We start from the raw sequence: 54264 nt of genomic DNA on the forward strand, positions 1-54264 counted from the left end.
AGCGCCACGCCGGCCGCCGGCGCTGCGGTCGCGGCGCCGCGCACCATCAGCCTCACCTTCAGCGAGCGCGTGGCGCCGGCCTTCTCCGGTTTCGATCTCGTCAATGCGGCGGGCGCGACCATCCGTGTCCAGACACGGGTGTCCGAGGACGGCAAGACGATCTCGGGCGCTCCGGCGAGGCCGTTGGCGGCCGGGGCCTACGTGGTCAACTGGCGGGTGGCGTCTCCGGACGGGCACCGGATGACGGGGTCCACCAACTTCTCGGTCCGCTGATCAGATGGAGACAACGGTCGTCCTGCTGAGGCTGGGGCAGTACATCGGCGCCGTCCTGCTGTTTGGCGTCCCCCTGTTCTTCGCGTTCAGGATGCCCATGTCGGACGCGGCCGCCGAAAGGTGGCCGCGAACGACGCTGCTGGTCGCCGCCGTGGCGACCGTCCTGGCTGCTCTCGCCAACCTCGTGGTCCAAACCGCCGTGATGGCGGGATCGCTGACCGAGGCGCTGAAGCCGGAGTCGCTGTCCTACGTGGCATTCGGCACGGGCCTGGGCGTCGGCTTCCTGGTTCGCGCGGCGATGGCCCTTTTGGCCGCCGTTCTGCTGATCAGTCTGAAACCGGGACGCGGCGGCTGGATCGTGCTGACCGTCGTCGGCGCTGTGGTCAGCGCCAGCCTGGCCTGGACCGGTCACGGCGCGGCGACGGAAGGCGCGGGCCGCTGGCCGCATCTGATCGCCGATGTCGTTCACGCGCTCGCCGCCGGACTCTGGCTCGGCAGTCTGGTCGCGTTGTTCCTGATGCTGCGGACCCGCCACGGGCACGCGGCGGGCGCGCCGGTGACTCACGCCGCCCTGGAGGGGTTCGCCGGTCTGGGAACGCTCGCCGTCGTCCTGCTGACGATCACGGGTCTGGTGAACAGCGCCTATCTGATCGGGTTCAGCCGGCTCGGGAGCCTGTTGACGACGCCCTACGGCGTTCTTCTGATCCTGAAACTCGTCCTGTTCGCCGGCATGCTGGCCCTAGCGGCCTCGAACCGCTTTGTCCTGACCCCGCATCTCGGATCGGCGCTCGAAGACGATCACGCCCGTCCGCTCGCCTTGCGCCGCCTGCGGCGCAGCCTGGCGCTGGAGACCGTGCTGGCGGCCCTGCTGCTTCTGATCGTGGCGATCATGGGCACCCAGGCGCCCCCCGCCGCCATGATGTGAACCTCGCCGAGCTTTTGTGAAGGATCGGCCTACAGCGCGGGAACGGGAGACTTGGCCGCGGGGGAGGTCGATCGCGACCCCGACTGCGGACGATTGAACCAGGCCTGGGTCGGTCGGTCGAAGGCGTAGCGGAAGACGGCGGCGCCGCCGAAAGCCGCGGCCAGGCCGACCGCCCAGGCGGTCCATTGCACTGACGGACTCCAACTCCGCCAATCGACGGCGTCGAGCACGCCGAACCACACGATCCGGATCACTTCGTTGGTCAGGAAGATCGCGAACGCCATCAAAGCGAGGTGCTCGACCAGCCTGGACGGGCTCCGAACCGGCAAGGCCCCGGTGGCGAAGATGATGACGGTCAGGAGGCCGAGGGTCGCCAGATTATGGGGTCCCAGAGCCTGCAGACCCGCCACAGCGACCACGGCGGAACCGCCCAGACCGGCGGCCAGACGGGGCGGGCAATAGACCTGCCGGGCGAACAGAGCCACGGCGACGCCGAGGGCGAACAGCGGAAAGGCCCGCAGGAAGCCGAGGCGCAACGGCATCTCGTAGATCGGCAACCCGAAGGCGGCGTGGGCGGACAGGTTGGCGGCGAGCAGCCCGCCCACCCCAAGAGCGAGGATCAGCCATGGGGACAGGCCGCGCGCCGCGCGAGCGAGGAAGGGCAGGCTGACGTAACAGCCCAGGAGCGCCGAGAGCGTCCAGGTCGGCGCGTTCCATCCCTCTCCGCCCGGCACCCCATAGGCCTGCACCAGAAAGAACTGGGCGGGAAACCGGGACCAGTCGAACCATTCCGGGTGGCTGGGTGTTTGGCCCAGGATCGCCGCCGTCAGCACCAGCCCCGCCAGGGCGAGGCTGACGGTCATGTGGGCCGGAACCACCCTGAGAAATCGCTGACGGTAGAAGACGGAAAGCGGAATTCGCCGGTTCGCGAGCCGCTCGCCGTAGACGCGGGCGAGAACGTAGCCGGAGTCGATGATGAAGAAGTCGGTCAGCAGATAGCCGCGGTCGAAGACCGGATGGAAGAGCGGCAAGGGGATCGGAGCGGCCTCGCGGAAGTGATAGAGGACGATCATCGCCCCCACGACGAAACGCAGAAGGTCGAGCCAGCCGCCGCGCGCGATCGGCGGCGGGCGTCGGCGCTCCGGGGGTGCTGGATCTTCCGTCATCCAGCCATCATCCCCCCACAGGCGCCAAGGAAGGCTTGCCCGACACGGTGAACGAGGCCTTGCCGCCGGTGGTCGCGCGTAGGGGTTCGCGCGGGGCGGTGTGAGTGCATCAGGCCTCGAGTGGCGACCAGCGGAGGGCAAGACCCGGGAATCCGGCAAACCCTTCCGCTCCCTCGCCCGCTTGTCCTCAGCGGGTCGGTTTCGATCGAGGCGAGCGGCGTCGGGGCTTTCCGAGGAAGGCCCAGGCGCCGACCACCCCCAGGGCCGCCATGGCGACGCCGCTGAGCGCCGTCACCGCGCTATAGAGCCAGCCGCCGACCGAACTGGCGTGCAGGGGGTAGAAGGCGTTGTAGGCCCGGACGCCGGTCGGCAGGGCGTTGGCGTCGGAGGTCGCGACCGCCCGGCTGGTGGCCGGATCGATGGTCACGGTGGTGCGGCCGTTGGGATGCCACTCGCCGGGCTGCTTCAGACGGATCGTGGCGGGCTTGCCCGGTGCGGCGGGGCGGACAACCATGCGCGGGATCGCTTCGGGGAAGCGGGCCTGGGCCTCTGTCAGGGCGTGGGCCCAGTCGACGTCCCCGGTCCCGACCACCGGCGCCGGCGGCGTCGGGACAGCCCCCAGCAGGGCCTGGGTCGTGCCGTGAAAGACGATGGCCGCACCGGTGATGCTGAAGACGACCAGCGGGATGGCGAAGATCAGGCCGAGATTGCGATGGCTGCCGATCAGTTCGCGCCGGGCCCCCGAGCGGGGCCAGACCCGCCAGCCGGTGGCGCGCCAGGCGGGAATCCAGACGATCAGGCCGGTCAGGATCATCACCGCCAGGGTCAGGCCGGCGCCGCCGGCAACCAGCTTGCCGGTGTGACCGGCCAGCAGCTCGTGGTGAAGGTCGAAGATCCATGTCTCGGCTCGCGCCGGGCCCCACCAGCGGTCCACCACCTTGCCGTCGGGGTCGGCGTAGCCGAAACCGTCCTCGGCCAGGTAGAGCCGGTGAACGCCGACCGCCCCGCCCGGCAGGACCACCGAGGTGAGGCGGGGCTCGGCTGCCTCGAGCCGGTCCAGCGCCGCACCCAGACGGGCGGCATCGAGATCGATCTCGGCGCGCGCGGCGGGGACGGTGGCGCGGATCCAGTCGTCCTCGAACACCAGCAACGATCCCGTCAGGCCCAACACCACGGCCAGGATCGAGAGGGCGGTCCCGGCCCAGGCGTGGAGCGTGCGGATCGCGCCCATCACCGGCTCAGAAGCTCCGCGTCAGGGTCACGGTGGCCGTGCGCCCGCGACCGGCGAAAAAGCGCAGATTGTCGGTCGGCCCCTGTGTGTCCGAGAAATAGGAAATGTACTGCTCGTCCAGCAGGTTCTCCACCCCCAGCGACACCGTGCCGAAGCCCGCCTCGTAGCGGGCCACGGCGTCGAGCACCGTATAGCCCTCGAAGCCGTTGGCCGCGGGCTCGCCGTCGAAGTCGCGTGCGAGATAGGTCTGGGCCTGAAGGCGCAGGGCGATCGGGCCTGTCTCGTACTCGCCCCACAGCAGCAGGCGGTCGGGCGAGATGTTCGCTCCGTTCAGGTCGCGGTCCAGATCGCCGTCGCCGTCGCTGTCGCTCTGGCCGTCCAGCGCGGCGTAGCTGCCGCCAAGGGTCAGGGCGTCCGTGGCGCGCCATAGTCCCTTCAGCTCCAGTCCATCGATCCGCGTGGCCTGGCGCTGCACCTCGAAGATGCCCGAGGGCAGGCGGTTCAGCAGCGAGCCGCGTTCGGCCTCGGACCGGAACACGGCGGCGGACAGCTCGACGCGCGCGCCGCGGTATTCGACCCCGACCTCGGTGTTGTCCGACACCACCGGCTCGACGTTGAGGAAGGTGTCGACGTCCTGATTGGGGCGGTTGATGCCGCGCAGCACCCGACCGACGTCCGGCATGGTGAAGCCCTGGGCGAAGGAGCCGTAGACGAGGAGAGCCGGAGTCACCTCGAAGGCGGCGCCGATATTGAACAGCGTCTCCTCGAAGCCCGGCTCGCCGCCCGCCACCGTCTGAGGGCCGTAGGCGTATAGGGTCTGGAAGTCGTCGACCTTAAGCTTCGCCGATTCACGCCGCACGCCCGCCGACAGGCTGAGGCGGCCCGCCAGGACCGACTGGTTCAGCTGCAGGAAGGGCGACAGGCTCTCGTAGGCGGTCTCGGGCACCCAGTTGCGCCCGGTCAGGATCAGTTCCTGATAGGTCCGGTCGCGCAGGCCGTCGAGGCCGACCAGGGCCTTGAGGCCCGCCAGACCGGGAACCTGGCCCTGCCAGTCGATCTTGAAGCCCAGCTTTTCCGAGTTGTTGGCCGACTGGTCGAACAGGGTCCCGACCGTGGCGATGCGGGGGTCCTGGAAGTCCGGGAAGCTGCCGCCGCCGAATACGCCCTGGTAATCGTGGGCGAAGACCTGGGCCCGCAGGACGCCGCCGAACAGGTCGCGATCGGTGTAGGTCAGGGCCGCAGTGGTCACCGCGTTCGAGGGCTGCTCGCCCGGCGCCGCGCCGCGCACGGCGGTGGTCGGGACGCCCGTCGCCCGGTCGCCCGCCACGGTCACATAGTCGCCGTCGCCTTCCAGATCGAAGCGGTTGACCCAGCCCTCCAGCCGGCGATCGCCGCCCAGGTCCCAGCCACCGCGCGCAAGCAGCGAGACGGCTTGCGAGTCCTGGACCTCGCCCTGGGCGCCGTCGAAGCCGACGCGGCTGCCGTCAGCGTCATAGTAGGCGCCGCGGGTCTCGAAGGCCGCGCCCACGGTCAGGTCAAAGGCGCCGAAGTCACGGCCGCCGATGGCGGCGATCTTGGCGCCGACGCCGTCGCCCTGCAGCTCGTCGTCGGTGGTGACCTGGGCCATCATCCGCCCGGTCAGGCCCTCCGCCTCGGACGGCTTGCGGGCGGTGACGTAGTTGACCACCCCGCCGGTGGCCCCGATGCCCTGGATGGCGTTGGAGCCGAAGATGACCTCGACCCGGTCGATGAAGAAGGGATCGATGGTGTAGCCGTCGCGGCTGTCGTCGCGCAGCGGCGTCGACTGCGGCACGCCGTCGACGAGATAGAGCGGCGAGCGTCCGCGCAGGGTCTCGCCGAAGCCCGACAGCTTCTGCCGCGTCGGCGAGAAGGAGGGCACCAGGGCCGCCACCGTATCGACGGCCGAGGCGGCCAGCGCCGTCTGCTAGACGATGGCCTCGGCGTCGATGAGCTCGACCGTGGCGGCGATCGCGGAGCGCGGGGTCTCGATCCGGGAGGCGGTGACCACCACCTCGTCCAAAAGCGTCGCGTCCGGGGTGGGCCCCTCCTGGGCCGCCGCGGGAAGCGCGGCCAGCAGCAGCGGCAGGAGGGCGACGGTGGCGAGGAGACGAGGGGACATGGAGCTCTTCAGGGGAACGACAGGGAGGGCGTCTGACCACAGGCCTTGTTGCGAGTCAATCGCACTCGCATCTAGCCAGCCTGGTGTTGGCTTCTTCGTGGCTATCGCAGGGGCCGAGCAGCGCTTGACCTGCGGGGCGGCGAGAGGAAAAGAGGTTCATGGCCAAATACGCGCCCCTCGCAACCTATCTGCGGCGTCAAAGGCGGACCGAAGTGGTGCTAACGTTCCGCGATATCGAACGCATCATCAGCGGCCTTCTTCCGAAGGCTGCGGCGACGGAGGGCTGGTGGAAACCTGAGCGCGGCGCGCCCGCGACGCCACAGCATCTCGCCCTGGCGGACGCCGGCTTCGTGGCCGAGCCGCATCTCCGAACGGAGACGGTGCGGTTTATCCGCGACGGAGGTCCTCGCGACGGGTCGATCGGAGGTCGGGATCGGCCGGTTCTCGACGACGGCGGTGTCATCGCCAACGAGCGGACGGCCGTCGCGAAGGGCGAAGAGACCGGTCGGCTCAGCGGTCGTCAGGCTCACGGAGCGCCGGCGGGCTGAGCGCGGCCGGGGCGAGCTCGTCGCGACGCCTGTCGAACCGGCGCCTTATCCAGGTTCGGCCGGGCTTTTCGACGAGCAGATGCAGCGCCGCCGCGATCAGGGCCGTGGCGATGAACAATCCGATCAGTTCGACCGGCGTGATGCGGAAGGTGCTGTCGATGCCGCGCAGTTCGGCCACGACGCCCTTCCAGGCCACGATCACCGGCATGTGCACCAGATAGAGGGCGAAGGACGCTTCTCCGGCGAAGACAAGGCCCGGGGCGGCGAGGGGGCCCTCGCAATCCGCCCGCGCGAGCAGGGACCAGGTCAGAATCACGGGGGCGGCGAGGGCGACGATGGTGCGATCGTCCAGTGACAGCTGCATCGCGCCCAGCAGCAGGACGGTCGTGGACAGGGCGGCCGCGGCGGCCACGGGCGGGCTCCAGCGCCAGCGATGGCCCAGCCCGTAGAGCGCCATGCCGACCAGGAATTCGGGGACGATCCGGAGAATGCCGAGGGAGTCCTCAGCTCGCGGAAGGACCTTGCCGAACGCCTGGACGTAGAAGGCGTCGAGGGCGACGAACGCCGCGGCCCCGATCCCCAGCAGCACCCACGGCCGCGCTCGCAGACGGAGGGCCAGCCAGGCGTAGGCGGGGAACAGCAGATAGGCGAACCATTCCGCCGACAGGGACCAGCTCGGGCCGCTCCAGTTCAACTCCGCATCGGTCGGAAACCAGGCCTGGATGAGAAACAGCGTCTGGAAGAAGGCCAGCGGCCCGTAGCCCTCGGCGTCGAAGCGGACGCCGGCGGCGGTCGCGCCCAGCACCATGATCAAGGCGCCCGTCAGAACCGCGACGTGCAGGGGATAAAGCCGCGCGAGCCGGGCGACGATGAAACGCCGGTAACTGAAACCGCGGCTCGCGAAGGCCGGACCGTAGACGTGCGCCAGAATGAAGCCCGACAGCATGAAGAAGGCGTCCACCGCCAGCCGGCTTCGCTCGATGATCGGGCTGAAGCCCAGGGCCGGATCCCATTGGAGCTGATAATGGAACAGCACCACCCCCAAGGCGAGGAAGGCGCGCAGACTGGTCAGGGCCCTGAGATCGGCGGGATAGCCGTCTCGGGTCGGCGGTACGGATGTCATTCGCGATGGCCCCCCAAGGGCGGCGGATCAGCACCGCCGCCATATTGAGATACGCATCGGGCGGGAACATCCCTCATGCGCGACGCCAGACGGGGCCGGCCGGTCATACGGGACGTCCAAGTCTGGCTCGGGGCTCGGCATGCCCTCGGCCGGTTTGCCAGCCTGGACCGCTGCGGCTCTGGGTGAGGCCGCCCCCAAGACATGTCATGTCCCTCAGCCAGACGAGAGGATGTCCAGGCCGACCGCCGGGCCTGGCGACCAAACGCCGGGAGTCCGTCCCCGGCTAGCGGGAAGCGCGGCCGAGAAGTTCGATCAGTTCGGACGCCTTGGCCTTGCGGTCGGCGAGATCGTCACCCGCGATCGCGCCCATGACGCAGTGATCCATGTGGTCCTTCAAGACCTGGCCCTCGACACGCGACAGCGCCGCCCGAACGGCCTGGAGCTGGGTCAGGACGTCGATGCAGTAGCGGTCCTCCTCGACCATTCTGGAAAGACCACGCACCTGTCCCTCTATGCGGCTCAGGCGGTTCAACACCTTCGGCTTGATCTCGGTCTGCATCCTGTTCCTCGTTCCGACCGTTCGATCCTACCTCACCGTCACACCTTGCGCGATACCCCTGTGGAGTATATTTGTTAGTGAGGTTGTCTGAGGAGCCGTCATGGCTACGTCATCCCATTCCCATCCCGCCGGTCACGGCTGTTGTTCGAACAAGACGCCTCAAGCCGGCGCCCAGGCGATCGATCCGGTCTGCGGCATGACCGTCGATCCGGCGACCACGGCGCATGGGGCCGCCCACGCGGGGGAGGAGTATGTCTTCTGTTCGGCGGGCTGCCGGACCAAATTCGTGGACGATCCGGATCGCTATCTCGGCGAGCTGCCCGAACCGGCTCCCGTCACGCCCGGTGCGATCTACACCTGTCCGATGCATCCCGAGGTGCGCCAGGAGGGACCGGGCTCCTGTCCGATCTGCGGCATGGCGCTGGAGCCGGAGACCGTCACCGCCGAGGCTCCGGTCAATCACGAACTGATCGACTTCACCCGTCGCCTGTGGATCGGCGCGGTTCTGACGCTGCCGGTCTTCGCGCTTGAAATGGGCGGCCATCTGACCGGGCTGGCGATGCGGATTCCGGGCCAGACCTCCAACTGGATCCAGTTCGCCCTGGCGACGCCGGTCGTGCTGTGGTCCGGCTGGCCGTTCTTCCAGAGGGGCTGGGCGTCCATCCGCAATCGCAGCCTCAACATGTTCACCCTGATCGCCATCGGCGTCGGTGCGGCCTGGATCTACAGCGTGGTCGCGGTTCTGGCGCCGCATCTGTTCCCGGCGGCGGTCCGGCGGATGGACGGCAGCGCGCCGGTCTATTTCGAGGCGGCGGCCATCATCACCGTCCTGGTGCTGGTCGGCCAGATCCTGGAGCTTCGGGCGCGCGAACAGACGTCGGGGGCCATCAGGGCCCTGCTGGACCTCGCCCCGAAGACCGCGCGGCGCGTCCGCAACGACGGCGGCGATGAGGACGTCACCCTCGATCTGGTCGCTGTGGGAGATCGGCTGCGCGTCCGTCCCGGCGAGAAGGTGGCGGTCGACGGAGAGATCTTGGACGGCCGGGTCACCCTCGACGAGTCCCTCGTCACGGGTGAATCCATGCCGGTGACCAAGGACGTCGGCGACAAGGTCGTCGCCGGGTCGCTCAACAAGACCGGCTCGTTCGTCATGCGAGCCGACAAGGTGGGCGCCGACACCCTCCTGGCGCAGATCGTCCAGATGGTGGCGCAGGCCCAACGCAGCCGCGCGCCGATCCAGCGGCTGGCCGACAAGGTGTCGGGCTGGTTCGTTCCGGCCGTGATCGGGATCGCCGTTCTCGCCGCGATCGTCTGGGGCCTGGCCGGCCCCGAACCGCGGCTGTCCTACGCCCTCGTCGCCGCGGTCTCCGTGCTGATCATCGCCTGTCCGTGCGCCCTGGGCTTGGCCACGCCGATCTCCATCATGGTCGGGGTGGGGCGCGGCGCTCACGCCGGGGTGCTCATCAAGAACGCCGAGGCGCTGGAGCGCTTCGAGAAGGTGGACACCCTGGTGCTCGACAAAACCGGCACCCTGACGGAGGGGCGCCCCTCGGTGACGGCCGTCCGGCCAGCCGACGGGTTCGACGAGGCCGAGCTTCTGAGACTTTCCGCCAGTCTTGAGCGGAGCAGCGAGCATCCGCTGGCGGACGCCGTCGTTCGGGCGGCGAGCGACCAAAATCTGGTTCTGTCCGAGGCGTCGGACTTCGACAGCCCCGTCGGGCGCGGCGTCACCGGGGTCGTCGACGGCCGCCGCGTGGCGCTCGGCAACAGCCGCTATCTGGCCGAGATCGGCGTCGACGTCGGGCCTCTGGAAGCCGGGGCCGATACGCTTCGCCAAGACGGCGCGACCGCCATCTTCGTCGCCGTGGACGGGGCTGCGGCCGGCGTGCTGGGCATCGCCGATCCGGTCAAGGCGACGACCGCCGAGGCCATCCGCGATCTGAAGGCGTCGGGGCTGCGTCTGGTGATGATGACCGGCGACAACCGTACAACGGCGGAGGCGGTGGCGCGCCGGCTCGGCATAGACGACGTTCAGGCCGAGGTTCTGCCCCAGGACAAGGCGGCGGTCGTCGAGCGGCTGAGAGCGGAGGGTCGGATCGTCGCCATGGCCGGAGACGGTGTGAACGACGCCCCGGCCCTGGCCGCCGCCGACGTGGGGGTGGCCATGGGCGCCGGCTCGGACGTCGCGATCGAGAGCGCCGGGGTCACCCTTCTCGGCGGCGATCTCCAGGGCCTCGTCCGGGCGCGCAAACTGTCCCGTGCGGTGATGAGCAACATCCGCCAGAACCTGGTCTTCGCCTTCGGTTACAACACCCTCGGCATTCCGATCGCGGCGGGACTGCTCTACCCGGTCTCCGGCCTCCTATTATCGCCGGCCCTGGCGGCGTTGGCGATGGCCCTGTCCTCCGTCAGTGTGATCGCCAACGCGCTGCGGCTCCGGGCCGTCCGACTCTGATGGACGTCCCATGGCCAGAAGGCCGTCGCAGACGAGAGCCGCGGCGGGCGCCAATACGCATTCCGGCGACCGATCCCTCGCCTGATCCAACGGCGTTCGGGAATATTTAATCACGGCGGAACCGTGGCTCCGGGGCCGGATTACGCTGGACGATGTCCGGCGTGGGCAGTCGGGGCAAGGGACCAAACTCGCACCCGCCGCAACGTTGTCGGACGCATCGATCGTCTGGCCGTCCGGCGATCCGCCGGCGACCCCCTCAAGCGGAGACTCCCTATGCTCACCCCGACTTTCACCCGCACGTCTCTCTTGGTCGCCGGCTGTTCCGCTCTCGTTCTGGCGGCCTGCAGCCCGGCGGCGGAACCGCCGCCGAACACGGAGGCCGAAGCCTCGGCTCAGACGCAGGAGCCGATGGCCATGGCGCAGACTCCGTTCTCCGCCGCCGAGGCCAAGATGCACGAGGCCATGATGTCCGCCATGGGCGCGGATGCGGGCGAGACATGGGCCCGCAAGATGATCCCTCACCACCAGGGCGCGCTGGACATGTCCGAGATCGTGCTGAGGGACACACAGGACGCGGATATCCGTCGCATGGCCCAGAAGACCATCGAGATGCAGCCCGGCGACATCGCCGAGCTGCGGCGCTGGCTTGAAACGAACGTGGGCGCCGCCGCCGGCGCGGCGGCTCCAGGCGGAAGCGCGGAAAATCCATACGCGACGGCCGAGGCCGAGATGAAGGACGCCATGATGGCCGCGACCGGGGCCGACACGGACCAGACCTGGGCTCGCAAGATGATCGCGCATCACCAGGGCGCCCTCGACATGGCCCAGGTGGTGTTGCGCGAAAGTCAGGACGCCGACATCCGGCGCATGGCGCAGAAAACGATCGAGATGCAGACCGCCGACATCGCCGAGTTGCGCGCCTGGTTGGACTCCCATCCGGCCGGCGCCGCCTGATTGGCGATCGGAATGTGATTGAAGAGCGTTGTCGCGAAAGGACCGATCCATGGAAAAGATGAAGACGATGGACTCAAAGATGAAGACGATGGACTCGATGAAGGGGAGCTACCGTTCCTTCGGCGTCGAGCTCATCGTGGATTTCATCATCATGTACCTGGTGATGTACACGATGATCGCGTCCCTCAATCACTTCTATTTCAACCTCAACAACGTCTACATGACGCTGATGATGGTGTCGCCGATGGCCATCCTCATGCTGATCTTCATGCGATCGATGTATCCGTCGAAACGGACCAACCTTCTGATCGGCGGAGCCGCCGCCCTGGTGTTCGCGGTGAGCTTCTACGGCATGCGGACCCAGGCGGCGGTGGGCGACACCGAGTTCTTGAAATCGATGATCCCGCACCATTCCGGCGCCATCCTGATGTGTCAGCAGGCCTCGCTGACGGATCCGGAAGTGCTGGGTCTGTGCGAGGAGATCGTCAGCTCCCAGGAGAGGGAGATCGCCCAGATGAAAGCCATCCTGGCGAGGCGCTGATCCAGCGCCAGGCGACGGGAGTTTCCGGCCCGGTCGGCTCTGCGGCAGCGTGTCGCGAGGGCCGACCGGGTCGCCTGCGTAAAACCCTATAGATCGTCGCCTCGCCGAGGCGCGGTTCTGACTTTGAGGAGTATCTTATGAAGCTGGATCGTCGACTGCTGCTGCGCGGCGCCGTCGCGGGCGGCGGTCTCGCCGCCTTGCAGGGCCTGATGCCCGCCTGGGCGCAGACGGGCTCGCCGGGGCTGCGGTCGGACCTGCCTACCCTGACTGGGCCGAATATCGATCTGACCATCGGTCAGACGCCCTTCACCGTGAACGGGCGCACCGCGACGGCCACGACCATCAACGGCGTGCTGCCGGCGCCGGTGTTGCGGCTGCGCGAAGGCCAGAACGTCCGTCTGGCGGTGACGAACACCCTGGACGAAGACACCTCGATCCACTGGCATGGGATTCTTCTACCCTTCCAGATGGACGGGGTGCCCGGGATCAGCTTCCCAGGCATCAAGCCGCGCGAGACCTTCGTCTACGAGTTTCCGATCAGGCAGTCCGGCACCTTCTGGTATCACAGCCACTCCGGCCTGCAGGAGGCGCTCGGCCACTACGGGCCGATCGTCATCGATCCGGCCGGCGCCGATCCGGTCGCCTACGACCGCGAGCATGTGCTGGTCCTGTCGGACTGGAGTTTCATGCATCCGCACGAAATCCTCGACAAGCTGAAGAAGAGCCCCGGCTACTTCAACCGGCAGCGCACGACCCTGGCGGGCCTCTTCTCCGGCGAGGACCGCATGAGCCTGGAGGAACGGCGCATGTGGGGCCAGATGCGGATGGACCCGCGCGACATCCTCGACGTGAATGGGACGACCTACACCTATCTGATCAATGGACACGGCCCGCAGGAGAACTGGACCGGCCTGTTCCGACCCGGCGAACGGGTGCGACTGCGCATCATCAACGCCTCGGCCATGTCGATCTTCAACGTCCGCATCCCCGGCCTGTCGATGACCGTGGTCCAGGCCGACGGCGAGAACGTGCGCCCGGTCGAGACCGATGAGTTCCAGATTTCGGTGGCGGAGACCTACGACGTCATCGTCCGGCCGACGGAAGATCGTGCCTACACCATCGTATCCGAGGCCATCGACCGTTCCGGCATGGGGCGGGCGACCCTTGCTCCGCGCCTGGGGATGACCGCCGAGGTTCCGCCGCTCCGCGAGGTTCCAAACCTGACCATGAAGGACATGGGCATGGGGGACATGGGCGGGATGGGCGGCATGGACCACGGCTCGATGGGAGGCCAGCCGGGCGGCGCCATGGCGGGGATGGATCATGGCGCCATGACCGGCGCCTCCGGCGGCGCCATGGCCGGGATGGATCACGGCGCCATGGCGACCCAGTCCACGGGTGCGATGACCGGGATGGACCACGGTTCCATGGCCGGCATGAGCATGCGCGATCCCGCCAACGCGCCGCCGGACATGGCGGTGGGGGTCGGCGTGGACGCCATCGCCATGGCGCCGGCCAACCGCATGGGCGAGCGCCCGACGGGACTGGCCGACGTACCCCACCGCGTGCTGGTCTACACCGACCTGGTCTCGCTGACGCCCAACAAGGACCAGCGTCCCCCATCGCGGACCATGGAGATCCACCTGACCGGCAACATGGAGCGGTTCATGTGGGGCTTCGACGGAAGAAAGTTCAGCGAACTGGTCGAGCCGATCCGCTTTGAGCGGAACGAGCGGGTGAGGGTGACCCTGGTCAACGACACCATGATGGCCCACCCCATCCACCTGCACGGCCACTTCTTCGAACTGGTGACCGGCGGACCGGCGGGCCACCAACCGCTGAAGCATACGGTCAACGTTCTCCCCGGCGGCAAGGTCACCTTTGACCTGACCGCCGACAATCCCGGGGACTGGGCCTTCCACTGTCACATGCTGATGCACATGCACGCGGGCATGTTCAACGTCGTCACCGTCCGCCCGATGACAGGAGCCTCGTCATGATCCGTCGGTCCGTGGGTCTCGTCCCTCTGCTCCTCGCGGCCTCGGCCGCCCCGGTGTTCGCGCAGAGCCACGCCGGGCACGGCGCGGCGGCTAACGCCGTCCAGCCCGCCGTCCAGCTGCCCGCCGGTTGCGTCCGGCGCGGCGCGCCGACGGCGGATCCGTCCCGCGTCGGAACGTCCGGGGCGCCGGTCTGCCCGACCGGCGCCGTGCCCGAGCGCGCGCCGGCGTCGGCGGATCCGCACGCCGGGCACGACATGTCGACGATGGGCCAGACCGCGCCGGCGCCGGCCATGCCGGCGGGACATGACATGTCGACCATGCAGAGCGGCCAGCAGCCGGCCGCCGCCGGCCAGGCGGACCCGCACGCCGGGCACGACATGTCGACGATGCGGCAGGCCGCGCCCGCGCCGGCCATGCCGGCGGGACATGACATGTCGACCATGCAGAGCGGCCAACAGCCGGCCGCCGCCGGTCAGCCGGATCCCCACGCCGGGCACGACATGGCGATGATGAGCCAGACCGCGCCCGCGCCGGCCATGCCGGCGGGCCACGACATGTCGACCATGCAGAGCGGCCAACAGCCGGCCGCCGCCGGTCAGCGGGATCCCCACGCCGGGCACGACATGTCGACGATGGGCCAGACCGCGCCAGCGCCGGCCATGCCGGCGGGACATGACATGTCGACCATGGGGCAGATGCCCCCGGGTCATGACATGTCGACCATGGCGATGCCGCCCGACGTGCCGACCAGCGCGGACAACCCGGGACGCCCTCCGGAAATGCCCGTTCCGCCCGGGGCGACCAGCGGCCCCGCTCACGCCGCCGATACCCTGTTCGATCCCGCGGAGATGGCGGCGGCCCGCGAACAGCTTCGCGTCGAGAATGGCGACGTGCGGACCACCGCGGTGATCATCGACCAGCTCGAAGCGAGTTTCGGAGACGGCGAAGAAGGCTACGCGCTGGACGCGCAGGGCTGGACCGGCGGCGACATCAACCGCTTCTGGTGGAAGTCGGAAGTCGAGGGCGACTTCGACGGCGAGGTCGAGGAAGCCGAGATCCAGGCCCTTTACAGCCGGGCGTTCCGGCCCTTCTTCGACTTCCAGACGGGTCTGCGACAGACCTACCGTCCGGAGGGCGATCGAACCGATCTGGTCGTGGGCGTTCAGGGCCTCGCGCCCTACTGGTTCGAGGTCGATGCGGCGGCCTTCCTCTCCAACAAGGGTGAACTCACGGCGAGGGCGGAGGCCGAATACGATCAGCGGATCACCAACCGCTGGATCGTGCAGCCTCGCGCTGAAGTCGTGCTGTCGGCCGAGGACATCCCCGAGCTCCGGATTGGATCCGGCCTGACGTCGATCCAGATCGGGGCTCGGCTGCGGTACGAATTCCACAAGGAGTTCGCCCCCTATGTCGGCCTGGAATGGACCAAGAGCTTCGGGAATACGGCGGACTTCCTCGAAGCCGATGGGCGAAGCTCGGAAGACACGCGCCTCGTCGTCGGCATCCGGACGTGGTTCTAGCGAAGGTCGGCGGCGGCGGGCCTCGTCTGATCCTTGGCCCCGATAGGCGGTCGCGGATCGTCGCCGAGGCGCGGCGTCCCCGGTCTCGGCGGCTGGAAAGGACGGGGAGGTCTCGGTGAGGCCGCGGCCCCTCTCGGCCGTGGTCATCGACCTCGACGACACCCTGCTCTCGGCCTACCGCCGGCCGGATCTGGCCTGGCGGAGCGTCTGCTTGATGATGCAAGCCGAGCTGGGCGGCCTCGCCCCGGATATCGCGGCGCAGGCGCTCACGCGGGCCGGGCAGGCGTTCTGGCGCGACCCGCGGTGTCATGAGTTGGGTCGCGCCGACCCACGACACGCGCGGCGCCTCATCGCGACAGCGGCCTTCGAGACCCTGCTTCGGGAAGGCCATCCCGCACCGGCTTGCGAAACGGTCTCGAGCCTCGCCGACGCCTTCAGCCGGCGGCGGGACGAAGAGATGCGGCTCGAGGCGGGGGCTGAGGCCCTGCTGCTCGACTTGCGCGACGCGGGCTATCGCCTCGCGCTTCTCACCAACGGCGCCGGACCGTTGCAGCGCGCCAAGATCGAACGGTTCGGTCTCGAACCGTATTTCGATCACATTCAGATCGAGGGCGAAGTCGGCGTGGGAAAGCCCTTTCCCGACGCGTTCAGGCGTGCGTTCGCCGCCCTGGCCGTCGAGGCTCCCGAGGTCTGCGTGATCGGCGACAGCCTCGAATGGGACATCCGTCCGGCCAAGGCTCTGGGCTGTCGGACCGTGCTGTATGATCCGGAACGGGCCCTTGAGGCCGAACCCCGTCGCAGCGACGCCGACGTGGTGGTCAGGACCTTGACGGGCCTGGCGCGTTGTCTGCCTGCGCTTCACACTCAGCGTGAATGAAGGGTTCGGCGTGCGGGATACCGCCGCGTCGCTTTTAAGCCGCCCGCGATCGAGGTGCGCCAGATCGACGATCCGATCGCGCAAGAAAAACGCCGCGCGGCTCGCCGCGCGGCGTTCCCCACTTCGGTTTCGGCCCCTCAGGAGGCGGGAGGCCGCCTCCTCAGTGAACCATGAAACGGACGACGCCGTTCATCTGATGGCCGTCGGCGCCCTTCGCGGTCCAGGCGGCGGCGTAGGTGCCGGGCGCGAGGGCCGGAAGCGGGGCGCTGACGGTGACCGCGGGTGCAGCCTCCGCTGACAGGGCCACATCGACCGCCTGGTTCGACGGTCCGCCGGTCAGGCGAAGGGACGTCAGGACCATGGCGTGCGGGAAAGTCGCCGAGAAGGTGGTCGGGGCGGAGGACAGCATGGCGTTGTCCGCCGGAGTGGTCGCCACGCCATTGGCCGGCGCCTGCATGGCGGCGTGGTCCTGCGCCGACATGCCGGCATGCGACTGGCTCTGGGCCTGGGCGGCCGACAGAGGAGCGAAGGCCGCGAGGGCGGCGAGAGTGGCGAGTATTGAACGGTTCATCGAAAACTCCTGGACTTCAAGCGAACTACTGTTTGGGCGGCATGGTCATGCCGTCCATCTTCGACATGTCATGGCCGGCCATCGGATCGGCAGGCGGCGGTGTCGGCTCTGGCGCGGGCGCGGGCCGGGGGGCCGGGCGGGGCGCCGATGCCTTGGGAGGCGCGGCCGGGGTTGATGCGGCAGGGGCGGGCGTGGCGGCCTGCGGCGGCGTCGCCTCGGGGGTTGCGGCCGGCACGGCTTCCATCGGAGCCATCGCTGAAGCGTCCGGCGTCGGCTCGGCGTCCACCGGTTGAGGCTCGGCGGCGGGCTGGCAGGCGCCCAGGGTGACCGCCGCGGCCGCGGCGAGGATCGGCAATCTCATGTGGCAAGCTCCTGATAAGAGGGCGACGGTCAGGTATTTCCATCGACGCCTTCATACTGGTTTACGCGGGCGAGCGCCGCAGCCCTCGCCGTCCGGCCTTCATCCGCGTCATTTCGGAGCCGGCGGGACGTCGCCCGCGCCGCCCAGGACATCGAACAGCTTGCGACGGGCGCGCGCGACGCGCGTCTCCACCGTCTTGACGGTCACGCCGAGAATTTCGGCCGCTTCCGCCTGGCTGCGCCCCTCGATCGCGGTGAGCAGCAGCGGGGCCTTGAGATGCGGCGGCAAAAGGCTGATCGCCTCGTTCAGACGGGCGAGTCGGTCGCCGGCCTCCATCCGTTCATCCGCCGGCTCGTCGCCGTTCGCCACGGCCAAGGCTTCCGGCGATGCCAGATCGACGTCGCCCCGGATCAGGCGTCGGACGAACCGGCGGCGGCTCCAGTCCCGGCATTTGTTGAGCGCTATGGTCCGGATCCAAGCTTCGAAGGGCCGGGTCGGGTCATAGCGGCGGATGTTGATCCACGCCGCCGCATAGGTCTCCTGCAACAGATCCCACGCATCCTGTTCGTCGCCGACATAGCGCCGGACGAAGCGGAACAGGGCCGTCTTGGTCTGCTGCATCAGCGCGCCGAAGGCCGCCCGATCGCCGCCGGCGGCGCGCGCTGACAGGTTCGCTGGACTCTCCACCCGGAACGCTAGCCTTCGTCGGGCGCGAGAGCCGCCACGATGCGGTCGTCGAAGACCTCGGCCTGGACAGGGGTCAGCACCGACCGCATCTCGAAGACGTGGGCTATCGTCTCCTTCTGAAGGGCGCCCATGGCGACGTGGAAATGGTCAACCGCGGCCTGAACCGGGGGACCGTCGCCGTCGCTCTGTTCGATCGCGCGCGCCAGCTCGAGGTTGGCCGCGCGGACATCGGCTTCGAGCGCGGGCCGACGCGCTGCGAACCGGGCCTCGACCGCCTCGATGCGCGTCAACTGGTCAGGCGACAGCTTGAGATCGTGGTGCACGATGTCGTGCAGGGACGGCGGCTCGCGCCGGCTCAGCACCCAGCTGGCGCTGATCCAGGTGCCCGCGCCGCTGGCGACGGCCGCCAGCACGGCCGTCAGGACGATCGCGCGCCAGCCGCGCATCACCGCCCGGTTTCCAGTCTCACCAGAGGCGACAGGCCCGCATCGACCGTGAAGATGGCCATCTCTCCCGGCGGGCTCGGCGCGGCGGCCGCGCCGACGCCGCCCGCCGTCAGACCGGTGGCGAGGGCCACGGCGACCGCGCCGAGACGGACCTGCGTGGCCAGTCTTTCGCCGCGAAGCGTCTCGACCCGGCTCCAGACCAGCGGTTCGAGCCCGTCGAGCGACCGGCCGATGGGCGTCATCGCGGACTCGGCCAGAATGTCATCCAGTTTAAGCGACATCGAACACTCTCCTTGCGCCCCTACATCCTACTACGGCCAAGACCGTGACATCCCTCGGGCGAGGGAGCGGACCTCGCGCTGCGTAGATAGCAGAAGGGACAGGAGTGGAGAGGGTTTATGACATCACGCGGATTTTTCCCGGCATTGGGACTCGCGCTCGCCTTGTCGGTGAGCGCGCCCGCGATCGCGCACGAGGATCATGACGCCCCGGCGGTTCGCGGCCAGAGCGCCGCATCGACCGCCGAGGGGCCGCAATCGGACATGACGGCCATGCCCGGCATGGCGACCGACATGGACCACGGGGCCATGATGGCGGACGAGGGTCCGAAACCCATGCCGCAGCGCCTGTACCGCTGGCTCGGCGCCATGCACCCGGCCGCGGTGCATTTTCCGATCGCCCTGTTCCTCGTCGCCGCCCTCCTCGAGATCGCCGCCCTGACCCTCCGGCGTCCGGTCCTGACCCAGGGCACGCGCGTCATCATCGCCTTGGCGGCCATCTCCGCGGTCGGCGCAGTGGCATTGGGCTGGTTCGCCATGGGGATGCCGGGACGGGACGACGCGACCCACGCCTCTCACAGATGGCTCGGCACTTCGATCGCCGCGCTGGGCCTCCTTAGCTGGTGGGCGAAGGAGCACTGGGTCCGCCGGCCGGGGCCCGGGCGCGAGAGAGTCTACATCGGCCTGTTGACGCTCACCGCCGTCGCCGTCGTGATCAACGGCCTCTTGGGCGGCATGCTGACCCACGGCGTGAGACATCTGATGTTCTGAAGGCCGCGCCGTCGTTCAACCTTCTCGTTTTTTCACCCACGCCCGTCCGACACACCTTTCGCGGCCGGCAAACAGGAGCCTCGCCCACGATGTTTCGTTCAACCTTCGCCGGACTGGCGGTCGCCGCTCTCCTCGCCACCGCCTCGCAGGCCCAGACCGCGGACGAACAACAGGTCCGCGCCGTGGTCACCGCCTACAAGACCGCCATCGAGCGGATGGATGTGTCGCAGACGCCGGCCCTGTTCTGGTCCGACTCCGAAATCTTCGAGAACGGCGGCGTGGAGGGATCGTTCGCCTACTATCTGGAGCACCATCTGGGTCCTGAGTTCGCCGATCTCGCCGGGTTCGACTTCCGCGACCACGACATGAAGATCGAGGTCGATGGCGATACGGCCTTCGTAAGCGAGACCTACACCTACCACATCACCTTCAAGGACGGCGCGCGAGCTCCCATAGAACGCCGCGGCGCCGCGACCAGCGTCCTGCGCAAGCGAGGTGACGAGTGGAGGTTCGACATCTATCATTCCTCGGCGCGGCCTTTCCGTCCGGCGGCCTGAGCGCGACCGCGACGGTCAGCGCCGTTTGCACATCGTTTTCTTGAGGTCTCATGGGGTCCCAGTCCATTCCACTCTCACGCCGCAGTCTCATCGCCATGGGAACGGGCGCCCTGGCGGTCGCGGCCTGCGCCCCGGTCGGTCGCGCGTCGAACGAGCTCGCCGTCTACAAGACGCCGACCTGCGCCTGTTGCACGGCCTGGGTGGATCACATGCGCGCCGCGGGCTTCGAGGCGCGGATCAGCGAGCTTCCCAGTCTCCGCTCGATCCGCAGCACCCAGGGCGTGCCCGAAGCCCTCGCGTCCTGTCACACCGCCCTGATCGGGGGCTATGTTCTGGAGGGCCATGTGCCGGCCGAGGACGTGAGACGGCTTCTGGCCGAGCGTCCCAAGGCCGTGGGCCTGGCGGTTCCGGCGATGCCCCTGGGGTCGCCGGGCATGGAGACGCCGGACGGCCAGCGCGAGCCCTATGAGACCCTGCTGATCCTCGAGGGCGGCGGCACACGCGTCTTCGCGCGTCACGGCTAGTCGGGTTCGTTCCATGAAGGTTCTCAGGCTGTCGACCCAGCTTCACAAATGGGTCGCCCTCGTGGTGGGGCTGCAGGTTCTGTTCTGGGTCGGCGGCGGTCTGGTCATGACCGTCATTCCGATCGAGACGGTGCGTAGCGAACATCGCGCGGCCGAACTCAAGCCGGCTCTGCTTGAGGTTGGAGCTCTTCCGACCCTCGCCGTCGTGGCCCGTCGCGCGGGCGTGGCCCCTGTCGAGGCGGAGCTGCGCACGACGCCGCGCGGACCCGCCTGGACTTTGAAACCGGCGGACGGAGAGCCCGTCGTCGTGTCCGCCGTCACGGGCCTTCCGTTCGGGCCGATGTCCGCTGGCGAGGCCTCGGCGTTCGCCCGGACGGGCTACAAGGGCGAGGCGAAGGTGTCCGACGCCGTGCTGCTGGCCACGGCGCCTCAGGAAACCGGCCGGACAGGACCGCTCTGGAGGGTCGATTTCGCCGACCGCGAACGGACGACCTTCTATCTGTCGCCGGCCACCGGAGAGGTCGTGACGCGCCGCTCGGGCGTCTGGCGGTTCTATGACTTCTTCTGGCGGCTCCACATCATGGACTGGAAGACCGGCGAGAACTTCAACCATCCGCTGATCATCATCACGACCTTCCTCACCCTGAGCATCGTGATCACCGGGATCATCCTGCTATGGATCCGCCTAGCGCGTGATCTGAAGGCTTTCCGGGCGTCTCGGCGGACGGGCGGTTCGAGTTGATGCGGGTTGCGCCCGGGCGCGGGCGGGTGGTCAGGTCAGGCGGTGAGAGATTTCGGTCAGGCCTCGCAGGTCGGAGCCGAAGCGCGCGATCGATCCCCGGTGCCGGTCCAACTCCCCATAGGGCAGATATCGGACGTCCAGGTCCGAGATCCGGCTGAAAGCCGGCCGCTGGAGCTGGGCCCGGACATCGCCTTCCCGGCTGTCCGGCGCCACCAGAAAGAGACCGGCGGACGTGTGGAGTTCACCCGAGAGCGCCAGATCCAGCATGCGCACCACGCCGGAATAGATGGTGGTGGAGTGCTCGACTTCGAAGGCCGCCGCTACGCGATCCGGCGAGGCATCGAGCCAGAGGACGTCGATCAGACGGATCGACTCGGCGCCAGCGCCGTTCGCCAGCGCCGTCGGAAGTTGATCGAGACAGCCCTCGCCGAGACGCGCGCCGTCATGGAGCCGGCTCCGGTCGTTGGCGGCGATCCAGACCCGATAGCCGAGCGCGCGTCCCAGATCACGAAGCCAGGCCTGGATTTCCGTGTGCGTGCGATCCGTCTCGCGTTGCTGCGCCGTCGCCTTCTCGAACTTCAGGGCTTCCGCGCGGGCCTGGGCGAGCCGTTCTTCCCACCCCTGGCGCGAGAGCGCGTCACCGGCGGGGGGCGGCGCCGGATACCGCCCGGAGCCGACATCGAACAGGAATCCCGCGAGGGCGCCCAGATCGTTCGACAGAAGGTCACGATATCGGGCGTTCAGCGCCAGGAGGCCCTCCCGCATGGCCAGATAATGTTCCCAGCTGCCGAGCTTCACCTTCGAGCCGGTGATCGCGTTGTAACCGTTGACGATGGCGGTGTTGAACGGGGGCGCATGCGTGGGGTGCAGGAAATAGATCAGGTTGGCGACGGCCGGCCCGAGGCCCTTGATCTTGAGTTGATCGATCGTGCGGATGCCGGAGAGAATCTCGTCGGCTGTGGAACAGCCGCTGCAATGATGCAGCAGGCGGCCGAAGGCGCGCTGGTTCGCCGGGTTCTCGTAGATGTCGGGGATCCTCAACTTGGGCTTCCACAGAAAGGCGTGGTCGGCGCCCTTGAAGATCTGTCGCTGCTCGGCGACGGAATGGACGATGGTCTCCAGGGACGAGCCGCGATAGGCGACACCGAAGCGGCCCGTCTCGATCTCCTCGACCACCTGGCCGATGCCCCGGCCGATCGACCGGAAATTCTTCAGCCGTTCATCCCACAGGAACCAGGTCTGGTAGGTCGCCGAGGGATCGTTACGCCATTGCGCGATGAGGTCTCGAAGTCTGTCCGGCACGCCATCCTCTCAGATCCTGAATCTTCCCTCCCAGCGTAAGCGGGTCTGCGCTGAAGCGCCACTGGAGCGGCTCTTCTGCGGTCGATCATGCTCCCGACGGACGGCGATGAAGGGCGTTCGTCATGGTCGCGACCGAAGCGGACGGCGCGCGCCGTCCGGCGCGGTCGCGTCTTGACTCGAAGGGCCTCGAAGCGCCTATCTCGGCCGCCATGTGGAATATTGTCCGCGTCCTTCTGTTCGCCCTCGCGGTGGCCGGGTTCATCGGCCAGTCGTCGGCGCACGCCACTCCGGTTCAGGTGTTCGAGGCGACGGCGGCAATGCCGGAGGCGGACTGCGCCGAGATGATGGACATGGCGGACGAAGCCGTCGACGACGCCGAAGGCCCGTGCAGCAAGATGACGCCGGATTGCATCGCCAAGATGGGCTGCGCCGCCGTCGCCTCGCCGATGCCGCCCGCGCCGGCGATCGAGCATCCGCTCGGGTCGGGGGCGAAATCGTTCGCCGAGGTCGATGTCGCGCTGGAAGGCGCGGGTCCGCTTCCACTGAAGAGTCCGCCCAAACCGCTGTCGTAGACTGCTTTCGCTGATCGGAAAGCCGCGCACCGCTTCGCGGCGTCCGCCGATCGACTGAGGTCTGCGCCTGCGTCACGCCGCGAGGTGGACGCGGCGGTTATCGAGAATTCTCATGATCATTCGCTTCGGCACGGCGGTCTCCGTCGTGCGCCGTCTCCCGGCGGTTCCCTTGCCGCGACGCTTGCGGCGGCCTTGCTGGCCGTGCCCCGTTGACCGGCCCTGGCCGCTGGCCGCACTCCTGGTGCTCGGACTCTGCGCCGCGCCGGCCCGTGCCGACCCCCAGACCTTCGACGAGACTCTGGCCCGCGCCGCCAGCGAGGCGCCGCGCCTGAGAGCCAGCGCTCTGGGCGTCGACGCGGCTCGGGCCGCCGCGCCCGCTGCCGGGCGCCTGCCGGACCCCCGGCTCTCCGTCGGTCTCGACGGATATCCGGTGAACGGGCCGTTCGCGGGGCAATTCGATGAAGACTTCACCATGCTCAGGATCGGCGTCGAGCAGGAAGTGCCCAGCCGCGCGCGTCGTCGCGCCGAGCGAGACATCGCCGAGGCGGCGATCGGCGTCGCCGGCGCTGAGGAGTCCGTCGCGCGACGAGAGGTCCGGGTCGCCGCGGGCCTCGCGTGGATCGACCTGTTCTATGCCGAGCTCCGCTTTGCAGCGCTGGACGAGCTGCTGGCGACGTTGCAACCCCTCTGGGACGCCGCCCCGGCCGGAGTCGCGTCCGGCGCCTATCGGCCCGCCAACGCTCTCGGTCCCGTTCAGCTCAAGGCGGATCTTGACGATCGCCGCAGCAGTCTCGCCGCCGACATCGAGAAGGCGCGAGCCGAACTGGCCCGGTGGACGGGCGACGCCGATCCCGAGACGGTCGGACCGCCGCCGCAGGACGATCTCGACCTGGTCGCCTTACAGAGCGGCATCGCCCAGCTGCCGACCGTGCGGGCCTATGGAGCCGCCGCGCGCCGCGCCGAAGCCGAGGTCGATCTGGCCCGCGCCGGACGCCGGCCGGACTGGTCGTTCCAAGCCAGCTACGCCCGCCGCGATGAGCGGTTCGGCGATCTGTTCTCCGTCGGAGCGAGCGTGCGGCTGCCGATCTTTCCCGGTCGGAGGCAGGATCCGGTCATCGCCGCGCGCGCCGCTGATGCGCTGCGGGTCTCCGCCGAGCGTGAGGACGCTGAGCGCGTGTTGACCGCGTCGCTGCGAAGCGCCCTGGCGGAATACGTGACCGCTCACGATCAATGGATCCGGTCGCGCGACGTCGTTCTGCCCAGTGTCCTTCAGCGTTCCGATCTCGAAACCGCGAGCTATGCGGCGGGCCGGGCGGGCATCGTTGAAGTTCTCGAAGCCTTCACCGCCGTGGCCAACGCCCGGCTCGACGCGCTCGATCGCGAGGCCGCCGTGAAGCGTCAGGTGGTCGAGATCACTCTCACCTATGGGAACGACGACCGATGAACGCCCTTCGCAACAAACGCCTGGGCGTCGCCATGGGCGCGCTTCTTTTGGTCGGGGTCGGCGTCGGGGCAGGCATCGTCGTCGCTCCACGCCTGGATGGGGCCGGCGGCGAGACCGCCGAGGGGGCAGGGGAGCGCGAGATCCTCTACTGGTACGATCCCATGGTTCCGAACGAACGATATCCGGGGCCTGGAAAATCGTCGATGAACATGGACACCATCCCCAAGTATGCCGATGAGGGGGGAAGTAGCGCCACCCCCGGCGTCCGGATCGATCCGGCGCTGGCCCAGAATCTGGGGGTCCGATATGCCACGGCCCGCCGTGGCGACCTGGAGGGCGATCTCAGCGCCACGGCGATCATAGGTTACAACGAACGCGACATCGCTGTGGTCCAGTCGCGCGCGGACGGCTTCGTCCAGCGCGTCTACAACCGCGCGCCGGGCGACGTGGTCGCCGCGGGCGCCCCTCTGGTCGATCTGCTCATTCCGTCCTGGGGCGGAGCCCAGACCGAATATCTCGCCGTGCGACGCACCGGCAATACGCCCCTGATCCAGGCGGCGCGGCAGCGACTGGTGCTGTTGGGCATGTCCGAGGGCGTAATCGCTTCTGTGGAACGCAGCGGGCGGGCGCGGAACACGATCACGATCTCGACGCCCACTGGCGGCGTGATCAAGACGCTGAGCGTGCGCGCCGGCATGAGCGTCGCCCAGGGCATGACCCTGGCCGAGATTAACGGCCTGTCGACCGTCTGGGTCAACGCCGCCATCCCGGAGGCGCTCGCGAACCAGCTGAGAGCCGGGCAGTCCGTCGAGGTCGCCCTGGCCGCGTTCCCGGGCGAGCGGTTCACGGGTCGCCTGACCGCCCTGTTGCCGGAGCTCGTCGGCGACAGTCGCACGATCACCGCGCGGATCGAAATGGCCAATCGGGGAGGGCGTCTCAGGCCGGGCATGTTCGGCCGGATCACCTTCGGCGGCGGTTCGACTTCGGCTCTGCTCGTGCCGACCGAGGCGGTGATCCGGACCGGAGAACGTGACATCGTCATGCTCGCCCTGCCGGAGGGCCGCTATCAACCGGCCGAGGTCCGCATCGGACGGGAAGCCGGCGGACAGACCGAGATCCTCGCCGGTCTCAGGGAAGGCGAACGAATCGTCGCGTCGGGGCAGTTCCTGATCGATTCCGAAGCCAGCTTGTCAGGCGTCACGGCGCGGCCGATCGGCCAAACTTCCGGACCCGCACGCGCCCCGGCGTCGCCGACGGCCGGCCGGCCCGCCGCCGCCCAGACGGGCGCATCCATGGCCGCGCCCGCGCCGCGCGAGAGGTCGGGGCAATGATCGCCGCGATCATACGCGCCTCGGTCAAGGGACGTTTTCTCGTCCTTATGGCCGCGCTCGCTCTGCTGGCCGCCGGCCTGTTTGCGGTTCGCAGCACGCCGGTCGACGCCCTGCCGGACCTGTCGGACGTACAGGTCATCATCCGCACCAGCTATCCGGGGCAGGCCCCCCAGATCGTCGAGAACCAGGTCACCTATCCTCTGGCGACCACCATGCTGTCGGTGCCCGGCGCGCGAACGGTTCGGGGCTACTCCTTCTTCGGCGACAGCTTCGTCTATGTGCTGTTCGAGGATGGGACGGACCTCTACTGGGCCCGTTCCCGGGTCCTCGAATATCTGAGCCAGGTGCAGGCGCGACTTCCCGCGACCGCCCAACCGGCACTTGGTCCGGACGCCACCGGCGTAGGCTGGGTTTATGAGTACGCCCTGGTCGATCGGACCGGCCGCCACGATCTGGCGCAGTTGCGCAGCCTGCAGGACTGGTTTCTCCGCTACGAGCTGAAGACCGTGCCGGGCGTGGCGGAGGTCGCCAGCCTGGGCGGCATGGTGCGGCAGTATCAGGTGGTGCTCGACCCCGTCAGGCTCGCCGCGTACGGCGTGACCCATCAGGCCGCGGTGGAGGCCATCCAGCGCGCCAACGGCGAGACGGGCGGCTCGGTGCTCCAGCTCGCCGAGGCCGAATACATGGTGCGCGCCAACGGCTATCTGACCGAGCTCGACGACTTCCGGGCCGTGCCGCTCCGCACGGCGGCTGGAGGCGTGCCGATCAGCCTCGGGGACGTCGCGACCATCCAGATCGGCCCGGAGATGCGGCGCGGCATAGCGGAGCTGAATGGCGAAGGCGAGGTCGCCGGCGGCGTCGTCATCCTGCGATCCGGCGCAAACGCCCGCGCCACGATCGCGGCTGTCGCCGAGAAACTCCAGACGCTCAAAGCCGGATTGCCGCCGGGGGTCGAAGTGGTGACGACCTACGATCGCTCGCAGCTCATCGACCGGGCGATCGACAATCTGAGCGGCAAGTTGATCGAGGAGTTCATTGTCGTCGCCCTGGTCTGCGGCCTGTTCCTCTGGCACGCCCGGTCGGCGTTGGTCGCCATCCTGACCCTGCCGCTGGGCGTGCTGGCGGCCTTCCTGATCATGAATCTTCAGGGCGTGAACGCCAACATCATGTCGCTGGGCGGCATCGCCATCGCCATCGGGGCCATGGTCGACGCGGCAGTGGTCATGATCGAGAATGCCCACAAACACATCGAGCGATGGGAGCACGATCACCCCGACAAGAAGCTGGCGGGCGAGGAACGGTGGAAGGTCATCACCGAGGCGGCCGTGGAGGTCGGACCGGCGCTGTTCCTTAGTCTGCTGATCATCACCCTGTCGTTCATTCCGGTGTTCAGCCTCCAGGCCCAGGAGGGTCGGCTGTTCGCGCCGCTGGCCTTCACCAAGAGCTACGCCATGGCGGCCGCGGCGATCCTGTCGATCACCCTCGTGCCGGTTCTGATGGGCTATCTGATCCGGGGACGGATACCGGCCGAGCAGAGCAACCCGATCAACCGCTGGCTGACCCACATCTATCGGGGGCCGCTCGACTGGGTGCTGCGTCACCCAAGGAAAACTCTCTTGGTCGCCTTGCTGGTCTTCGCCACTACGGCCTGGCCTCTCAGCCGGCTCGGCGGCGAATTCATGCCGGCGATGGACGAGGGCGACCTGCTCTATATGCCTTCGGCCCAGCCGGGCCTCTCTGCGGCCAAGGCCGCGGAACTGCTGCAGCAGACGGACCGCATGATCCGCACGGTGCCGGAAGTGGCGACCGTGTTCGGCAAGGCCGGCCGGGCGGAAACCGCGACGGATCCGGCTCCGCTGGAAATGTTCGAGACCACCATCCAGTTCAAACCGCGCGATGAATGGCGCCCCGGCATGACGCCGGAGAAGCTGGTCGAGGAGCTCGACCGCGCGGTCCAGGTTCCGGGGTTGTCCAATGTCTGGGTTCCTCCCATCCGCAATCGCATCGACATGCTGGCGACGGGGATCAAGAGCCCCGTCGGCGTCAAGGTGTCCGGCGCCGACCTCGGTCAGATCGACCGCGTCGCGGCCGAGGTCGCCGAGGTCGCCCAATCCGTGCCGGGCGTGAGCTCGGCGCTGGCCGAGCGTCTGACGGGCGGCCGCTACGTCGATATCGACATCGACCGCGACGCGGCGGGGCGTTACGGTCTCAACATCGCCGATGTGCAGTCGATCGTCTCAGGCGCGATCGGCGGCGAAACCATCGGCCAGACCGTGGAGGGCGTGGCGCGCTATCCCATCAGCGTGCGCTATCCGCGCGAGTTGAGGGACAGCGTGGAGCAGCTGCGAGCCCTGCCGATCCTGACGCCTTCAGGCCAGCAGATCACCCTGGGCGCCGTCGCCGATCTGCGGATCGCCGACGGGCCGCCAATGCTGAAGTCCGAGAACGGCCGGCCGACCACCTGGGTCTATGTCGATGTGCGGGGACGCGACCTGGCCTCGGTCGTCGCGGATCTGCGTCGCGCCGTGGCCCGTGCCGTCACCCCCACGCCTGGCGTGAGCATCGCCTACTCGGGCCAGTTCGAATATCTCGAACGGGCGACCGCGCGGCTCAGGATCGTGGTCCCGGCCACGCTGGCGATCATCTTCGTCCTGCTCTACCTGACGTTCGGGCGCTTCGACGAAGCCCTGCTGATCATGGCCACCCTGCCGTTCACCCTGACCGGGGGGATCTGGCTGCTCTATCTGCTCGGCTTTCACCAGTCCGTCGCCACCGGCGTCGGCTTCATCGCCCTGGCCGGCCTCTCGGCCGAGTTCGGCGTGGTGATGCTGATCTATCTGAAGCAAGCTTTGAAAGATCGCGGAGCCGACCCCGATCGCGGACAGGTCCAAGAGGCCGTTCGCGAAGGCGCCCTGCTGCGGGTCCGGCCCAAGGCCATGACGGTCGCCGTTGTCCTGGCGGGCCTGTTTCCGATTCTGATCGGCCACGGCGCGGGCTCGGAAGTGATGAGCCGGATCGCCGCGCCGGTGATCGGAGGCATGATCACCGCACCTTTGCTCTCGATGCTCGTTATACCGGCGGGCTACCTTCTCCTCAGGCGCCGCAAGGCCCGTTCAACCCCCCCAAACCAAGGAGCGACCCCATGACCCGAACCCTTGTTTCACTCGCCGGCGCGGCCATGATGCTTTCGGCCTGCGGCCAACCCGCGGACCCGGCCGCCGAACCGGCCGCTGCCGCGCCCGTCGACACGGCTTCCGCGGCCGGCGCGGCGGACACGGCGACGTCCCCCGCTGCGGGCTCCAGATCCGGCAGCGGCGCAGGCGTGGTCACCGCCGTGGATACGGCGGCCGGCACCGTGACGATCAATCACGAGGCTATTCCGGCGGTCGGCTGGCCAGCCATGACGATGAGCTTTACGGCAGACCCCGCCGTGGCACAGCAAGCCGCTGTCGGGGATCGCGTCCAGTTCGACCTGACCGTTCAGGGCAACGCGGGTGAAGTCACCGCCATTCGCCCGGAATAGCCGGACCCGCCTTCACCGTTCGTGCGGGGCGTTGTCAGCGCACGCACGGTGAAGGCGGTGCTCCATCAACGGCTCGACGGAGTGATCGTGCCAACCGCCTCCCGGCACGCCTCTTCGCAGCGGCGGCAGGCCTCGGCGCAGATGCGGCAATGTTCATGCATGTCCGCGTGTTTGTCGCACTCCGCGGCGCAGGCCGCGCAGGTGTCGGCGCAAACCTCGAGCTGGCCCTTGATGACCGCCTCGTTGCTCCCCGTACGGCGCGCGCCGACCGCGCCAGCGGCCGCGCAGACGTCGGCGCAGTCGAGGTTGAGCCGAATGCATTGGACGAGATCGGCGACCATGGCTTCGCCGAGACAGGCGTCGGCGCAGATGCGGCAGGTCGCGGCGCACTCGTAGGCCGCCTCGACGGCGCGGATCAGTGCGTCGTTGGTCGAGCCTTTGACGTGAGGGTGGGCGCTGATCATGGACTGGATATGCATGGGATTCTCCGATGGCGGACTTGGTCAACCCGCCGGAACGGCCGCTGTTCCCCGGTGACCGCGTACGCCGTGAAACGTGAACGGTGTGCATCCCTGAGCGGGCAGCTGGGCCGGGATCAAGGTGTCCGGCCATGTTCCTAAGGGACTATCTGCGGTCGGCAAGCGCCCCATCCTCCACCCGAATACGCCACGCCAGAAGCATAGCGTTCGCGCTGCTCCACGCGACGGCGATCCAGACCTGGCCGACCGCCAGCGGCAGGACGAGGATTTCGAGGGACGCGATCACATATTTTGGGTGACGAGTGAACCGGTAGGGGCCGCGTCTTGGAACTGCAGCGCGACCACGATGGTCACGGCGAGGCCGGCGCAGAATTGGCGGAGCAGTCGCGTCAATACAGGTTTCCTGACCTTCGACCCATACTGGGTGACCCGGACTCGCGCAACGACTCGATCGTCGCACGGGTTTGAAGGCCGTCAGGCTTCCTTGAGCCGACGGGTCACGCCAGCCGCTGCGACCGCCTCCGGAGCGGGTTGTAGATCCAGCCTGTTCGTCAGATCGTTCGGTTGTGGTATCCCGTGTCAGCGAGGTATATCGGCTCGCTTCTCTCGCAAACCAAGCTTTCGGCATTGTCAATACATCTCGAAAGATGTCGTGATCACGCGCTTTTTACATCAGACTATTTCTTCATTGTTTTCAACATTCCTCGATCTATTCGGACTGCGACACGGCGCTGTTGACGCCCATTGGCATAAAGCCCATATGGATCAAATCATTACCAGCGTTCGTGTAATCGAGTGGGAGTGAGGGACGACGGGCATGCAGGGGCGGCCTGTGGTGAGGGGATTTCGTTGATGACGGAGGAACTTTAGCGGACGGGTTCGGTCGGTGCGATCCGTAGCCTTACGGTGGTAGATCTACGGGGGCGGGATGGTGTTGGCTACGGTCTCCCGGAGGTCCGCTCCTGACTCATAGCGGCGGTTGGGAACGTCTGCTGCTGGGCCGTCCACCCCGTAGCGGCGCGTAGATCGAATAGACATTTACACGGCAAAGTCGCCTTATTTCACCATGAACTTTGCTGAATACGAGAAGGCGGGCAGGCACTCCTACGAGCGGCTCGCGTCCACGGTCGCGGCGATCCTGGGCGTAATCCTTGCTGGCATGCCTACGGTCCGGGTCCAGCAAATCCAACACCGCGCGAAAGGACCGGCGTCGCTCAAAAAGAAAATCGAAATGGCGGGCGGGACGTTGGACGATGACGTCGAGTCTCATGCCAAAGACGTCGCCGGCTGCCGGCTCATTCTCTACACCAATGATGACGTGGCCCGCCTGGTCCGGTCCGACGTCATGTTCGATAACTTCGACATCGATTGGGATAGGACGAAGTTTCACTATCCGCTTGATGAGCATTCGAGCGCGGGCGGGTTCATTTCTTACAACTACGTCGTCAAGCTGAAGGAGCAGCGGACCTCGCTTCCCGAATACGCCGACTTGGCTGACCTGTGGTGCGAGATTCAGGTGCAGACCACGATCGACCACGCTTGGTCAGAAATGCACCACGACACAGTCTACAAGCCCCCGGCCAAAGGGTTCGGCGGCGCGGTCCTAAAAGAGGTCGAAACGCGCATGGCCAGGATCATGCAGGATTATCTCGTTCCTGCAGGCTTCGACTTCCAGAAAGTCTCCAACGATGTCCGACGGCTCGAAGACGCACGAACCTTTTTCGAGACGCGCCCCCTCGAACGGGTCGAAGCGGACATCGACAATAACGAACGACACGACATTCTGAAACGTTACCGTGAGACGGTACTTCCGTACGTGGACGACCTCACCGGCCAAGCCGAAACAATTCGGAACGCGCTCAGGGCATCCCTCGAAAAGGCAGCCTCGACCGAGACCGTGCCAATATACTATGGCACCTACGAACATGCCGGAAAGACGTTCGAAGACGTTTTAGAAGCGACGCTCGACATCGTCGACCGTCTGAGGTTCGCCGATGAGCAGGGCGTTCGGGCGACCTGGGACCTTATCGGTCAAGCCGTCGACCTTGCCTCCACAGAAGCGGCCCGTGCGAGAGCCGGAGGCTCCGCAAAGTCCTTAGGCAAGCACAATCTGCATGTCTGGAAACAGGTCGGCCCCCTGGTCCAATGCCAACTGGCGGAACTAGCTCTTGCCGACGTGGGAAGCCCGGGACGACGGCCTCTGGTGATTGCTGCCGCCCAAGCCATCCTGGATCCGGAAGTCGAAGGCACGACGAGCGGCTCGAATACCATCACCATCCACCAAGGCGCGGTGCTGCCGAGCGGCGAGCTGGCCCATGCTCGTGGACAATCGATTGCCGCCCTTGAAGCAATATTGACGGAGCCTTTGCCGCCTGACGCAAAGGAGGCCTTCAACGCTCTTATGTCAGCGACAAGCTTCCCTTATCACGGGACCGTCGACGGTGCCCTCGTAGAGCTCATCGCTACTGACACTTTGCGTGTGGTGGAGATTGCTTCTCGGCTTGCGCCCTTGGCCCCATCCTTCGGTTCAGCGCCTTCAAGATGCCGCCGGACCTTTTCCTTTTCGACGCAACCGCATCGGCTGTGTTGTCCCGCGAGGACCCGAACGAGATTCTTGCGCTGGTGGAGTACGCTTCTCGCCTTGTCGACACCCACCCGCAGGCGATCACCACTGCGCTTCTGCCGAGCGTTCGCGCACTTGCGGCCCTGCGCATTCACCGCTGGATCGATCGGCTGTGGTTCGTTTGGAAAGAGGAATACGTCGCTCAGTTCTCCGAGACTCAGATTGACGAGTTGCTCCATCTCGCCGAGGAAATCCCGACCGTTGGCACCCATGCAGAATGGTGGCTCGGCGCCATCGCGACAGTCTGGCCGGAGAAGATTGTCCGTTGGTTCGAAACCCGGATCGTGAGGCAGCGGCAGCACGACTGGGGCGAGCGCTTCGAAGCAGTGCCTTTCCGGCTCTCTCGTCTCAAACCGCCTCTCCAGACCCAAGGCACTGCCGTCCTCAAGATGATCCGAAGGGCGTTCGACGCTGCGGACATGTCGTTCCAATACACGGGCGGCAAGCTTTTGGCAGAAGTCCTGCCCGACCTCGGGGCCGTCCAGGCAGAGCTCAAGGCGTTGGCTTCGGGCAACGATGATGATCGGCTCTTTCTCACGAGGATCATGGCAGCCTACGATGGTTCACCCGCAATTGACGGCGTGTGCCGGGACTTAGTGGCAGCAACCGAGCCCGGATCCAAAACATGGACGGCGGTGGAACTTGCGATCGACGCCACGGGCGTGGTTTCGGGTGAGTTTGGCATGGCCGATGCCAGCCAAGCGCGAAAGACGGCAATGGAGGCGTGGCTTAAAGATGAGCGCGAGCTGACGTGACCCCCGTTTCTCATCCAGCCATAACGAGAGTCCTTTGGTGATCTGAACTGGGGTTGGCGGGGTTGGCAAGAGGCCGGTCAGCGCAGCTTCCAACCCGCGCAGCGGACCGGCCGATCTGTCCGCTGAGCGCTTCTGCATAAGCCTGCGGCGTCAGCCAGCCGAGCTTCGAGTGCGGACGCCGTTCGTTGTAATCGCGTCGCCACGCCTCCAGTACCGCGCGGGCGTGCGGCAGTGATCGGAACAGCGTCTCGTTCAGCAGTTCGTCGCGCAGCCGTCCGTTGAAGCTCTCGTTGAAGCCGTTCTGTTGGGGCTTGCCGGGCGCGATGTAATGCCAGCCGACGCCGGTGTCGTCGGCCCAGGCCAGCACAGCATTCGAGGTGTACTCCGTGCCGTTATCGCTGACGATGGTGTCGGGCCGGCCCCGCTGCCGGACGACGGCGTCCAACTCCCGCACGACCCTCGCGCCCGACAGCGAGGTGTCGGCCACCAGCGCCAGGCATTCGCGGGTGCAGTTATCGATCACCGTCAGGATGCGGAAGCGCCGCCCGTCCGTCATCTGGTCTGAGACGAAGTCCAACGACCAGCGCTGATTGGCGACCAACGGCGTCTCCAGTGGTCGCCGCGTGCCCATTGCTCGCTTCCGACCGCCCCGCCGGCGCACCGTCAGTCGCTCCTCGCGATAGATCCGCTGGACCCGCTTCCTGTTGACTGCATGGCCCTCGCGCCGCAGCAGCACGTGCAGGCGGCGATAGCCGAACCGGCGACGCTCCTGGGCCAGGGCCTTCAGCCGGTCGCGCAGGGCGCCGTCGTTCGGGCGCGTCGCCTGATAGCGCACGCTCGTCCGATCAACACCCAGCACACGGCACGCCCGCCGTTCGCTCATCTCGTAGGCGGCCTGCAGATGGCCAGCCGCCTCGCGATAGCCGGCGGGCGTCACCACTTTTTTCCCAGCAGCTCCTTCAGCGCCACGTTGTCCAGCATCGCGTCCGCCAGCATCCGCTTCAGCCGGGCATTCTCATCCTCGAGCGCCTTCAGCCGCCGAGCCTCCGACACATCGAGCCCGCCGAACTTGGCCTTCCATTTGTAAAAGGTCGCCGAACTGACCCCGTGCCGCCGGCACACCTCCGCCGTCGTCACACCGGCCTCCTGCTCCCGCAGGATCCCGATGATCTGCTCTTCCGTGAACCTCGATCGCTTCATTCTGTCCGTCCTTCGTTGGGCGGACTCTAGCTATTCCTGGAGGAGTTTCAGGGGGTCACGTCAGAGCCCGTCCAGCAATTCGCCCAACGTCATATCCTTAGCCTCGATCGCCAGATCGCGAGCGAGCGGCGGCGGACCATCGAGGAGGTTGCTCTACGAAAGCGCGAGTACGGTGAGGCCTAATCGACCTCAGGGACTTTCCACTACTATTCTTGCCCACTCGGCGACAAGCGTGGCTTCCGGACAGGCGTGAACGAACGTCGGCGAAAGCGTAATAGACTTCCGGTTTTCGGCGCGAAGCGGATGTCCGTTGTTGGCGCATAGCTGAGGTCCCGGCCTGCGAACTCCCTTCAGACCTCACGAAATCCGAGATCGAGTTCAGGCTGGCGGATGGTCATCAGGCGTTCTGGGCTGAGCGGGATGTCTTCCATGTCGTGGCCCGCCGGAGCGAGCGGCCGAGGCTTTGCTGTTCCATCCAGACTCCTATGAACCCCGCCGAAGGCGCACCTGACCTTTGGTCGCTCGCCGTAAGGATGCCTGACCTGGACCGGGCGATGCTGGATGTCTGGCTTCTACCGGCCGCTACAGGCGCTCCGGATGAATGGCGGGGTCCCGAGGCCCCTCCGCCGCCTGCTGAGCTGGAGCTCGAAGAGGGAGAGCTGGTCCAGCACGTGATGCAATCATCGGCTTTGAGGCAGCGTCGGGGTCTCTTCATCTACCGTCCGCGAAGCGACGGCCCCATGCCGGTCATCGCCCTGGCAGACGGGGAAAGCGTTCCGTCCTTCGCTTCGGTTCTGAAGCCCCGCATTGAATCCGAATAGGTTCCACCGACGATGATCGTCAGCCTCTGGAGCGGGCCCCTGCTCGAGGAGGGGGAGGCGTCAGACCCAAACCGACGCCATAAGGAATATCTCGCGGGCTGGGACGACGAGGTCTATCTCGCACACGAGCGCTTTCTGCTGAGCGAGGTGATGCCGCTCGCAGAGCGTCTGGGCGCCTCGAGGGTGCCGTCGGAAAGAATCCTCGCAGGCTTCTCCGACGGTGCGGCATGGGCTTTGAATACCGCGATGGTCAATCCCGACGTATTTCGGGGTGTGATCGCCATGTCGTTCGGTAGCCGGCCCGATCGTCGGGCGCGAGGATCGGGATATGGCTCGATCTATCTCACGGCTGGCGTGTATGAACCGGATTTTCACCAGAGCACTGTAGACGCCGCCGAAGCCTTGGAAGGGTCAGCTGACGCGGTGCGCCTCGACGTGGGAATCGCAGGACACAGCCAGATGTTGTGGAGAGAACGCTTCCCTCACGCCGTCAGGTGGCACTTGACTGGTCGGTCCGACCCTGTGCCGTAGGTCTGCTTTACCCCGAGTTTCCAGGGTCCGCTGCTGGCGCAGGCCTGACGGAACAGCAGTACAATCGGCCGAGGCAGGGAGGCCATCCGTGGGAGGTTGGCCATGCGCCAGTCTGACCTTTTCATCATCCCTCGTCGGCCTTGGAACGCGGGCCGTCTCATCGGTCCCAAGGCTCCGCTGAAACCCAAGCACATCTGGGCGATCCGACAGCAACTCAAGGTCGCCAAGCGCGTACGCGACCTTGCGATGTTTAACTGTGCACTGGATGCAAAGCTCAGAGCCTGTGATCTGGTGAAGCTCCGCGTCAGTGACGTCGCGCCTGGCGGCTCACTTAGGCTTCGATCCACCGTCATCCAGCAGAAGACCGGACGACCGGTTCCCTTCGAGATCACAGAGCCAGCCCGCCACGCGATTGGAGCCTGGTTGGAACTCCGAGGACAGCGTGACGACGACTGGCTGTTTCCGAGCCGAAACCATGCCGGCTGCCATATCGGCACGCGACAGTACGCGAGACTGGTCGATCAATGGATCCGTTTGATAGATCTGGAGCCCGCGGCTTACGGCACCCATAGCCTCAGGCGCACGAAGGTCTCACTCGTCTACAAGAAGACCGGCAACCTGCGCGCATGCCAGCTGCTTCTCGGTCACCGCAAGCTGGAGAGCACCGTACGCTACCTTGGCATCGAAGTTGACGACGCCTTGGAGCTCTCTGAGCAGATCGATCTCTGACATCGACCGGGTCCGCTCAGCGGACCCGGCGTTCGTCCGCTAAGGGTGGAAAGCGGACTGGCGTTCTCAAGTCGCTGGCATGAGGAAGGCAGCAACCGCTGAACGGAGTTGCTCGCGCATTACGACGGCGCGTTCGTGACTGAGGTCAAACTTACTGTTCAGATCGCGGGTGATGGCCATACCGGCGAGAAAGCCCATAAGCAGGCGCGCACGGACATCTGCGTCCTCGCCCCCGATCCATGCTTCAAGGTCGCGAAAGCCTTGGTGACCCAACGCTTCATCGATGAGGCGTTTGGCCTTATCTGATCCAGCGGAGCGCATCAGAACGAGCAAGTCGCGCAGCACCCTTCCGCCATTTGGAGCCGCCAGAACATCATCCGTCACGCGCTCAGCGAAGCTCTCACGATCTCCCCAGCGACGCTGCCAGTTCACGCTCCCAGATTTGATCACTTCGACGAAAAGCTCGTCCTTTCCACCGAAGTATCGGCTGATCAGCGAAGAATCGACGCCCGCGCGCGCTCCAATAGAGCGGACTCCGACTGCCTCGAAACCCTCCTCAGCGAAGAGGTCCAGCGCAGCCCGAAGGATCGCGTGTCGGGTAGCTTCGGCATCCCGCGTTGGAGTGGTGGTGGTCATAAGCCATCTATAGCGGAACTGATCTAACTATGTCCGCAACGGGTCGAGAGCGGACGCTCAACAAGGTGTGTTGCTGAGGTCCGGTTTCCGGCGTTGAGTGAATGACCGCTCCTGGCGCTGAAGAGCAGCTGAGCGGCGAACGTGCGGGTGGCGGACTCGGTCTGGCCTCATCAGCGGAGTGCGACTTACCGCAAGGTCCGGAACGTCACCGAGTAGCGCAGCGCCGTCATCGGCGTGATGCCGTGTTCCCAGTCGGCCCTGGCCGGGCCGTCGAGGAGGTAGGCCGAGCCTGGCGCGAGATCGAGATGGCGGCGCTCCCACCCATCCGGCGTCCGCCGCCGGAAGCGCAGGCGGCAGGGCGCGCCGAGGGAGACGCCGACGACCTTGTCGTATTGCGGACGGTCCCTATGCCAGCCGATGCCGGCTCCGGCCTGGTACTCGGTGACCAGGGTCTGGACGATCGCCGCCGCCGGAACGCCGGCGAAGGCGGCGGCGCGGTCGCGCAAGGGCTCCAGGAAGGCGGGCAGGGGCGCCGCCTCGTCCAGGCGGGCGCGGCTGAAGTCGTAGCGCCAGCCGAAGGAGACCACGCGGCGCGCCCCCAGCCAGCCGTGGAACGCGAAGGGCGCGAACGGCAGAACGGCGAAGGCGTCCGTCAAACGATCCCGCTCGGCTTCGTCGACCATCGCCCCGACGTAGCGCAGGCCCGTCGGCTCGAGCGGCGGACCTCCGAACAGATCGGCCTGAGGGCTGGTCATGGGAGGACAACGCATCACACCGCCGCCGGCGCCGCCTCATCCACCCAGCGCCTCCGCCGCCTCGGGATAGCGCTGGAGCAGGCGGGCCGCCCCCTCCGCCTTGCGCGGCCAAGGCCGCTGGGCCTCCCGCCGACGTTCCAGAACCATGGCCGCCGCCTCGCGGTGGGCGGGCCAGTCCATCAAGAAGCCGAGAGCCGCGCCGAAGTCGTCCGAAGCCGCCGCTTGGGCGAAGGCGCGGTCCAGCGCCTCGACATCGTCGAAGTCCGGCAGGCGGGCCAGGTAGTCGCGCAAGGGCTGAGGCGACAGGTCGCGTTCGAACATCGCCCAGCGCAGGTCCTGGGCCTCCTGCCGGTTTCCTTCGGCCTCCTGCACGTCGATCGAAGCCAACTCCCAGGCCGGCGTCAGCGCGGGCCGTCCGGCGGTGGGATTGCGGCCGAAAGTCCAGCGACGGTTCGACGGCGAGGGCCGAAGCGCGGTCTCGAGCGCGGCGCGCGCCTCGCCGATCCGCCCCGCCGCCAGCAGCCGGCGGGCCGCGCCGGCGGCGAAGTCGGGCGCGCCCTTCTCCTCGGGGGTCGCCAACGACAGCCACAGGTCCAGGTCGCCGGCCCGGTCCGCCAGCCGCCGGATCGCGCCGCGCGCCGGCCGGGCGCTCCGGACGGCGGACGGCAGGGCGGCCAGCAGGCGACGGGCGAACTCCGGCGTCAGGGCGTCGTCGGCGGCGCCGATCCAGCGAGCGTAGTCCTGCGGATGGCGGCCAACCGCCTCGGCCAGGGCGTCGAGCGCGGCCGGATCTTCGCCGGCGGGCGCGCCCGCCAGCGTCCAGAGGTCGGGCGCCGCGTCCTCGAAGGCGAACACCAGTTCGCCACGCGGGTCCTGCACGCGCGCCGTCAAGCCGCGGAACAGGTCGAACCAGGCCAGCAGGCTGGCGAAGGCGGCGCGCGCATCGGCCGGCGCCAGCCGGTCCACGATCATGCGGCGGTGCGCCTCAAGGTCCCGGATCAGCTCCCCGCGCTTGCGCCAGGAGACGCGGACGCGCGCCGCCGCGAGCGCAGCGATGCGCTTGTCGATCTCCGCCGCCAGCCGGTCCGGCCCGGCCTCGGCCGCCAACTCCAGCCGCAGCCGGCGCTTCAGGTTGGCGTCGCCGACGCTCGCCTCGGCCAGCAGCTCCGCCAGGCGCGGCGCGCCGAGCCTAGTCAGATTGGCCGCGTTCAGGCGGGTCGGGGCCGTCGGCCGTCGCGCCATCTCATCCTTCCAGTTCGATCCAGGCCGGCGCGTGGTCGCTCGCCTTGTCCCAGCCGCGCACATGGCGATCGACGCCGGCGTCCGCCAGCCGCCCGGCCAGCGCTGGGCTGAGCAGCAGGTGGTCGATGCGCAGGCCGGCGTCGCGCTCCCAGGCCTGGCGGAAATACTGCCAGAAGGTCCAGGGCGGTTGATGCGGGAAGCGCTCCAACAGCGCATCGGTCCATCCCTGGCCGACCAGCCGGGCCCAGGCGGCGCGGCTCTCGGGCTGTAGCAGGGCGTCCTTCTTCCAGGAGCGGCTGTTGTAGATGTCGGCCTCGGTGGGCACGACGTTGAAATCGCCGGCCAGCACCACGGGCGCGCCGCTGTCCACCAGGGTCGCGGCGTGGCCGATCAGCCGCTCGAACCAGGCCAGCTTGTAGTCGAACTTCGGCCCCGGTTGCGGGTTGCCGTTCGGCAGATAGAGGCCGCCGATCAGCACTCCGGCCACCGCCGCCTCGATGTAGCGGGCCTGAGCGTCGGCCGGATCGCCGGGCAGCGCCCGCCGCGTCACCACCGGCGCGCCGATGCGCGACAACAGGGCGACGCCGTTCCAGCGTCCCTCGCCGACCCAGGCGGCGTCGTAGCCGGCCGCCTTCAGGGCGGCGGCGGGAAATTGCGCCTGGGACGCCTTCAACTCCTGCAGGCAGACCACGTCCGGACGGGCTTCCGCCAGCCAGCGCAGCAGCGTCGGCAGCCGGGTGTTGACGCCGTTGATGTTGAAGGTGGCGATCCTCATCCCGTACCCGCGCCGTTCATGTCGTTCAGGCTGCTAATCCATTCGACGCCGTCCGGGTTCAGCCGTCCATGCCTCGGATCATCCCTTCGAGCGCGGCGACCTCGCGCTTGCCTGAGATATATGTAAGCTCAAGCTGAAACCCTTGCTTGCACTGGGATTTCCTTTCGCAGGAGAGGAGAGTCCCATGCCTAGAGGCGACAAGTCCGCCTATACGGACAAGCAGGAACGCAAGGCCGACCACATCGCGGCCGGCTATGAGAAGCGCGGCGTATCGGACAAGGAAGCCGAACGGCGCGCCTGGGCCACCGTCAACAAGGACGACGGCGGCGGCAACAAGAGCGGCTCCGGACGCGGCCGGCACACGGGTCATCCCGCCGCGCACAAGGGCGGGCGCAAGGGCGGCCAGGCCTCGGCCAGCCGCTCACGGGCCGACCGTTCCGCCGCGGCCAAGAAGGGCTGGGAGACGCGGCGCCGGAAGGCCGCGCACTGAGTCATGGCCATGAAGATCTATCGCGTCTCCATCGGCGCCGAAGGCGGACCCAGCCGCGAGGTCAAGGTCCCGTCCAAGACCGACGTCCAGGCCGCGGACGCAGCGGCCGAACTGATGCAGCCGGGCGAAACCATACTGAGCATCATCGAAACGGATGATCCCTATCAGGAGGTCGATGCGTCGCCGCCGGGAACTCAGACCCACCCGGATCAGATCACATGACCGGCGGCGCCTCCGGTCTGGTTCAGGGCGGCCTGGGCGGCCCCGAGGACCAGTTGCTCGAGGCCGGCCAGGAGGAGGTCTTCTCCCGCGCCGAGGTCGAGAGCGGCCGCATCGAACACCATGCCGACACCCAGACCCGGCCCGATCAAAAGGAGATCGAGCCGTCATCCCCCAACGCAGAGAAAGGAAACGACCATGGTTGAGAAGACCCTCGACAACCTGTTCTACGACACCTTGAAGGACATCTATTACGCCGAGCGCAAGATCGTGAAGGCGCTGCCCAAGATGGCGCGCGGCGCCCAGTCGCCGGAGTTGAAGGCGGCCTTCGAAAAGCACCGCGACGAAACCGAAGGCCAGATCGAGCGCCTGCAGCAGGTGTTCGAGATCATCGGCAAGCGCGCCATGGGCAAGACCTGCGACGCCATCGAAGGCATCCTGGCCGAAGGCGACGAAATCCTGGAGGAGTACGAAGGCACGGAAGCGCTGGACGCCGGCCTGATCGCCGCCGCGCAGGCGGTGGAGCATTATGAGATCACACGCTACGGCACGCTGAAGCGCTGGGCGACCCTGCTCGGCTACGCCGACGCCGCGCGCCTGCTGGACGAGACGCTCCAGGAGGAGTCGAACACCGACGAGAGCCTGACGGCCCTGGCGGACGCCAAAGCCAACGCCAAGGCGCAGGGCAAGGCCGCCTGACCCATGGGGCAGGGGCTGCGTGACGCCATCCCGGAAACGGCGGTCCATCTCTGTGTCGACATGCAGCGGATGTTCGTCGAGGACACGGCGTGGCGCACGCCCTGGGCGGAACGCGTACTGCCGGTCATCGTGCGCCTGTGCGAGGCGAAGGCCGAGCGCACCTGTTTCACCCGCTTCGTTCCGGCCGAACGGCCGGGCGAGGGCCAGGGGACCTGGAGACGATACTGGGAGCGCTGGCCTTCGATGACCCTCCAGACGCTCGGAGAGGGCATGGTCGAGTTGGCCGTTCCGCTGCAGCGCTTCGTCCCTCCAGGGCGCCTTCTGGACAAGCGCGTCTATTCGCCCTGGATGGGCGCGGACTTCGACGCCGCGCTCCGCCGCGGCGGCGTCGACACCCTCGTGGTGACCGGCGCGGAGACCGATGTCTGCGTGCTGGCGACCGTGCTGGGCGCGATCGATCTGGGATATCGGACAGTCGTGGTGACGGACGCCCTAGGCAGTTCATCCGACGAATCCCATGACGCCCTGATGGACCTTTATCACGAGCGTTTCTCACAGCAGGTCGAGACGGCCGACAGCGCCGAAATCCTGGGTGCTTGGCGCTAGATGGGCTCCAGCACCGCTGTCTCGCCGTGGCGGGCCCGCAGCCGCCACGGCGCGCCCCGTATCCACAAACGGTCGCACTCGATCACATCCCACCCTTGCGGCAGGACGACGTCCCGGCGGGCCCAATGTCGGGGATCGCCGTCGTCGATCCTGAGCGCCGGGAGGCCGAGCAGGAGACCGGTGACGAAACCGCCGATGTTGGCGAAGAAGGGTCCGGCGGCGACGCCGCCCGCCTTGTCCAGCCGATACTCCAGCGTCTGCAGGAAGCGTCCGTGCTGATAGAGGGCGAAACCCTCCTCCTGGAGCTTGAGCGCCAGCGCCCGATCCCCCAGCCACGCGGCCCAGACGCCGTAGAGCGCCGCCAGCATGGGCGAGCCGACGTAGCCGCGCCACTGATCGACGTAGAAGCGCAGCGTCGTGTCGCGGGTGTCTGACTCCATTTCGGCCCAGTAGGGGAAGATCCCCATCAGCGCGCCGGGCGTGGCGGCCTTCTCCTCGGTGACGCGATATCCATCGTGATCGGCGATGGCGCCGTCGTCGCGCAGCGTGGGCCTCAGCCCTTCCAGGACCTCGCTCCACTTGGCGGGCGCCTCGAGGCCGATCATCCGCGCCATGTCGATGGCGCGGCGCAGCACCACCGTGGCGGCGAGGATGGTCAGGGCGTCGTTGTCGGCGGTCTCGATCCGTTCCGCCGGACCCCCGATGTCGCGGAAGACGAAGCGGTCCCCGTCGACCGACGCCCGGTCGACGACCCAATCCGCCACGCCCGAAAGCACCGGCCAGGCCGCCTCGCGCAGGAAACGGTCGTCGCCGCTGGCGTCGGCGTAGAGGGCGAAGGCGCGCGCCACGTGCAGGCTGACGTGATCCTCGCGCGCCGCGGCGGTCGCGCCGCCGGGCGCCGCCTCCTCGCCGTGGGCCGATCCGGCCTCCCAGGGGAACTTCAGCCCCGCGCGCCCGGCCATCTTGGCGTTGTTGCGGGCGGCCGGGACGCCGCGCACGCGGAAATCCAGCATGGCCCGCGCCGCCTGGGGCTGCAGCAGGGTCAGCGGCGGGATGGCGAAGGCGTCCACGTCCCACATCACATGGCCGAAATAGTAGTGATAGTTGGTCCAGGTCGCGAGGCCGAAGATGGAGGTCGACGACGGCGACGACGGATGGACCGAGGCGTTCAGATAGAAGAAGGCGGCGTCAGCGATCCCCTGCCACCGCTCGCCCGCCCCGACCAGGCGGATGCGGCCCTTCCAGAGGTCGGCCCAGGCTTCGTGGTTGAGCCGGCGCAGGGCGTCGAACCCGTTCTCCGTGGCGGCGGCCAGGAGGCGCACGGCCTGGCGATGCGGCTGGTGATGCAGCACGTCCGGGACCAGGGACGCCATCTGGCGAAAGCGGTGACGGCCGGCCCGGGCCTTTAAGCGATAGGTGGTGGAGAGCGGCCCGGTCTCGTCCCAGGGTTCCTGGGTGCGCTCGGCCTCTGGGGCCGCCGTCGTCGCCAGGGCGATTCCGCAGGCGCCCAAGCCGCCCTCGGACCGCCACAAGATCGCGCCGTCGCACACCGGAGGCGTCTCGCCGGGCGTGTCGAGGCGACGCTCCGCCATCGATCCGCGTACGCCCGCCGGATCGACCCGCGCCCTGAACGTCAGTTCGCAGGCCTGGTCCAGCGTGACCTGGACCTCCTGGCAGACCACGGTCGAATGCGAGCGGCTGGCGAAGGTGACGACCTCGACCTCGGCCCTGCCGGCGGGTAGCCGCACTCGAAAGCGCGTGGTCAGTTCCGCTGTCTCGAAGTCGTAACTCTGGTCCACGGGTTCGAAGCCGCCCATGACCTCGCTCGCCCAGACTCCGTCGAGCGCGATGTCGCCGCCGAGCGGATAGGGCGCCGCGACGGCGGCCTCGACGTGCCGCTCGTGATGTTCGCCGACGAAACCGCTGACGATCGCCATGCCGGGAACCAGGGGCACGTCGCGCACCCGCAGTCCGATCACGCCGTTGGAGACATAAGCGGGCAGATCCTCCGCCAGGGCGCCGGTCGCCGGCGGCGGGCTGATCGGCCGGTGCGGATCAGACCGCGCCATAGGGCGGATCCTGGTGCAGGGCCGCGTGGCCGGTGCGGCGCTCGTGATGGCGGTCGATCTCGTCGACGATGGCCAGGCCGCGCTCGCGACCGACCAGTTCCAGCAGGGCGTCCAGCTTGGCTTCCATTCGGTCGTCGTTCTCCTTCGACGACGGCGAGCCGACGTAGAGGAAGTAGGCCAGGCCGACGACCTGCCACAGCAGTTGGAGGAACTCGGATTGCCAGTTCTCGAAGGTGTCGCGCCCCATCTCCAGAAGGTACGGTGTCAGCGCGGGCGTCTGTCCGTGCTCGCGCGCCTCGTCGATGAAGGCGTACCAGCCGAACAGCCAATGCAGGCCGATGGAGATGGCGAAGAAGGCCAGGGTGATCCAGGCGTAGGCGTAGCGTTTCAGCATGATCGCTCCTCCACCGCTGCCCAAGTCGCTCGCCGCCCCCCCGGTTCCGCTCAGCCCTGGCCGGCGGGCGGCGACCTCGCGGTTTCGTGACGCAGCGCCCACACGCGCCAGGCGTTCTGTAAGATCAGGGAGGACTGCGCCATGACCGAGAACCGGCGGGCAGAAACGGCGGACGAGTCCGTCGATGTCGCATTGCTGGCCCAGCAGCTGGCGGAACGCGGCTTCTATGTGATCGGCGAACTGCGCGGGCCAGCGACGCTGACGGGCGAGCGCATCCGGCCGGAAAAACCCCGCACGCGCCCGCCGACATCGATCAGTGAGGCTTGAGGACCACCTTGGTCCATTCGTTCTGGTTCTCCTTGAAGTTCTTGTAACCCTCGGGCGCTTGTTCGAGCGGCAGACGATGGCTGATCAGATCGGTGGTGTCGATTTTGCCCTCCAGGATCATCTGCAGCAGCTGAGGCAGGTAGCGCTGGACGTGGGTCTGGCCGGTCTTCAGCGTCAGTCCCTTTTCCATGAAGGCGCCGACCGGGAACTTGTCGGCGAAGCCGCCATAGACGCCCGGGACGGAGACCGTACCACCCTTCCTGACCGCCATGATCGTCTCGCGCAGGACGTGGGGACGGTCGGTGCCGAGCTTGGTCTCCTGTTTCACCGCATCGACGATATTGTCCGGTGAGAAGCCGTGGCTCTCCATTCCGACCGCATCGATGCAGCTGTCTGGTCCAAGGCCAGCTGTCATCTCCAGCAGGGCTTCGCGCACTTTGACCTCGTGATAGTTCAGGACTTCCGCTCCGTTCGCCTTGGCCAGCGCCAGTCGGTTGGGATGGTGGTCGATGGCGATCACGCGACCGGCGCCCTGCAGGATCGCGCTCTTGATCGCGAACAGCCCGACCGGGCCGCAGCCCCAGACGGCGACAGTGTCGCCAGGCTGGATTTGGCAGTTCTCAGCCGCCATCCAGCCCGTTGGGAATATGTCCGAGAGAAACAACACCCGCTCATCCTCGATGCCCTCCGGGATTTTGATCGGGCCGTAGTCGGAATAAGGGACGCGCGCGTACTGAGCTTGTCCGCCGGCGAAACCGCCGGTCAGATGCGAATAGCCGAACAAGCCCGACACCGACTGGCCATAGGCGATTTCTGACGCGTCCGCCTTGTCCGCCGGATTGGAGTTGTCGCAGGCGGCCGGCATCGACTTCTCGCAGAAGAAGCATTTCCCGCAGGCGATGACGAAGGGGACGACCACCTTGTCGCCCTTCTTCAGACTGGTGTTGCCGCGGCCGACTTCGACGACCTCGCCCATGAACTCGTGACCCAGGATGTCGCCGTTGGACATCCCGGGGATCATGCTGTCGTAGAGATGCAGGTCTGAGCCGCAGATGGCGGTGGCGGTGATCTTGATGATGGCGTCGCGAGGATTGGCGATCTGCGGGTCGGGGACAGTATCGACTTGGACGTTGTGCTTGCCGTGCCAGGTGAGGGCGCGCATGGGCGACTCCTTAGAATTGGGAAGGGGGATCAGATGTGACGGTCGGACCGAGGCGCGGCGTGGGGGGCCTTGGACGTCGAGATCTCGCCCGTCTCCATCAGTTGCTTGAAACGGCGCAGTTCGCGGCGCGCTTGGAGACGTGGCTCGCGCTGCATCACCTTGGCGACGACCTTGCCGATGACGCCGGAGGGCGGGTCGTAGCTGATGAACAGTCGCACCTCCGTGCCGCGACCAAAGGCGTTGTCACGGAATTCGATCCAGCCCTCGTGATCGACGTCCGAGTCCTTGCTAGAGGTCCAGGCGATGCGTTCACCGGAGACGTCCTCGGTGATCTCGCTGGTCAGTTCGATGTCTTTGTCGGCCGGCCCGGCGACGATCCAGCGAGAACGGCCGGACTCCAGAAGCTCGACCGATTTCACCGTCTCCGAGAAGGTCGGCATATTCGTCAGATCGCGCCAAAAGGCGTAGAGGTCGTCGCGGGGGCGATTGATCAGGACGGCCCTCAAGCTTGAGGCCTCGTATTCGCCCTCGCGCCGATCCTTGTCGACAAAGGCGGTCGAGCCAACGTCGGCGTCGGTGGAAACTTCACTATTGGACATAGGCTTAGCTCCGATGGGCTGAACCTCGTCAACCACCCGCGATGGGCTTCGTTCCAGCTTGAGCGGAGGAACAGGCACCTCGGTTAAGGGTGGGAAGAGCATCTAGCCCAGGTGCCGTCCTCATGACCGACATCCTCAACCCGACCGCCGCCGAAACCGTCCGTCGCCTCGCCGTCGTCACCGACGCTTCCTTCGGCATCGGCTTTGAATTGGCAAAGCTCTTCGCCGAGGACGGATACGACCTCATCATCGCCGCGGACACCGCGCTTGCCGAGTTCTCCCAGACCTTGACCGGGCTCGGCGACCTGGTCTCCGCCTGGCGACGGAAGAGGGCGTCAGTCCTTCTACGCCGCCATCGGCGCTCGCCCGGTCGATGCGCTTGCCGCCAATGCGGGGCAAGGGCAGCGGCTGGGCAAGGCCTTCCTCGACCAGGACTTCGACGACGTGGTCCATGTCATCAACACCAATATCACCGGCACGATCCGGCTGGCTTGGCTGATCGGCCGTCATATGCGAGAGCGCAGCCAGGGCCGCATCCTCTTCACCGGCTCCATCGCTGGCCTGATGCCGGGCAGCTTCCAGGCCGTCTACAACGGCACCAAGGCCTTCGTGGACAGCTTCTCCTTCGCCCTGCGCAACGAACTGAAGGACAGTGGCGTCAGCGTGACCGTCCTGATGCCCGGACCGGTCAACACCCATTTCTTCGAGCGCGCCGGCCTGATGGACACCAGGGTCGGCCAGGACGAGCACAAGGCCGAAGCCGCCCATGTCGCCAGGACTGGCTATGAGGCCATGAAGCGCGGCGACGGCGACGTGGTCGCGGGCATGAAGAACAAGGTCCAGGCGGCGATGGCCGCCGTCACGCCCCAGACCGCGCTGGCAGAACAGCATCGCAAGATGGCGGAGCCGGGATCGGGATCGTAACGGAAGCTCTGGCGGGAACGGACCCTCACTTGGGAAGTCTCATTCCCGCCCTTGGTCCAACTTCCGCTCCTGGCGCGGTTGAGACATCTTACTTGGAGAAGGCCTGTTCGAAGATGGGCGTACGGACCCGCATCGAGGCCGTGGCGGCGGGCGTTGACAGCCGGATTCTCACGCTAGTGCAACGGCGTGCCCCAGCCCTTCCGCAACGGGATTGGTCGGAAAGATCCCAATTATTTAACGTGAGTTCGAGTCCCGCTTGAGGATTCGAACAGAGGTGGCCGACTTTGGGGCAGGGGAGGACACAACCTTTTCATTCCTAGGATGACCGCTTTGCGCCCCACATCCGGCCGTTCGGCCTTGTAGCCGACGATCCCGAAAGCCGCCCTTTGTTCCGCCAGCGCTCAACTGGTTCAGACCCGACATTGCGCTCACGGCCCAACAGGTGTGGCCACCATTATGTTCGGAGTGCAGCAATCAGGGCGTCCCGAGCCATGGCCACGCGCGGGTGTCGCAGCGATGAGCGTGCCCAGACGAGGTAGTAAGCGTTGCGCGGCACCGTGACCGGGGCGGGTATCTCGATCAGCGTGCAGGCAGCGCGTTCGCTGCGGGTGAGATAGCCGGGCATCACCGTCCAGCCGAGACCCGCGCACAATCCCGATCGCAATACTCTCAAATCGGGCGCGGTCAACGCGGGCTGGCTCGTCAGCTCGAGCTGGTTTGCATGGAGCCAGGTTCGCAGCAGCGGCCGGTCGAGGTCGTAGGCGAGGTGGGCCGTCCGGTTGAGCCCGTCGGCAAGCGGCAATTCGGCAATCCGCATGGCCACGGCGGGCGAGGCTACGGCGCGCAGGTGCTCTTCGCCCAGCGCATGGAAGGCCAACCGCGGATCTTCGGGTTGCGAGGCGGTGACGGCCAGGTGCACCTTGTCTTCGAGGAGCATGGCATAAAGCGCCTCGCGCCCGCCGATATGCAGCCGCAGGTCCAGCCCTGCTTCCAGCAGCGGAGCCAGTCGGGGCGTGATCATTTCGCCCAGCATGTCCGACGGCGCGGCGATGTGGACCGTGCCCGAGATGCGGGACGAACGGGCCCGCGCGCTGGCCAGTGCCGATTCCGCCGTGTCGAGGCTGCTTCCGATTGAAGCAGCGAGATCGTCGGCGATCGCTGTCGGTCGGACGCCGCGCGAATGGCGATCGAACAAGGGACGGCCCAGTTGCGCCTCGAGCGATGCGATGTGCTGCGACGCCGCCGGTTGGGTGATGCCGATTGCCCGGGCCGCCTCGCTCAGTGAACGACGGCGGTAGACTTCGACGAAGGTGCGCAACTGCAGGAGGGACATTCCGGTTCCATAACTGGATTTATGGCCGTCCGCCATTCCCGCTGGATTTCATGATGCCGTTCCCTGCGTATCTAAGCCGCCGAAAGGAACGATTGAATGCAAAATCGCCGCCAACTGCTGAAAGCACTCACCGCTGTCTTTGTGGCGGGTGCGGCTGCGCCGGTTGCGTTTGCTCGTGTCCCCGACATCAATGGAGAAGGACAATTGACGATGACCCGCATTCTCATGGTGGCCACCTCCGCCGACCGAATGATTCCCGGCACCGAACCGACGGGTGTCTGGCTCGAGGAACTTACCACCCCGTATTATGCCTTCCGCGATGCGGGCGCCGAGGTGACGCTGGCCTCGATCAAGGGCGGCGCCATCCCCGTCGACCAGCGCAGCGTCAACGCCGACGGCGAGAACGACGCTTCGGTCGAGCGCTATCTTAAGGACGAGGCCCTGAAGGCCGAGGTTACCAGCACCCCTGTATTCACAAGCATCGATCCCGCCGGCTACGACGCGCTGTTCCTGCCCGGCGGCCACGGCACCATGTTCGATTACCCCGGCAGCGACGAACTGGCCCGCCTGGTCGAACGCTTCGACCGCGAAGGCAAGATCGTTGCCGCCGTCTGCCATGGACCGGCAGGTCTGGTCTCGGCGAAGAAGGCCGATGGCACGCCCCTCGTGGCTGGCCGCCGTGTCGCGGGCTTCACCGACAGCGAGGAACGCGCGGTCGGCCTCGACAAGGCCGTGCCGTTCCTGCTCGAAACGCGCCTCAAGGAACTTGGCGGCAAGCACGAGAGCGGCCCCGATTTCGCCCCATTCGCTTTGCGCGACGGCAACCTTGTGACCGGCCAGAACCCCGCCAGCGCAACCCGCACCGCGGAGCTCGTGATGGAAGCCCTCAAGGACAAGGACGCCTGATCATGCGGTATCTCCACACCATGCTGCGCGTCGCCGATCCCGAGGCGGCGGTCCGGTTCTTCACGCTGCTGGGTCTCAGGGAGACCCGGCGCATGGAGAACCAGGCCGGGCGTTACACGCTGATCTACCTTGCCGCCGACGAGGATTTCCGCGGCGACGGCGAGCAGGGCGATGCCGAGGTCGAGCTGACGTACAACTGGCCGCCCGAGGATGGCAGCGCTTCCGAGAAATACACGGGCGGCCGAAACTTCGGCCATCTCGCCTACGGGGTCGACGACATCTACGAAACGTGCGCGCGGCTGCAGGCGGGCGGCGTGACGATCAATCGCCCCCCGCGTGACGGATACATGGCGTTCGTCCGCTCGCCGGACGGGATCTCGATCGAACTGCTGCAGACGGGCGAACACAAGGCTCCGGCCGAACCCTGGGCCTCCATGCCCAACACGGGCGAATGGTGATGGCGAAATTGTTCGAACCGATTGAGGTTGGCGGGCTGCGGCTCGCCAACCGCATCGTCATCGCGCCGATGTGCCAGTATTCGGCAGTCGACGGCGCGATGACCGACTGGCACCAGATGCATCTCGGCCAGTTGGCGCTCTCGGGCGCGGGCGCGCTGACGATAGAGGCGACCGCGGTCAGCCCGGAAGGGCGCATCACCTACGGTGACGTCGGCCTGTACGATGACCGTACCGAAGCGGCGATGCGAAGCGTGCTCGAAAGTGTGCGCCGTTGGTCGGACATGCCGCTGATCATCCAGCTGGCCCATGCCGGCCGCAAGGCGAGCTGCGCCAAGCCGTGGCAAGGCGGAACGCAGATCGCCCCCGATGCGGAGAATGGCTGGCAGACCGTGGCACCCAGCGCCATTCCCTTCGCTCCGGACGACAATCCCCCTGTCGAACTGGACAAGTCAGGGCTTGCCCGCATCCGGGAGGCGTTCGCGGATGCCGCCCGGCGCGCCGGCAGGCTCGGCATCGAAGCCATCCAGATCCACGTCGCGCATGGCTATCTGCTCCACGAGTTTCTTTCGCCGATCTCCAACCGGCGCGGCGACGAATACGGCGGCAGCCTCGACAACCGGATGCGGTTCCCGCTCGAAGTGTTCGATGACGTGCGCGAAGCGTTTCCGGCCGACCGCCCGGTGACCGTCCGCGTTTCTGGGACCGACTGGGTTGAAGGCGGCTGGACAGCGGAGGAAACCGCATTGTTTGCACAGGAGCTGGAGCGGCGCGGTTGTTCGGCAATCCACGTCTCCGGCGGCGGCCTCGACCCGCGCCAGCAGATCCCTGTCGGTCCCGGCTATCAGGTGCCGCTGGCGCGGACGGTCAAGGACGCGGTCGCCATGCCTGTCGTGGCGGTCGGAATGATCACCGATCCGCACCAGGCGGAGCGCATCCTCGAAGACGGGCATGCCGACGCCATAGCGATAGCCCGCGCTGCGCTGTGGGATCCGCGTTGGCCCTGGCACGCCGCCGCCGCGCTTGGTGCATCGGTCAAGGCGCCCCCGCAATATCTCCGGTCCGAGCCCCACGAAGCGGGCCGCATCCTCGAGGAAATGACCCCATGAAAACCTCCGTCAAACTGCTTCTTGCCGCTGGCGCTGCCCTCTCGCTTGCCGCCTGCTCGACGACCCGCGAGGGTGCATCCGCGCCCCAGATCGAACAGGTCGCGACCTTCGATGGCGCGATGCCGACTGGCGTGACCGTCGCCCCCAACGGGCGCATCTTCGTCAACTTCCCGCAATGGGGCGACAACGCGCCGTTCACGGTTGCCGAGCTGGTCGACGGCAAGGCGGTGCCTTATCCCGACGCCGCGACCAACCAGCCCGATCCGGCCGACCCGGCTGGGCATTTCATCTCGGTGCAGAGCGTGGTGGCCGACGGCGCCAATCGCCTCTGGGTGCTCGACACGGCGGCGCCCAAATTCTCTCAACCACAGGCCGGCGGTGCAAAGCTGGTGGCAATCGACCTTGCGACCGACCGGGTGGTGAAGACGATCGTCCTGCCGCCCAGCGTGGTGCTGCCCACGACCTACCTCAACGACGTGCGCTTCGATCTGCGTCAGGGTGCCGAGGGCGTCGCCTACATCACCGACAGCAGCAACGAGGGGATCGGCGGCATCATCGTCGTCGATATCGCAAGCGGGCGGGCGATCCGGCGCCTGTCGAACCATGCGACGACCAACCCCGAGCCCGGCTTCACCCCGGTTGTCGATGGCGCGGTGCTCATGAACCGCCCGGCTGACGGCCCCGCGACGCCGGTCACGATCGCAAGCGACGCGATTGCGCTCAGCGCCGACGGCAGCCTGCTGTATTACGGTCCACTGTCGGGCCGCACGCTGCACGCGGTGCCCACGGCATTGCTGCGCGATCCCGCGGTGTCCGAGGAGGCATTGGGCCGCGCGGTCCGCAGCCTGGGGCGCAAAGGCGCCTCGGACGGGATAGCCGAGGATGACAAGGGCCGCGTGTTCGCCGGCGATTACGAGAACAACGCGATCCGCGTGCTCGACCAGGGCAGCTGGACGACGGTGGTCAGCAACCCGCGCATCAGCTGGCCCGACACGCTGTCGATCGGCACCGACGGCTACCTCTACTTCACCGCCAACCAGCTTCACCGCCAGCCAGGCTTCCACGGCGGGCGGGACTTGCGCCGCAAGCCCTACGAGCTGCTCCGCATCAAGGTGGGCGCGGCTCCCGTCCTGTTGCGCTCGCGGTGACCCCATCAGGCCGGGCGGGCTCGCGCGGGGCCGCGATCCGGCGAAAAATCAACAACTGACTTGAAGGAATACAGTCATGACCAAGGGTATCGAAGGCAAGGTCGTTCTCATAACCGGCGGCAGCAGCGGCATCGGCGCGGAAACTGCGCGTCTTCTCGCGGAACGCGGCGCCAAGGTGGCCATCGCCGCGCGGCGCAAGGACAGGCTCGACGAGGTCGTCGCGGACATCGCCGCAGTTGGCGGAACGGCACGTAGCTACGCGCTGGACGTGACCGACAAATCGGCGGTCCAGTCCGTCGTCGCCTCAATCATTGCCGACTTTGGCCGCCTCGACGTGCTGATCAACAACGCCGGGCTGATGCCGATCCGTCCGATGGCCGAGGTCAACACCGACGAGTGGGACCAGATGATCGACGTCAATCTGAAGGGTACGCTCTACGGCATCGCGGCGGCCCTTCCCGGCTTTCTCGAGCAGGGCAGCGGCCACATCATCAACCTGAGCTCGGTTGCGGGCATCAAGGTCTTCGCACCAGGCGGCACTGTCTACTCCGGCACCAAGTTCGCCGTCAGCGCGATCAGCGAGGGCTTGCGCCACGAGGTGGGGGAAAAGGTCCGGGTTACGTCAATCGAGCCTGGAGCTGTCGAAAGCGATTTGAAATTCACGACCTCTGGCGCGGCTGCCGAGACGGTGCTGGACTTCTACAAGCAGGCCATCCCGGCGGCATCGGTGGCGCGTGCTATCGCGTTCGCTGTCGAACAACCTGATGACGTCGACGTCAACGCGATTGTCATCCGTCCGACCGCACAGCAGTTCTGATTGCAATGAGGAGGCGGGGCCGCGTGTGCTCCGCCTCATGGGGAACGTATCGGCCCGCTCGTCCGTTGCTTTGCCGAATAATATGTGTCCGTTTCACTTGAGGAGTCATTTATGCCCAAACTTGCCCTGTATGTACCGCTGAAGGCCAAGCCCGGAAAAGAGCGCGATGTCGCCGATTTCCTGACCTCGGCATTGCCGCTCGTTCAAGCTGAGGCGGGCACTCTGACCTGGTATGCGATCGAGGAAGGTCCCGGTGCGTACGCGATCTTCGATACGTTCGACACAGAGGAGGATCGGCAGGCCCATCTTGACGGCAAGGTTGCCGCCGCACTGATGGAGAAGGCAGAAGAACTGTTCTCTGAACCGCCGCAGATTCACAAGTTCACCCTACTGGCCGCGAAATAGCGGAGCGGTCGGCACCCTAAGCTGCCGTCTGACCGCAGGGTAAGGCTCGTGTCTCTATCCGGAATGGATGGCCCGGTCGGATCGGGAAATGAATAAATGAATACGACAGGTCATCCGCGAAAGTGGATGGCCTTGTCTTTTGCGATTATCACACTTCTGAATTTACTGATAAGGCGCCGTTGATGTGTCCCGACGTAAGGGCGCCATTAGTTCGCGGGAGATTCTTGAGCACATCAATTCGGCGCGTTATTCGGCCGTTCTGGCCCAGTCATTCAGAAAACCGCCGTGAATTGATCCCAGGACGGCCCTACGGGAAGGAACCTCTGAGGTAGCGAAAGGTTCAGGAAACTGAGATCACTTGGAAGGGTGCGATGTCCTCCGCCGTTGCGATGGACCGGATCATCGCCAAGCTCTCGATTTGATGACTCGTTGAAAAGAGCTGCGAAAGGAAAAGATCCGTGAAAGCTGTCGTGTACAACGGGCCCAAAGATGTTTCTGTCAATACCATCGACGATCCCAAGATCGAAAAGCAGACCGATGTTATCATCCGGCTGACCACGACCAATATCTGCGGGTCGGACCTTCACATGTATGAAGGCCGTACCAGCTTCGAGAAGGGCAAGGTCTTCGGCCAC

60 protein-coding genes (2 of these 60 cut by a window edge) are annotated in these 54264 nt (G+C 67.1%); 36 read left to right on the plus strand and 24 right to left on the minus strand.

The window, feature by feature from the left end:
- Together copC and copD are read left to right on the plus strand one after the other, a co-directional pair.
- Window positions 1-273: the 3' portion of a copper homeostasis periplasmic binding protein CopC gene (gene copC, locus A4249_RS03230; RefSeq protein WP_066551017.1), read on the plus strand. Its footprint begins 90 nt before the window's first position; only the last 273 of its 363 coding nucleotides appear in the window; its start codon lies off the left edge, out of view; it ends in the stop codon at window positions 271-273.
- Between the two features lie 4 nt (window positions 274-277).
- Window positions 278-1198, plus strand: coding sequence for a copper homeostasis membrane protein CopD (gene copD / locus A4249_RS03235; protein WP_066551019.1), 921 nt, complete (start codon window positions 278-280; stop codon window positions 1196-1198).
- A gap of 29 nt (window positions 1199-1227) precedes the next feature.
- Here the strand turns inward: copD and A4249_RS03240 are convergent, their stop codons facing one another.
- The 4 genes from A4249_RS03240 to A4249_RS16495 all read right to left on the minus strand — a co-directional run bounded on the left by A4249_RS03240 (window position 1228) and on the right by A4249_RS16495 (window position 5735).
- Window positions 1228-2364, minus strand: a complete 1137-nt coding sequence (locus A4249_RS03240; protein WP_066551020.1) for an acyltransferase family protein — start codon at window positions 2362-2364, stop codon at window positions 1228-1230.
- Between the two features lie 187 nt (window positions 2365-2551).
- Window positions 2552-3595, minus strand: coding sequence for a PepSY-associated TM helix domain-containing protein (locus A4249_RS03245; RefSeq protein WP_066551022.1), 1044 nt, complete (start codon window positions 3593-3595; stop codon window positions 2552-2554).
- 7 nt (window positions 3596-3602) lie between these two features.
- Entirely contained in the window at window positions 3603-5495 is a 1893-nt protein-coding gene (locus A4249_RS03250; RefSeq protein ID WP_156494621.1) for a TonB-dependent receptor, read from the minus strand.
- A 45-nt stretch (window positions 5496-5540) separates the two neighbouring features.
- On the minus strand, window positions 5541-5735 hold the full coding sequence (locus A4249_RS16495; protein ID WP_156494622.1) for a hypothetical protein: 195 nt from the start codon (window positions 5733-5735) through the stop codon (window positions 5541-5543).
- A gap of 158 nt (window positions 5736-5893) precedes the next feature.
- Between A4249_RS16495 and A4249_RS16725 the strand changes: the two genes are divergently transcribed.
- A complete protein-coding gene (locus tag A4249_RS16725; protein WP_066551023.1) occupies window positions 5894-6283 on the plus strand; it encodes a hypothetical protein in 390 nt (129 codons plus the stop codon).
- On the opposite strand, the gene A4249_RS03260 is transcribed toward A4249_RS16725, so the two are convergent.
- On the minus strand, window positions 6246-7406 hold the full coding sequence (locus A4249_RS03260) for an acyltransferase family protein (protein WP_066551024.1): 1161 nt from the start codon (window positions 7404-7406) through the stop codon (window positions 6246-6248). The two genes, A4249_RS16725 and A4249_RS03260, sit on opposite strands and share 38 nt — an antisense overlap.
- 283 nt (window positions 7407-7689) lie before the next feature.
- Window positions 7690-7965, minus strand: coding sequence for a metal-sensitive transcriptional regulator (locus A4249_RS03265; RefSeq protein ID WP_066551027.1), 276 nt, complete (start codon window positions 7963-7965; stop codon window positions 7690-7692).
- Window positions 7966-8065: 100 nt separating this feature from the next.
- Between A4249_RS03265 and A4249_RS03270 the strand changes: the two genes are divergently transcribed.
- The 6 genes from A4249_RS03270 (at window position 8066) to A4249_RS03295 (ending at window position 16312) form a co-directional block, all read left to right on the plus strand.
- Window positions 8066-10420 carry a heavy metal translocating P-type ATPase gene (locus tag A4249_RS03270; RefSeq protein WP_066551029.1) on the plus strand — a complete coding sequence of 785 codons (2355 nt, stop codon included), beginning with the start codon at window positions 8066-8068 and terminating at the stop codon, window positions 10418-10420.
- Between the two features lie 273 nt (window positions 10421-10693).
- Window positions 10694-11374, plus strand: coding sequence for a DUF305 domain-containing protein (locus tag A4249_RS03275; RefSeq protein ID WP_066551031.1), 681 nt, complete (start codon window positions 10694-10696; stop codon window positions 11372-11374).
- Between the two features lie 49 nt (window positions 11375-11423).
- Window positions 11424-11915: a DUF305 domain-containing protein gene (locus tag A4249_RS03280; RefSeq protein WP_224761373.1), complete on the plus strand. Its 492-nt coding sequence runs from the start codon at window positions 11424-11426 to the stop codon at window positions 11913-11915.
- A 137-nt stretch (window positions 11916-12052) separates the two neighbouring features.
- Window positions 12053-13915 (plus strand): copper resistance system multicopper oxidase, encoded by a 1863-nt coding sequence (locus A4249_RS03285; RefSeq protein ID WP_066551035.1) that lies wholly within the window; start codon window positions 12053-12055, stop codon window positions 13913-13915.
- Complete coding sequence (locus tag A4249_RS16230; RefSeq protein WP_231868761.1) at window positions 13912-15435, plus strand: copper resistance protein B; 1524 nt, start codon at window positions 13912-13914, stop codon at window positions 15433-15435. The genes A4249_RS03285 and A4249_RS16230 overlap by 4 nt, the downstream gene beginning before the upstream one ends.
- A 139-nt stretch (window positions 15436-15574) precedes the next feature.
- The gene (locus A4249_RS03295; protein WP_066551037.1) at window positions 15575-16312 is read left to right on the plus strand and encodes an HAD family hydrolase; all 738 of its coding nucleotides are present in this window, start codon (window positions 15575-15577) and stop codon (window positions 16310-16312) included.
- A 160-nt stretch (window positions 16313-16472) separates the two neighbouring features.
- Here the strand turns inward: A4249_RS03295 and A4249_RS03300 are convergent, their stop codons facing one another.
- The 5 genes from A4249_RS03300 to A4249_RS03320 all read right to left on the minus strand — a co-directional run bounded on the left by A4249_RS03300 (window position 16473) and on the right by A4249_RS03320 (window position 18658).
- Window positions 16473-16883, minus strand: a complete 411-nt coding sequence (locus A4249_RS03300; protein ID WP_066551038.1) for a copper resistance CopC family protein — start codon at window positions 16881-16883, stop codon at window positions 16473-16475.
- Between the two features lie 25 nt (window positions 16884-16908).
- A complete protein-coding gene (locus A4249_RS03305) occupies window positions 16909-17244 on the minus strand; it encodes a hypothetical protein (RefSeq protein WP_066551041.1) in 336 nt (111 codons plus the stop codon).
- 108 nt (window positions 17245-17352) lie between these two features.
- The gene (locus A4249_RS03310) at window positions 17353-17931 is read right to left on the minus strand and encodes an RNA polymerase sigma factor (protein WP_054765333.1); all 579 of its coding nucleotides are present in this window, start codon (window positions 17929-17931) and stop codon (window positions 17353-17355) included.
- Window positions 17932-17939: 8 nt separating this feature from the next.
- The gene (locus A4249_RS03315) at window positions 17940-18377 is read right to left on the minus strand and encodes a Spy/CpxP family protein refolding chaperone (protein WP_066551043.1); all 438 of its coding nucleotides are present in this window, start codon (window positions 18375-18377) and stop codon (window positions 17940-17942) included.
- Window positions 18377-18658, minus strand: coding sequence for a hypothetical protein (locus A4249_RS03320; protein ID WP_066551049.1), 282 nt, complete (start codon window positions 18656-18658; stop codon window positions 18377-18379). The genes A4249_RS03315 and A4249_RS03320 overlap by 1 nt, the downstream gene beginning before the upstream one ends.
- Window positions 18659-18775: 117 nt before the next feature.
- On the opposite strand from A4249_RS03320, the gene A4249_RS03325 reads away from it, so the two are divergent.
- The 4 genes from A4249_RS03325 to A4249_RS03340 all read left to right on the plus strand — a co-directional run bounded on the left by A4249_RS03325 (window position 18776) and on the right by A4249_RS03340 (window position 21249).
- Complete coding sequence (locus A4249_RS03325) at window positions 18776-19426, plus strand: DUF2231 domain-containing protein (RefSeq protein WP_156494624.1); 651 nt, start codon at window positions 18776-18778, stop codon at window positions 19424-19426.
- An 89-nt stretch (window positions 19427-19515) separates the two neighbouring features.
- Complete coding sequence (locus A4249_RS03330) at window positions 19516-19983, plus strand: YybH family protein (protein ID WP_054765336.1); 468 nt, start codon at window positions 19516-19518, stop codon at window positions 19981-19983.
- A gap of 50 nt (window positions 19984-20033) precedes the next feature.
- The gene (locus tag A4249_RS03335; protein WP_082382653.1) at window positions 20034-20507 is read left to right on the plus strand and encodes a DUF411 domain-containing protein; all 474 of its coding nucleotides are present in this window, start codon (window positions 20034-20036) and stop codon (window positions 20505-20507) included.
- A gap of 13 nt (window positions 20508-20520) precedes the next feature.
- Window positions 20521-21249 carry a PepSY domain-containing protein gene (locus tag A4249_RS03340; protein ID WP_066551051.1) on the plus strand — a complete coding sequence of 243 codons (729 nt, stop codon included), beginning with the start codon at window positions 20521-20523 and terminating at the stop codon, window positions 21247-21249.
- A gap of 30 nt (window positions 21250-21279) precedes the next feature.
- On the opposite strand, the gene A4249_RS03345 is transcribed toward A4249_RS03340, so the two are convergent.
- Entirely contained in the window at window positions 21280-22551 is a 1272-nt protein-coding gene (locus A4249_RS03345) for a type II restriction endonuclease (protein WP_066551052.1), read from the minus strand.
- A gap of 122 nt (window positions 22552-22673) precedes the next feature.
- On the opposite strand from A4249_RS03345, the gene A4249_RS03350 reads away from it, so the two are divergent.
- The 5 genes from A4249_RS03350 to A4249_RS03370 all read left to right on the plus strand — a co-directional run bounded on the left by A4249_RS03350 (window position 22674) and on the right by A4249_RS03370 (window position 29421).
- On the plus strand, window positions 22674-23123 hold the full coding sequence (locus A4249_RS03350; RefSeq protein ID WP_224761380.1) for a hypothetical protein: 450 nt from the start codon (window positions 22674-22676) through the stop codon (window positions 23121-23123).
- A 112-nt stretch (window positions 23124-23235) separates the two neighbouring features.
- Complete coding sequence (locus A4249_RS03355; protein WP_082854039.1) at window positions 23236-24567, plus strand: TolC family protein; 1332 nt, start codon at window positions 23236-23238, stop codon at window positions 24565-24567.
- On the plus strand, window positions 24564-25898 hold the full coding sequence (locus A4249_RS03360; protein WP_082854040.1) for an efflux RND transporter periplasmic adaptor subunit: 1335 nt from the start codon (window positions 24564-24566) through the stop codon (window positions 25896-25898). The genes A4249_RS03355 and A4249_RS03360 overlap by 4 nt, the downstream gene beginning before the upstream one ends.
- On the plus strand, window positions 25895-29044 hold the full coding sequence (locus A4249_RS03365) for an efflux RND transporter permease subunit (protein WP_066551053.1): 3150 nt from the start codon (window positions 25895-25897) through the stop codon (window positions 29042-29044). The genes A4249_RS03360 and A4249_RS03365 overlap by 4 nt, the downstream gene beginning before the upstream one ends.
- Window positions 29041-29421, plus strand: a complete 381-nt coding sequence (locus A4249_RS03370; RefSeq protein WP_066551055.1) for a copper-binding protein — start codon at window positions 29041-29043, stop codon at window positions 29419-29421. The genes A4249_RS03365 and A4249_RS03370 overlap by 4 nt, the downstream gene beginning before the upstream one ends.
- A 65-nt stretch (window positions 29422-29486) precedes the next feature.
- Here A4249_RS03370 and A4249_RS03375 read toward each other — a convergent pair whose 3' ends face one another.
- Window positions 29487-29900 (minus strand): ferredoxin, encoded by a 414-nt coding sequence (locus tag A4249_RS03375; protein ID WP_066551057.1) that lies wholly within the window; start codon window positions 29898-29900, stop codon window positions 29487-29489.
- Window positions 29901-30045: 145 nt separating this feature from the next.
- Window positions 30046-30528 (minus strand): isoprenylcysteine carboxylmethyltransferase family protein, encoded by a 483-nt coding sequence (locus A4249_RS17140; protein WP_082854041.1) that lies wholly within the window; start codon window positions 30526-30528, stop codon window positions 30046-30048.
- Between the two features lie 438 nt (window positions 30529-30966).
- Between A4249_RS17140 and A4249_RS03380 the strand changes: the two genes are divergently transcribed.
- On the plus strand, window positions 30967-32811 hold the full coding sequence (locus A4249_RS03380; RefSeq protein ID WP_066551059.1) for a RelA/SpoT domain-containing protein: 1845 nt from the start codon (window positions 30967-30969) through the stop codon (window positions 32809-32811).
- Window positions 32808-33278 carry a hypothetical protein gene (locus tag A4249_RS03385; protein WP_066551060.1) on the plus strand — a complete coding sequence of 157 codons (471 nt, stop codon included), beginning with the start codon at window positions 32808-32810 and terminating at the stop codon, window positions 33276-33278. Before A4249_RS03380 ends, A4249_RS03385 begins: the two co-directional genes overlap by 4 nt.
- Before the next feature lie 10 nt (window positions 33279-33288).
- On the opposite strand, the gene A4249_RS03390 is transcribed toward A4249_RS03385, so the two are convergent.
- Window positions 33289-34478, minus strand: a protein-coding gene (locus tag A4249_RS03390) for an IS3 family transposase (protein ID WP_156494625.1) whose coding sequence is annotated in 2 segments (ribosomal slippage) — window positions 33289-34220 and window positions 34220-34478 — 1191 coding nt in all. Because the reading frame shifts where the segments join, the coding sequence is not laid out codon by codon here.
- Between the two features lie 833 nt (window positions 34479-35311).
- Between A4249_RS03390 and A4249_RS03405 the strand changes: the two genes are divergently transcribed.
- Window positions 35312-35830 carry an alpha/beta hydrolase-fold protein gene (locus A4249_RS03405; protein ID WP_066551063.1) on the plus strand — a complete coding sequence of 173 codons (519 nt, stop codon included), beginning with the start codon at window positions 35312-35314 and terminating at the stop codon, window positions 35828-35830.
- Between the two features lie 102 nt (window positions 35831-35932).
- Entirely contained in the window at window positions 35933-36559 is a 627-nt protein-coding gene (locus A4249_RS03410; protein WP_066551064.1) for a tyrosine-type recombinase/integrase, read from the plus strand.
- Window positions 36560-36625: 66 nt separating this feature from the next.
- On the opposite strand, the gene A4249_RS03415 is transcribed toward A4249_RS03410, so the two are convergent.
- The 4 genes from A4249_RS03415 to A4249_RS03430 all read right to left on the minus strand — a co-directional run bounded on the left by A4249_RS03415 (window position 36626) and on the right by A4249_RS03430 (window position 39967).
- Window positions 36626-37195 (minus strand): TetR/AcrR family transcriptional regulator, encoded by a 570-nt coding sequence (locus A4249_RS03415; RefSeq protein ID WP_066551067.1) that lies wholly within the window; start codon window positions 37193-37195, stop codon window positions 36626-36628.
- Window positions 37196-37380: 185 nt separating this feature from the next.
- On the minus strand, window positions 37381-37965 hold the full coding sequence (locus A4249_RS03420) for an alpha-ketoglutarate-dependent dioxygenase AlkB (RefSeq protein ID WP_082854042.1): 585 nt from the start codon (window positions 37963-37965) through the stop codon (window positions 37381-37383).
- 21 nt (window positions 37966-37986) lie between these two features.
- The gene (locus A4249_RS03425) at window positions 37987-39192 is read right to left on the minus strand and encodes a DUF6880 family protein (protein ID WP_066551071.1); all 1206 of its coding nucleotides are present in this window, start codon (window positions 39190-39192) and stop codon (window positions 37987-37989) included.
- A 1-nt stretch (window position 39193) separates the two neighbouring features.
- Window positions 39194-39967 (minus strand): exodeoxyribonuclease III, encoded by a 774-nt coding sequence (locus tag A4249_RS03430; protein ID WP_066551075.1) that lies wholly within the window; start codon window positions 39965-39967, stop codon window positions 39194-39196.
- A 184-nt stretch (window positions 39968-40151) separates the two neighbouring features.
- On the opposite strand from A4249_RS03430, the gene A4249_RS03435 reads away from it, so the two are divergent.
- From A4249_RS03435 to A4249_RS03455, 5 genes are read left to right on the plus strand one after another with little or no spacing between them, the layout of a single operon-like run.
- Window positions 40152-40457 carry a plasmid stabilization protein gene (locus A4249_RS03435; protein WP_066551077.1) on the plus strand — a complete coding sequence of 102 codons (306 nt, stop codon included), beginning with the start codon at window positions 40152-40154 and terminating at the stop codon, window positions 40455-40457.
- A gap of 9 nt (window positions 40458-40466) precedes the next feature.
- Window positions 40467-40679, plus strand: coding sequence for a hypothetical protein (locus A4249_RS03440; RefSeq protein WP_066554735.1), 213 nt, complete (start codon window positions 40467-40469; stop codon window positions 40677-40679).
- Window positions 40676-40882, plus strand: a complete 207-nt coding sequence (locus A4249_RS03445) for a hypothetical protein (RefSeq protein ID WP_066551078.1) — start codon at window positions 40676-40678, stop codon at window positions 40880-40882. The genes A4249_RS03440 and A4249_RS03445 overlap by 4 nt, the downstream gene beginning before the upstream one ends.
- Entirely contained in the window at window positions 40875-41375 is a 501-nt protein-coding gene (locus A4249_RS03450) for a YciE/YciF ferroxidase family protein (RefSeq protein WP_066551079.1), read from the plus strand. The genes A4249_RS03445 and A4249_RS03450 overlap by 8 nt, the downstream gene beginning before the upstream one ends.
- Before the next feature lie 3 nt (window positions 41376-41378).
- On the plus strand, window positions 41379-41981 hold the full coding sequence (locus tag A4249_RS03455; RefSeq protein WP_066551082.1) for a cysteine hydrolase family protein: 603 nt from the start codon (window positions 41379-41381) through the stop codon (window positions 41979-41981).
- Here the strand turns inward: A4249_RS03455 and A4249_RS03460 are convergent.
- Both A4249_RS03460 and A4249_RS03465 read right to left on the minus strand, forming a co-directional pair.
- Complete coding sequence (locus A4249_RS03460; RefSeq protein WP_066551083.1) at window positions 41978-44050, minus strand: glycoside hydrolase family 65 protein; 2073 nt, start codon at window positions 44048-44050, stop codon at window positions 41978-41980. The genes A4249_RS03455 and A4249_RS03460 overlap by 4 nt on opposite strands.
- Window positions 44037-44444 (minus strand): DUF6766 family protein, encoded by a 408-nt coding sequence (locus A4249_RS03465; protein WP_197458446.1) that lies wholly within the window; start codon window positions 44442-44444, stop codon window positions 44037-44039. The genes A4249_RS03460 and A4249_RS03465 overlap by 14 nt, the downstream gene beginning before the upstream one ends.
- A 141-nt stretch (window positions 44445-44585) precedes the next feature.
- Here A4249_RS03465 and A4249_RS03470 point away from each other — a divergent pair, with 141 nt between their 5' ends.
- On the plus strand, window positions 44586-44771 hold the full coding sequence (locus A4249_RS03470; RefSeq protein WP_066551084.1) for a hypothetical protein: 186 nt from the start codon (window positions 44586-44588) through the stop codon (window positions 44769-44771).
- On the opposite strand, the gene A4249_RS03475 is transcribed toward A4249_RS03470, so the two are convergent.
- Together A4249_RS03475 and A4249_RS03480 are read right to left on the minus strand one after the other, a co-directional pair.
- Window positions 44758-45933, minus strand: coding sequence for a zinc-dependent alcohol dehydrogenase (locus tag A4249_RS03475; protein ID WP_066551086.1), 1176 nt, complete (start codon window positions 45931-45933; stop codon window positions 44758-44760). The genes A4249_RS03470 and A4249_RS03475 overlap by 14 nt on opposite strands.
- A gap of 29 nt (window positions 45934-45962) precedes the next feature.
- On the minus strand, window positions 45963-46532 hold the full coding sequence (locus tag A4249_RS03480; protein ID WP_066551089.1) for an SRPBCC family protein: 570 nt from the start codon (window positions 46530-46532) through the stop codon (window positions 45963-45965).
- 408 nt (window positions 46533-46940) lie between these two features.
- Here A4249_RS03480 and A4249_RS03485 point away from each other — a divergent pair, with 408 nt between their 5' ends.
- On the plus strand, window positions 46941-47456 hold the full coding sequence (locus tag A4249_RS03485; RefSeq protein ID WP_231868801.1) for an SDR family NAD(P)-dependent oxidoreductase: 516 nt from the start codon (window positions 46941-46943) through the stop codon (window positions 47454-47456).
- A gap of 454 nt (window positions 47457-47910) precedes the next feature.
- Here the strand turns inward: A4249_RS03485 and A4249_RS03490 are convergent, their stop codons facing one another.
- Window positions 47911-48789 (minus strand): LysR family transcriptional regulator, encoded by an 879-nt coding sequence (locus tag A4249_RS03490; protein ID WP_066551092.1) that lies wholly within the window; start codon window positions 48787-48789, stop codon window positions 47911-47913.
- Between the two features lie 96 nt (window positions 48790-48885).
- Between A4249_RS03490 and A4249_RS03495 the strand changes: the two genes are divergently transcribed.
- The 7 genes from A4249_RS03495 to A4249_RS03525 all read left to right on the plus strand — a co-directional run.
- Window positions 48886-49695 (plus strand): type 1 glutamine amidotransferase domain-containing protein, encoded by an 810-nt coding sequence (locus tag A4249_RS03495; protein ID WP_197458447.1) that lies wholly within the window; start codon window positions 48886-48888, stop codon window positions 49693-49695.
- A gap of 2 nt (window positions 49696-49697) precedes the next feature.
- Window positions 49698-50153: a VOC family protein gene (locus A4249_RS03500; RefSeq protein ID WP_112862296.1), complete on the plus strand. Its 456-nt coding sequence runs from the start codon at window positions 49698-49700 to the stop codon at window positions 50151-50153.
- On the plus strand, window positions 50153-51259 hold the full coding sequence (locus tag A4249_RS03505) for an NADH:flavin oxidoreductase/NADH oxidase (RefSeq protein WP_197458448.1): 1107 nt from the start codon (window positions 50153-50155) through the stop codon (window positions 51257-51259). Before A4249_RS03500 ends, A4249_RS03505 begins: the two co-directional genes overlap by 1 nt.
- Entirely contained in the window at window positions 51256-52407 is a 1152-nt protein-coding gene (locus A4249_RS03510) for an L-dopachrome tautomerase-related protein (RefSeq protein ID WP_066551100.1), read from the plus strand. Before A4249_RS03505 ends, A4249_RS03510 begins: the two co-directional genes overlap by 4 nt.
- Before the next feature lie 76 nt (window positions 52408-52483).
- Window positions 52484-53224: an SDR family oxidoreductase gene (locus A4249_RS03515; protein WP_066551102.1), complete on the plus strand. Its 741-nt coding sequence runs from the start codon at window positions 52484-52486 to the stop codon at window positions 53222-53224.
- Between the two features lie 111 nt (window positions 53225-53335).
- The gene (locus A4249_RS03520) at window positions 53336-53629 is read left to right on the plus strand and encodes a putative quinol monooxygenase (RefSeq protein ID WP_066551104.1); all 294 of its coding nucleotides are present in this window, start codon (window positions 53336-53338) and stop codon (window positions 53627-53629) included.
- A gap of 458 nt (window positions 53630-54087) precedes the next feature.
- On the plus strand, window positions 54088-54264 hold the 5' portion of the coding sequence (locus A4249_RS03525) for a glutathione-independent formaldehyde dehydrogenase (protein ID WP_066551106.1). The gene runs 963 nt beyond the window's last position; the window shows 177 of its 1140 coding nt (coding positions 1-177); it begins with the start codon at window positions 54088-54090; the stop codon falls past the right edge of the window.

This window comes from Brevundimonas sp. GW460-12-10-14-LB2 (assembly GCF_001636925.1).
Taxonomy (GTDB): Bacteria; Pseudomonadota; Alphaproteobacteria; order Caulobacterales; family Caulobacteraceae; genus Brevundimonas; species Brevundimonas vesicularis.

What these genes read in the sequence shown, in the direction of transcription:
- A4249_RS03495 (WP_197458447.1), top strand. Translation starts at nt 48,886, where the DNA reads ATGCAAAATCGCCGCCAACTGCTGAAAGCACTCACCGCTGTCTTTGTG.
- A4249_RS03260 (WP_066551024.1), bottom strand. Translation starts at nt 7,406, where the DNA reads ATGACATCCGTACCGCCGACCCGAGACGGCTATCCCGCCGATCTCAGG.
- A4249_RS03370 (WP_066551055.1), top strand. Translation starts at nt 29,041, where the DNA reads ATGACCCGAACCCTTGTTTCACTCGCCGGCGCGGCCATGATGCTTTCG.
- A4249_RS03410 (WP_066551064.1), top strand. Translation starts at nt 35,933, where the DNA reads ATGCGCCAGTCTGACCTTTTCATCATCCCTCGTCGGCCTTGGAACGCG.
- A4249_RS03270 (WP_066551029.1), top strand. Translation starts at nt 8,066, where the DNA reads ATGGCTACGTCATCCCATTCCCATCCCGCCGGTCACGGCTGTTGTTCG.
- A4249_RS03425 (WP_066551071.1), bottom strand. Translation starts at nt 39,192, where the DNA reads ATGGCGCGACGGCCGACGGCCCCGACCCGCCTGAACGCGGCCAATCTG.
- A4249_RS03325 (WP_156494624.1), top strand. Translation starts at nt 18,776, where the DNA reads ATGACATCACGCGGATTTTTCCCGGCATTGGGACTCGCGCTCGCCTTG.
- A4249_RS03420 (WP_082854042.1), bottom strand. Translation starts at nt 37,965, where the DNA reads ATGCGTTGTCCTCCCATGACCAGCCCTCAGGCCGATCTGTTCGGAGGT.
- A4249_RS03375 (WP_066551057.1), bottom strand. Translation starts at nt 29,900, where the DNA reads ATGCATATCCAGTCCATGATCAGCGCCCACCCTCACGTCAAAGGCTCG.
- A4249_RS03245 (WP_066551022.1), bottom strand. Translation starts at nt 3,595, where the DNA reads ATGGGCGCGATCCGCACGCTCCACGCCTGGGCCGGGACCGCCCTCTCG.
- A4249_RS03315 (WP_066551043.1), bottom strand. Translation starts at nt 18,377, where the DNA reads ATGCGCGGCTGGCGCGCGATCGTCCTGACGGCCGTGCTGGCGGCCGTC.
- A4249_RS16725 (WP_066551023.1), top strand. Translation starts at nt 5,894, where the DNA reads ATGGCCAAATACGCGCCCCTCGCAACCTATCTGCGGCGTCAAAGGCGG.
- A4249_RS03365 (WP_066551053.1), top strand. Translation starts at nt 25,895, where the DNA reads ATGATCGCCGCGATCATACGCGCCTCGGTCAAGGGACGTTTTCTCGTC.
- A4249_RS03470 (WP_066551084.1), top strand. Translation starts at nt 44,586, where the DNA reads ATGACCGAGAACCGGCGGGCAGAAACGGCGGACGAGTCCGTCGATGTC.
- A4249_RS03440 (WP_066554735.1), top strand. Translation starts at nt 40,467, where the DNA reads ATGAAGATCTATCGCGTCTCCATCGGCGCCGAAGGCGGACCCAGCCGC.
- A4249_RS03240 (WP_066551020.1), bottom strand. Translation starts at nt 2,364, where the DNA reads ATGACGGAAGATCCAGCACCCCCGGAGCGCCGACGCCCGCCGCCGATC.
- A4249_RS03285 (WP_066551035.1), top strand. Translation starts at nt 12,053, where the DNA reads ATGAAGCTGGATCGTCGACTGCTGCTGCGCGGCGCCGTCGCGGGCGGC.
- A4249_RS03450 (WP_066551079.1), top strand. Translation starts at nt 40,875, where the DNA reads ATGGTTGAGAAGACCCTCGACAACCTGTTCTACGACACCTTGAAGGAC.
- A4249_RS03430 (WP_066551075.1), bottom strand. Translation starts at nt 39,967, where the DNA reads ATGAGGATCGCCACCTTCAACATCAACGGCGTCAACACCCGGCTGCCG.
- A4249_RS03475 (WP_066551086.1), bottom strand. Translation starts at nt 45,933, where the DNA reads ATGCGCGCCCTCACCTGGCACGGCAAGCACAACGTCCAAGTCGATACT.
- A4249_RS16230 (WP_231868761.1), top strand. Translation starts at nt 13,912, where the DNA reads ATGATCCGTCGGTCCGTGGGTCTCGTCCCTCTGCTCCTCGCGGCCTCG.
- A4249_RS03320 (WP_066551049.1), bottom strand. Translation starts at nt 18,658, where the DNA reads ATGTCGCTTAAACTGGATGACATTCTGGCCGAGTCCGCGATGACGCCC.
- A4249_RS03280 (WP_224761373.1), top strand. Translation starts at nt 11,424, where the DNA reads ATGGAAAAGATGAAGACGATGGACTCAAAGATGAAGACGATGGACTCG.
- A4249_RS03305 (WP_066551041.1), bottom strand. Translation starts at nt 17,244, where the DNA reads ATGAGATTGCCGATCCTCGCCGCGGCCGCGGCGGTCACCCTGGGCGCC.
- A4249_RS03500 (WP_112862296.1), top strand. Translation starts at nt 49,698, where the DNA reads ATGCGGTATCTCCACACCATGCTGCGCGTCGCCGATCCCGAGGCGGCG.
- A4249_RS03275 (WP_066551031.1), top strand. Translation starts at nt 10,694, where the DNA reads ATGCTCACCCCGACTTTCACCCGCACGTCTCTCTTGGTCGCCGGCTGT.
- A4249_RS16495 (WP_156494622.1), bottom strand. Translation starts at nt 5,735, where the DNA reads ATGTCCCCTCGTCTCCTCGCCACCGTCGCCCTCCTGCCGCTGCTGCTG.
- A4249_RS03455 (WP_066551082.1), top strand. Translation starts at nt 41,379, where the DNA reads ATGGGGCAGGGGCTGCGTGACGCCATCCCGGAAACGGCGGTCCATCTC.
- copD (WP_066551019.1), top strand. Translation starts at nt 278, where the DNA reads ATGGAGACAACGGTCGTCCTGCTGAGGCTGGGGCAGTACATCGGCGCC.
- A4249_RS03360 (WP_082854040.1), top strand. Translation starts at nt 24,564, where the DNA reads ATGAACGCCCTTCGCAACAAACGCCTGGGCGTCGCCATGGGCGCGCTT.
- A4249_RS03520 (WP_066551104.1), top strand. Translation starts at nt 53,336, where the DNA reads ATGCCCAAACTTGCCCTGTATGTACCGCTGAAGGCCAAGCCCGGAAAA.
- A4249_RS03505 (WP_197458448.1), top strand. Translation starts at nt 50,153, where the DNA reads ATGGCGAAATTGTTCGAACCGATTGAGGTTGGCGGGCTGCGGCTCGCC.
- A4249_RS03480 (WP_066551089.1), bottom strand. Translation starts at nt 46,532, where the DNA reads ATGTCCAATAGTGAAGTTTCCACCGACGCCGACGTTGGCTCGACCGCC.
- A4249_RS03330 (WP_054765336.1), top strand. Translation starts at nt 19,516, where the DNA reads ATGTTTCGTTCAACCTTCGCCGGACTGGCGGTCGCCGCTCTCCTCGCC.
- A4249_RS03405 (WP_066551063.1), top strand. Translation starts at nt 35,312, where the DNA reads ATGATCGTCAGCCTCTGGAGCGGGCCCCTGCTCGAGGAGGGGGAGGCG.
- A4249_RS03380 (WP_066551059.1), top strand. Translation starts at nt 30,967, where the DNA reads ATGAACTTTGCTGAATACGAGAAGGCGGGCAGGCACTCCTACGAGCGG.
- A4249_RS03435 (WP_066551077.1), top strand. Translation starts at nt 40,152, where the DNA reads ATGCCTAGAGGCGACAAGTCCGCCTATACGGACAAGCAGGAACGCAAG.
- A4249_RS03465 (WP_197458446.1), bottom strand. Translation starts at nt 44,444, where the DNA reads ATGCTGAAACGCTACGCCTACGCCTGGATCACCCTGGCCTTCTTCGCC.
- A4249_RS03355 (WP_082854039.1), top strand. Translation starts at nt 23,236, where the DNA reads ATGATCATTCGCTTCGGCACGGCGGTCTCCGTCGTGCGCCGTCTCCCG.
- A4249_RS03300 (WP_066551038.1), bottom strand. Translation starts at nt 16,883, where the DNA reads ATGAACCGTTCAATACTCGCCACTCTCGCCGCCCTCGCGGCCTTCGCT.
- A4249_RS03335 (WP_082382653.1), top strand. Translation starts at nt 20,034, where the DNA reads ATGGGGTCCCAGTCCATTCCACTCTCACGCCGCAGTCTCATCGCCATG.
- A4249_RS03510 (WP_066551100.1), top strand. Translation starts at nt 51,256, where the DNA reads ATGAAAACCTCCGTCAAACTGCTTCTTGCCGCTGGCGCTGCCCTCTCG.
- A4249_RS03340 (WP_066551051.1), top strand. Translation starts at nt 20,521, where the DNA reads ATGAAGGTTCTCAGGCTGTCGACCCAGCTTCACAAATGGGTCGCCCTC.
- A4249_RS03515 (WP_066551102.1), top strand. Translation starts at nt 52,484, where the DNA reads ATGACCAAGGGTATCGAAGGCAAGGTCGTTCTCATAACCGGCGGCAGC.
- A4249_RS03415 (WP_066551067.1), bottom strand. Translation starts at nt 37,195, where the DNA reads ATGACCACCACCACTCCAACGCGGGATGCCGAAGCTACCCGACACGCG.
- A4249_RS03460 (WP_066551083.1), bottom strand. Translation starts at nt 44,050, where the DNA reads ATGGCGCGGTCTGATCCGCACCGGCCGATCAGCCCGCCGCCGGCGACC.
- A4249_RS03490 (WP_066551092.1), bottom strand. Translation starts at nt 48,789, where the DNA reads ATGTCCCTCCTGCAGTTGCGCACCTTCGTCGAAGTCTACCGCCGTCGT.
- A4249_RS03445 (WP_066551078.1), top strand. Translation starts at nt 40,676, where the DNA reads ATGACCGGCGGCGCCTCCGGTCTGGTTCAGGGCGGCCTGGGCGGCCCC.
- A4249_RS03265 (WP_066551027.1), bottom strand. Translation starts at nt 7,965, where the DNA reads ATGCAGACCGAGATCAAGCCGAAGGTGTTGAACCGCCTGAGCCGCATA.
- A4249_RS03350 (WP_224761380.1), top strand. Translation starts at nt 22,674, where the DNA reads ATGGTCGCGACCGAAGCGGACGGCGCGCGCCGTCCGGCGCGGTCGCGT.
- A4249_RS17140 (WP_082854041.1), bottom strand. Translation starts at nt 30,528, where the DNA reads ATGCCGAAAGCTTGGTTTGCGAGAGAAGCGAGCCGATATACCTCGCTG.